General features: G+C 64.1%; 49 protein-coding genes, 1 tRNA gene and 1 pseudogene (1 of these 51 running past the window's edge). 25 read left to right on the forward strand and 26 right to left on the reverse strand.

The features are described 5' to 3' along the window. A protein-coding gene (gene msrA / locus AB2N08_RS05570; protein ID WP_367609640.1) for a peptide-methionine (S)-S-oxide reductase MsrA crosses the window boundary here: on the forward strand, nt 1-252 show its end. 291 nt of this gene lie to the left of the window's left edge; 252 of the gene's 543 nt are visible here — the last part of the coding sequence; its start codon lies beyond the left edge, outside the window; its stop codon occupies nt 250-252. A 15-nt stretch (nt 253-267) separates the two neighbouring features. Here msrA and pdxH read toward each other — a convergent pair whose 3' ends face one another. Continuing rightward, the gene (gene pdxH, locus AB2N08_RS05575; protein ID WP_367609641.1) at nt 268-1479 is read right to left on the reverse strand and encodes a pyridoxamine 5'-phosphate oxidase; all 1212 of its coding nucleotides are present in this window, start codon (nt 1477-1479) and stop codon (nt 268-270) included. Between the two features lie 86 nt (nt 1480-1565). On the opposite strand from pdxH, the gene tcdA reads away from it, so the two are divergent. Both tcdA and AB2N08_RS05585 read left to right on the forward strand, forming a co-directional pair. Then, nucleotides 1566-2459, forward strand: a complete 894-nt coding sequence (gene tcdA / locus AB2N08_RS05580; RefSeq protein ID WP_367609642.1) for a tRNA cyclic N6-threonylcarbamoyladenosine(37) synthase TcdA — start codon at nt 1566-1568, stop codon at nt 2457-2459. 47 nt (nt 2460-2506) lie between these two features. Then, nucleotides 2507-3028, forward strand: coding sequence for an FKBP-type peptidyl-prolyl cis-trans isomerase (locus AB2N08_RS05585; RefSeq protein WP_367609643.1), 522 nt, complete (start codon nt 2507-2509; stop codon nt 3026-3028). 81 nt (nt 3029-3109) lie between these two features. Here the strand turns inward: AB2N08_RS05585 and AB2N08_RS05590 are convergent, their stop codons facing one another. The 3 genes from AB2N08_RS05590 to AB2N08_RS05600 all read right to left on the reverse strand — a co-directional run bounded on the left by AB2N08_RS05590 (nt 3110) and on the right by AB2N08_RS05600 (nt 5471). Beyond that, nucleotides 3110-4102: a cation diffusion facilitator family transporter gene (locus AB2N08_RS05590; protein WP_367609644.1), complete on the reverse strand. Its 993-nt coding sequence runs from the start codon at nt 4100-4102 to the stop codon at nt 3110-3112. Beyond that, complete coding sequence (locus AB2N08_RS05595) at nt 4099-4449, reverse strand: ArsR/SmtB family transcription factor (RefSeq protein WP_367609645.1); 351 nt, start codon at nt 4447-4449, stop codon at nt 4099-4101. Before AB2N08_RS05595 ends, AB2N08_RS05590 begins: the two co-directional genes overlap by 4 nt. 104 nt (nt 4450-4553) lie before the next feature. Beyond that, the gene (locus tag AB2N08_RS05600; protein WP_367609646.1) at nt 4554-5471 is read right to left on the reverse strand and encodes an NADP-dependent oxidoreductase; all 918 of its coding nucleotides are present in this window, start codon (nt 5469-5471) and stop codon (nt 4554-4556) included. 91 nt (nt 5472-5562) lie between these two features. On the opposite strand from AB2N08_RS05600, the gene AB2N08_RS05605 reads away from it, so the two are divergent. Continuing rightward, nucleotides 5563-6312, forward strand: a complete 750-nt coding sequence (locus AB2N08_RS05605; protein ID WP_367609647.1) for an AraC family transcriptional regulator — start codon at nt 5563-5565, stop codon at nt 6310-6312. A 31-nt stretch (nt 6313-6343) separates the two neighbouring features. Here AB2N08_RS05605 and AB2N08_RS05610 read toward each other — a convergent pair whose 3' ends face one another. The 8 genes from AB2N08_RS05610 to AB2N08_RS05645 all read right to left on the reverse strand — a co-directional run bounded on the left by AB2N08_RS05610 (nt 6344) and on the right by AB2N08_RS05645 (nt 12814). Continuing rightward, complete coding sequence (locus tag AB2N08_RS05610; RefSeq protein WP_367609648.1) at nt 6344-7609, reverse strand: sensor histidine kinase; 1266 nt, start codon at nt 7607-7609, stop codon at nt 6344-6346. Beyond that, complete coding sequence (locus tag AB2N08_RS05615) at nt 7602-8303, reverse strand: response regulator transcription factor (RefSeq protein ID WP_367609649.1); 702 nt, start codon at nt 8301-8303, stop codon at nt 7602-7604. Before AB2N08_RS05615 ends, AB2N08_RS05610 begins: the two co-directional genes overlap by 8 nt. 47 nt (nt 8304-8350) lie before the next feature. Beyond that, nucleotides 8351-10105, reverse strand: a complete 1755-nt coding sequence (locus AB2N08_RS05620; protein WP_367609650.1) for a serine hydrolase domain-containing protein — start codon at nt 10103-10105, stop codon at nt 8351-8353. 66 nt (nt 10106-10171) lie between these two features. Continuing rightward, nucleotides 10172-10384 (reverse strand): DUF7661 family protein, encoded by a 213-nt coding sequence (locus AB2N08_RS05625; protein ID WP_367609651.1) that lies wholly within the window; start codon nt 10382-10384, stop codon nt 10172-10174. A gap of 154 nt (nt 10385-10538) precedes the next feature. Next, nucleotides 10539-10958 carry a DUF6572 domain-containing protein gene (locus AB2N08_RS05630; RefSeq protein WP_367609652.1) on the reverse strand — a complete coding sequence of 140 codons (420 nt, stop codon included), beginning with the start codon at nt 10956-10958 and terminating at the stop codon, nt 10539-10541. Nucleotides 10959-11037: 79 nt separating this feature from the next. Then, nucleotides 11038-11253 (reverse strand): hypothetical protein, encoded by a 216-nt coding sequence (locus AB2N08_RS05635; RefSeq protein ID WP_367609653.1) that lies wholly within the window; start codon nt 11251-11253, stop codon nt 11038-11040. Between the two features lie 188 nt (nt 11254-11441). Beyond that, the gene (locus AB2N08_RS05640) at nt 11442-11666 is read right to left on the reverse strand and encodes a hypothetical protein (RefSeq protein WP_367609654.1); all 225 of its coding nucleotides are present in this window, start codon (nt 11664-11666) and stop codon (nt 11442-11444) included. 320 nt (nt 11667-11986) lie between these two features. Continuing rightward, nucleotides 11987-12814, reverse strand: a complete 828-nt coding sequence (locus AB2N08_RS05645; RefSeq protein ID WP_367609655.1) for an SDR family NAD(P)-dependent oxidoreductase — start codon at nt 12812-12814, stop codon at nt 11987-11989. 34 nt (nt 12815-12848) lie between these two features. Between AB2N08_RS05645 and AB2N08_RS05650 the strand changes: the two genes are divergently transcribed. Beyond that, nucleotides 12849-13256 (forward strand): winged helix-turn-helix transcriptional regulator, encoded by a 408-nt coding sequence (locus tag AB2N08_RS05650; protein ID WP_367609656.1) that lies wholly within the window; start codon nt 12849-12851, stop codon nt 13254-13256. Between the two features lie 139 nt (nt 13257-13395). On the opposite strand, the gene AB2N08_RS05655 is transcribed toward AB2N08_RS05650, so the two are convergent. After that, the gene (locus AB2N08_RS05655) at nt 13396-13620 is read right to left on the reverse strand and encodes a hypothetical protein (protein WP_367609657.1); all 225 of its coding nucleotides are present in this window, start codon (nt 13618-13620) and stop codon (nt 13396-13398) included. Between the two features lie 441 nt (nt 13621-14061). On the opposite strand from AB2N08_RS05655, the gene AB2N08_RS05660 reads away from it, so the two are divergent. Then, nucleotides 14062-14943, forward strand: coding sequence for a phytanoyl-CoA dioxygenase family protein (locus AB2N08_RS05660; RefSeq protein WP_367609658.1), 882 nt, complete (start codon nt 14062-14064; stop codon nt 14941-14943). Here the strand turns inward: AB2N08_RS05660 and AB2N08_RS05665 are convergent. Then, the gene (locus tag AB2N08_RS05665) at nt 14940-17756 is read right to left on the reverse strand and encodes a M16 family metallopeptidase (protein WP_367609659.1); all 2817 of its coding nucleotides are present in this window, start codon (nt 17754-17756) and stop codon (nt 14940-14942) included. The two genes, AB2N08_RS05660 and AB2N08_RS05665, sit on opposite strands and share 4 nt — an antisense overlap. 202 nt (nt 17757-17958) lie before the next feature. Beyond that, a complete protein-coding gene (locus tag AB2N08_RS05670) occupies nt 17959-18441 on the reverse strand; it encodes a CinA family protein (RefSeq protein ID WP_367609660.1) in 483 nt (160 codons plus the stop codon). Nucleotides 18442-18843: 402 nt separating this feature from the next. On the opposite strand from AB2N08_RS05670, the gene AB2N08_RS05675 reads away from it, so the two are divergent. Both AB2N08_RS05675 and AB2N08_RS05680 read left to right on the forward strand, forming a co-directional pair. Continuing rightward, nucleotides 18844-20874: an ATP-binding protein gene (locus tag AB2N08_RS05675; RefSeq protein ID WP_367609661.1), complete on the forward strand. Its 2031-nt coding sequence runs from the start codon at nt 18844-18846 to the stop codon at nt 20872-20874. Further along, nucleotides 20871-23483 (forward strand): EAL domain-containing protein, encoded by a 2613-nt coding sequence (locus AB2N08_RS05680; RefSeq protein WP_367609662.1) that lies wholly within the window; start codon nt 20871-20873, stop codon nt 23481-23483. Before AB2N08_RS05675 ends, AB2N08_RS05680 begins: the two co-directional genes overlap by 4 nt. A 196-nt stretch (nt 23484-23679) precedes the next feature. Here AB2N08_RS05680 and thiL read toward each other — a convergent pair whose 3' ends face one another. After that, nucleotides 23680-24648, reverse strand: a complete 969-nt coding sequence (thiL, locus tag AB2N08_RS05685; protein ID WP_367609855.1) for a thiamine-phosphate kinase — start codon at nt 24646-24648, stop codon at nt 23680-23682. A 149-nt stretch (nt 24649-24797) separates the two neighbouring features. On the opposite strand from thiL, the gene AB2N08_RS05690 reads away from it, so the two are divergent. The 5 genes from AB2N08_RS05690 to AB2N08_RS05710 all read left to right on the forward strand — a co-directional run bounded on the left by AB2N08_RS05690 (nt 24798) and on the right by AB2N08_RS05710 (nt 31742). Beyond that, entirely contained in the window at nt 24798-27110 is a 2313-nt protein-coding gene (locus tag AB2N08_RS05690; RefSeq protein WP_367609663.1) for an NADP-dependent malic enzyme, read from the forward strand. A 303-nt stretch (nt 27111-27413) separates the two neighbouring features. After that, a complete protein-coding gene (gene gmd, locus AB2N08_RS05695) occupies nt 27414-28454 on the forward strand; it encodes a GDP-mannose 4,6-dehydratase (RefSeq protein ID WP_367609664.1) in 1041 nt (346 codons plus the stop codon). 1 nt (nt 28455) lies between these two features. Further along, nucleotides 28456-29415 (forward strand): NAD-dependent epimerase/dehydratase family protein, encoded by a 960-nt coding sequence (locus AB2N08_RS05700; RefSeq protein WP_367609665.1) that lies wholly within the window; start codon nt 28456-28458, stop codon nt 29413-29415. Next, nucleotides 29412-30551, forward strand: a complete 1140-nt coding sequence (locus AB2N08_RS05705) for a glycosyltransferase family 4 protein (RefSeq protein WP_367609666.1) — start codon at nt 29412-29414, stop codon at nt 30549-30551. Before AB2N08_RS05700 ends, AB2N08_RS05705 begins: the two co-directional genes overlap by 4 nt. 12 nt (nt 30552-30563) lie before the next feature. Beyond that, on the forward strand, nt 30564-31742 hold the full coding sequence (locus AB2N08_RS05710; RefSeq protein WP_367609667.1) for a glycosyltransferase family 4 protein: 1179 nt from the start codon (nt 30564-30566) through the stop codon (nt 31740-31742). Between the two features lie 409 nt (nt 31743-32151). On the opposite strand, the gene AB2N08_RS05715 is transcribed toward AB2N08_RS05710, so the two are convergent. After that, entirely contained in the window at nt 32152-33147 is a 996-nt protein-coding gene (locus AB2N08_RS05715; protein ID WP_367609668.1) for a response regulator, read from the reverse strand. Beyond that, on the reverse strand, nt 33144-36506 hold the full coding sequence (locus AB2N08_RS05720) for an MHYT domain-containing protein (protein ID WP_367609669.1): 3363 nt from the start codon (nt 36504-36506) through the stop codon (nt 33144-33146). The genes AB2N08_RS05715 and AB2N08_RS05720 overlap by 4 nt, the downstream gene beginning before the upstream one ends. Before the next feature lie 252 nt (nt 36507-36758). Between AB2N08_RS05720 and AB2N08_RS05725 the strand changes: the two genes are divergently transcribed. The 10 genes from AB2N08_RS05725 to AB2N08_RS05770 all read left to right on the forward strand — a co-directional run bounded on the left by AB2N08_RS05725 (nt 36759) and on the right by AB2N08_RS05770 (nt 44533). Further along, complete coding sequence (locus tag AB2N08_RS05725; protein WP_367609670.1) at nt 36759-37526, forward strand: substrate-binding periplasmic protein; 768 nt, start codon at nt 36759-36761, stop codon at nt 37524-37526. Nucleotides 37527-37641: 115 nt separating this feature from the next. Then, a complete protein-coding gene (locus AB2N08_RS05730; RefSeq protein ID WP_367609671.1) occupies nt 37642-37866 on the forward strand; it encodes an acyl carrier protein in 225 nt (74 codons plus the stop codon). Between the two features lie 3 nt (nt 37867-37869). Further along, nucleotides 37870-38907 (forward strand): ketoacyl-ACP synthase III, encoded by a 1038-nt coding sequence (locus tag AB2N08_RS05735; protein WP_367609672.1) that lies wholly within the window; start codon nt 37870-37872, stop codon nt 38905-38907. Next, nucleotides 38904-39650: an SDR family NAD(P)-dependent oxidoreductase gene (locus tag AB2N08_RS05740; protein ID WP_367609673.1), complete on the forward strand. Its 747-nt coding sequence runs from the start codon at nt 38904-38906 to the stop codon at nt 39648-39650. The genes AB2N08_RS05735 and AB2N08_RS05740 overlap by 4 nt, the downstream gene beginning before the upstream one ends. Before the next feature lie 11 nt (nt 39651-39661). After that, nucleotides 39662-40396 carry an SDR family NAD(P)-dependent oxidoreductase gene (locus tag AB2N08_RS05745; RefSeq protein WP_367609674.1) on the forward strand — a complete coding sequence of 245 codons (735 nt, stop codon included), beginning with the start codon at nt 39662-39664 and terminating at the stop codon, nt 40394-40396. Then, nucleotides 40387-41034: a PglD-related sugar-binding protein gene (locus AB2N08_RS05750; RefSeq protein WP_367609675.1), complete on the forward strand. Its 648-nt coding sequence runs from the start codon at nt 40387-40389 to the stop codon at nt 41032-41034. The genes AB2N08_RS05745 and AB2N08_RS05750 overlap by 10 nt, the downstream gene beginning before the upstream one ends. Beyond that, nucleotides 41034-42182 (forward strand): aromatic ring-hydroxylating oxygenase subunit alpha, encoded by a 1149-nt coding sequence (locus AB2N08_RS05755; RefSeq protein ID WP_367609676.1) that lies wholly within the window; start codon nt 41034-41036, stop codon nt 42180-42182. Before AB2N08_RS05750 ends, AB2N08_RS05755 begins: the two co-directional genes overlap by 1 nt. Beyond that, nucleotides 42172-42804, forward strand: coding sequence for a hypothetical protein (locus AB2N08_RS05760; RefSeq protein WP_367609677.1), 633 nt, complete (start codon nt 42172-42174; stop codon nt 42802-42804). The genes AB2N08_RS05755 and AB2N08_RS05760 overlap by 11 nt, the downstream gene beginning before the upstream one ends. Before the next feature lie 92 nt (nt 42805-42896). After that, entirely contained in the window at nt 42897-43556 is a 660-nt protein-coding gene (locus tag AB2N08_RS05765) for a class I SAM-dependent methyltransferase (protein ID WP_367609678.1), read from the forward strand. Between the two features lie 2 nt (nt 43557-43558). Then, nucleotides 43559-44533: a hypothetical protein gene (locus AB2N08_RS05770; protein WP_367609679.1), complete on the forward strand. Its 975-nt coding sequence runs from the start codon at nt 43559-43561 to the stop codon at nt 44531-44533. A gap of 46 nt (nt 44534-44579) precedes the next feature. Here the strand turns inward: AB2N08_RS05770 and AB2N08_RS05775 are convergent, their stop codons facing one another. After that, nucleotides 44580-45719, reverse strand: a complete 1140-nt coding sequence (locus AB2N08_RS05775) for a DegT/DnrJ/EryC1/StrS family aminotransferase (protein ID WP_367609856.1) — start codon at nt 45717-45719, stop codon at nt 44580-44582. 192 nt (nt 45720-45911) lie between these two features. Further along, nucleotides 45912-47942 (reverse strand): annotated as a pseudogene (locus AB2N08_RS05780) (O-linked N-acetylglucosamine transferase family protein); the annotation flags it as partial. Nucleotides 47943-48159: 217 nt separating this feature from the next. On the opposite strand from AB2N08_RS05780, the gene AB2N08_RS05785 reads away from it, so the two are divergent. Beyond that, nucleotides 48160-49713, forward strand: a complete 1554-nt coding sequence (locus tag AB2N08_RS05785) for an ATPase domain-containing protein (RefSeq protein ID WP_367609680.1) — start codon at nt 48160-48162, stop codon at nt 49711-49713. Beyond that, nucleotides 49710-50957, forward strand: coding sequence for a sensor histidine kinase (locus AB2N08_RS05790; RefSeq protein ID WP_367609681.1), 1248 nt, complete (start codon nt 49710-49712; stop codon nt 50955-50957). The genes AB2N08_RS05785 and AB2N08_RS05790 overlap by 4 nt, the downstream gene beginning before the upstream one ends. Before the next feature lie 495 nt (nt 50958-51452). On the opposite strand, the gene AB2N08_RS05795 is transcribed toward AB2N08_RS05790, so the two are convergent. The 6 genes from AB2N08_RS05795 to rho form a co-directional block, all read right to left on the reverse strand. After that, nucleotides 51453-52775 carry an FkbM family methyltransferase gene (locus AB2N08_RS05795; RefSeq protein WP_367609682.1) on the reverse strand — a complete coding sequence of 441 codons (1323 nt, stop codon included), beginning with the start codon at nt 52773-52775 and terminating at the stop codon, nt 51453-51455. Between the two features lie 308 nt (nt 52776-53083). Then, nucleotides 53084-53168, reverse strand: a tRNA-Leu gene (locus AB2N08_RS05800). A 125-nt stretch (nt 53169-53293) separates the two neighbouring features. After that, nucleotides 53294-53761 (reverse strand): hypothetical protein, encoded by a 468-nt coding sequence (locus tag AB2N08_RS05805; protein ID WP_367609683.1) that lies wholly within the window; start codon nt 53759-53761, stop codon nt 53294-53296. Nucleotides 53762-54028: 267 nt separating this feature from the next. After that, nucleotides 54029-55747: an ArnT family glycosyltransferase gene (locus AB2N08_RS05810; protein ID WP_367609684.1), complete on the reverse strand. Its 1719-nt coding sequence runs from the start codon at nt 55745-55747 to the stop codon at nt 54029-54031. Between the two features lie 138 nt (nt 55748-55885). Continuing rightward, entirely contained in the window at nt 55886-56155 is a 270-nt protein-coding gene (locus tag AB2N08_RS05815; RefSeq protein ID WP_183556195.1) for a type B 50S ribosomal protein L31, read from the reverse strand. 227 nt (nt 56156-56382) lie between these two features. After that, nucleotides 56383-57645 carry a transcription termination factor Rho gene (rho, locus tag AB2N08_RS05820; protein WP_367609685.1) on the reverse strand — a complete coding sequence of 421 codons (1263 nt, stop codon included), beginning with the start codon at nt 57643-57645 and terminating at the stop codon, nt 56383-56385. Nucleotides 57646-57671: the final 26 nt, after the last annotated feature.

The raw sequence follows: 57671 nt of genomic DNA on the forward strand, positions 1-57671 counted from the left end.
CAATACCGGTCGGTGGTCTTCACCACGTCGCCCGGGCAGGACGTTGTGGCGCGCAAGGTAATGGCCGAGATGGCGCTGGTCTGGGATGCGCCGCTGGTCACGCAAGTGTTGCCGCAGGAAACCTGGTTCAAGGCCGAGGCGTACCACCAGAATTACTTCGCGCAACACCCGTTACAGGGGTATTGCGCGTTCGTGGTCGCGCCGAAGGTAGTCAAGTTCCGTAACACCTTCAGCGACCGTCTCAAGGCATAACGTTCACGATGACGATCAGGGTTGCAGGCGCGAGCGCGTCCAGCTGCCGTCCGGCTGGCGCTGGTAGACGATGCGGTCATGAAAACGCGAGCGCCGGCCTTGCCAGAATTCGATGCGCTCGGGCACCAGGCGGAAACCGCCCCAATTGGCGGGGCGCGCCGGATCGTCGCCGGCCACCTGTGCCACGGCCTCGTAGTTCGCCTCGAGCGCGGCGCGGCTGGCGATCGGGCTGCTTTGCTGCGATGCAATTGCCGACACCCGGCTCTTGAGGGGGCGGCTGCGGAAGTAATGGTCGCTTTCCTCGCTCGAGGTCATTTCGACGCGGCCTTCGATGCGGATCTGGCGCTCCAGCTCACTCCAGAAGAACAGCAGGGCGCCCTGGTTGTTGGCGCGCAGTTCCTGCGCCTTCTGGCTGTCGTAATTGGTGTACCAGGTAAAGCCGCGCGGATCGAACTGCTTGATGAGCACGATGCGAGAGCTTGGCCGGTTATCCGGGCCGACGGTCGCCAGCGTCATCGCATTCGGCTCGTTGACTTGCGCTTTGAGCGCCTGCTCGAACCACACCGTGAATTGCGCGATCGGATCGTCCAGCACATCGTCTTCGTTCAGGCTGGCCTGGCCGTAATCCTGGCGCAGGTCGGCCACCGTCTGGCCAACGCCGGCTGCCGCTACCGGCTCGACGAACGCTTCAGGCGCCAACAGACCGCGGCGCCGCTGCATCGCCTGGCCCAGGCGGGCCATCTGCTCGGGGGAGAACAGGCGCATCGCCATCGGCGCCATCGTGCTTTCTTCACGGTCCATGTGCGCCGTGTAGCTGCCCACGAAACGCCCGACCGCCGTGCTGGATAGCAGCTTGCCGGTGCCGGCTTCGATGGCCGTGAGCTGCTCATGCAGATCCTGCCACAGCGCGTCCATGTCCTTGTGGTCCTGCAGGATAGTCGGCGCCAACGCCTGCAAGGTGGCGGCGTCGTCGCCTTGCGCGGTGGCGCGCAGCATCGGGATCAGGTCCTGCTCTTCGTCGTCGTGGTGCAGGTGCGCCGCTTTCTCGAAGTAGCGCACGACGGCGCCGGCGGCGTCGCGCGCCTGCTTGTCGGCGCCGTGTTCGGCCAGGTGTGGCAACAGTTTTTCAAGCGTGGACAGCTGTTTGCGGATGCGGCCGTGGCAGTGCTTGAGCACGGCGATCGGCTGGGAGAAATCGGGGGCGGTGTCGGGCAGGAGTGAGGTCATTGTTCTGTTGGAGACACGCAAATTATTTGGTTATCGAAGGACTATTTTAGTGCAGTTGCGAAAGACCCGTCCGCTACAATATCGGGATGAATCAACTACTTGCACAACCACTGGCGGCAACGCTGATTGAAGAAGTCGACTTCGCGCGCCGCTTCGGCGGCATCGCGCGCCTGTACGGTGAGCCTGCGCTGGAACGTTTCCGCGCGGCGCACGTTTGCGTGATCGGCGTCGGCGGCGTCGGCTCGTGGGTGGTCGAGGCGCTGGCACGCAGCGCCATCGGCCACCTGACCCTCATCGATCTCGATAACGTGGCCGAATCGAACATCAACCGCCAGATCCAGGCCTTGACGTCGACCATCGGCATGCCGAAGATCGAAGCGCTCCGCCAGCGCATCGCCGAGATCAATCCGTTCTGCAAAGTCACCCTGGTCGAGGATTTCATCGACCTGGAGAACATCGAGACGCTGGTGGCGAACGGGGGCTTTGATTACGTGGTCGACGCGATCGACAGCGTCAAGCCGAAGGCGGCCCTGATCGCCTGGTGCAGCGCCAACAAGATGCCGCTCGTGGTCGTGGGCGGCGCCGGTGGCCAGATCGATCCGACCAAGGTCGAGATCCGCGACCTGGCACGCACCGAGCAGGAACCGCTGCTGAAGAAGGTGCGCAAGCTGCTGCGCGCGCAATATGGTTTTTCGCGCGGTGAAAAGCAGAAGTACCATATCGACGCCGTGTTCTCGATGGAGCCGCTCCGGTATCCGGATGCCGGGGAGGGGGAGGGCGATGCGTGCGAGATCGACGACAACGGCATCACGGGCCTTAATTGCGCCGGATTCGGCTCGTGCATGGTGGTGACCGCCACCTTCGGGATGGTCACGGCGGGGCAGGTGCTGCGCCGGCTGGCCGAGGCGGCCAATGCCAAGTCGCAGGCGGCCGCCACTGCCGGGCAAACTGTGCAAGCCGAAGCGGCCTTGCTATCATAGGTGCAGATGCAACCGCCCGGTTGCGACCTTTTGATGGAAGAGCACACATGATTCGTCGATCCGCAGTCATCGCCCTGCTCCTGGCAGCGAGCAGCGCCCAGGCCCAGGAAGGCGCACAGGACGCCACCAAGCCAACGACCCAGCCGCCGCCGGAAGCGCAGCAGCCTGCCACGCCGCCGGCGCCGGTCGCGCCGCCTGTGGCCGCTGAAACCCAGGCGCCGCAGGTCGAGATCGTCGATCGCGTGGTGGGCACGGGCAAGGAAGCTTCGCTGGGCAGCAATGTCGTCGTCAATTACACCGGCTGGTTCCACAAGCCGCTGGCCAAGCAGCAGCGTGGCCGCAAGTTTGACTCGTCGCTCGACAACGGCCGCGATCCGCTGGAATTCCAGCTGGGCGCCGGCCGCGTGATCAAGGGTTGGGAGCAGGGCGTGGCCGGCATGAAGGTCGGCGGCCAGCGCACCCTGATCATCCCGAGCGCGCTGGCCTACGGCAAGCGCGGCGCGGGCGGCGGGATGATTCCGCCGGATGCGGATCTGATTTTTGATGTGGAGTTATTGAACGTCAAGTAACGTTGTCGGTTTAAGTCGGGTTCCTGGCCCGCGACCAACTTGGGTTCCCGCGGAGGCGGGAACCCAAGTCACCCGCCCACCTCAATGCGCATGCCCCTGCAGCGCACAGTGATGATGGGTCGTGCCTTCCTCGACCTGCAGCGTGCAGTGATGAATCGCGAACTGCGCGCACAACCCTTCCACCATCGCATCGATCGCTGCATCGCCCGGATAACCGCCCGGCATGACCACGTGCGCCGTCAGCGCCGTCTCGGTCGTGCTCAGCGCCCAGATGTGCAGGTCGTGCAGGTCGGCCACGCCTGGCTGCGTGACCAGGAACTCGCGCACCTTGGCCGCATCGACGCCGGGCGGCACTGCCGCCATCGACAACTGGACCGATTCGCGCAGCAGCGACCACGTGCCCAGCACGATGACCAGCACGATGACCAGGCTCACCGCCGGATCGATCCAGGTCCAGCCCGAGAACATGATGATCAGGCCCGACACCACCACGCCCAGAGACAGCGCCGCATCGGCCGCCATGTGCAGATAGGCGCCGCGGATGTTCAGGTCGCCCTTGCTGCCGGCCAGGAACAGCCAGGCCGAGAAACCGTTCACCAGCACGCCGATGGCGGCGACAATGGACACCGTGGCGCCAGCCACCGGCGCCGGTTCGGCGATGCGCTGCACCGCTTCCCAGGCGATGGCGCCGCACGCCACCATCAACAGCAGGCCGTTGCCCAGCGCCGCCAGGATCGACGAGCCGCGCAAACCATAGGTGTAGCGGCCGGTCGGTACACTTTTGGCCAGCACGGCCGCACCCCAGGCCAGCACCAGGCCCAGAACGTCGGACAGGTTGTGGCCGGCGTCGGCCATCAGCGCCGTCGAGTGGGCGATGAAGCCGTAGGTGAATTCGATGATGACGAACGCGAGGTTCAGGCCGATCGCCAGGGCAAAGGCGCGGCCGTTGCCGTCGGGGGAGGGCATGTGGTGATGGTGATGACCGAAACCGTGGCCATGATCGTGATGGTCATGGCTGTCGTGCTTGTGCTTGTGACCGTGATCGTGGTGGTCGTGCTTGTGGTCGTGGCTCATGCGTCCATTCCATTGGCGGGTTCGGCGATGTGCTCGAACATGGTGGAAAGCAGGCTGCTGATATGGGCGTCGGCAGCCGCGTAAAAGACCTGCTTGCCCTGGCGCTCGGCCTTGACGATGCGGGCCGCGCGCAGCAGGCGCAGGTGGTGACTCACGAGCGAGCTCGATAGCGACAGTGCATGGGCGATGTCGCCCACGGCCGTCGGCTGCGCCAGGCACGCCAGCACGATGCGCAGGCGCGTCGCGTCACCGAGCAGGTGGAACAGGTCGGCCAGTTGGCCAATGGCTTCCTCGGGTGGCGGGGCGATGGGCTCGGCGGCCGGATGCGCGTGGTTGTGTTCGGTCATTCAGCTCTAACATATGAATAGATGTTCACATGTTAGTCCAAACCAGTTTGGCGGGCAAGCGTGGTGTTTCCGAATCCAGACTTGCCGCCTGCGTTATCGCCTGTCTACGGACTTATTTCGAGCACGATCTTGCCCCGCGTCCGCCCGCCCTTGGACAGCGCAAATGCATCCGTGACCGCTTCGAGCGGCAATACCGTCGCCACGTGCGGCTGCAACTGCCTGGCCTCCACCAGGTCGCGGATCGCACTCAGCTGCGCCGCATCGGGTTTGCACAACACGCGCCCGACACCGACGTTACGCTGCCCGTCTTCTTCCGTCGGAAACCCGACCGACGTCACCAGGAAGCCGCGCTGCCTGAGCGTCGCAAATGCGCGCTGGAAGGTGTCGCCGCCCACGGTGTCGAACACGACGTCCATGTCGCGCGCGACTTGTTCGAACGGCTGTGCGGTGTAATCGATGAACACGTCAGCGCCGAGGCCCCGGACGAAGTCGGCATTCCGTCCGGACGCCATCGCCGTGACATGCGCGCCCGCCGCTTTCGCGATCTGCACCGCCAGCGACCCGACGCCGCCGGAGGCGCCGGTGATCAGCAACCGCTGTCCTCGTGCCAGCCCGGCGACGTCGAACAGCGCCTGCCACGCCGTCAGCGCTCCGAGCGGAATGGCAGCCGCAGTGACAAAATCCAGGCCGGCCGGCATGCGCACCATGTCGGCGGCGGGCGCCATCGCATAGTCGGCAAAGCCGCCGGCCCTGATGATGCCGAAGACGGCGTCCCCGACGCTGAACCCGGCGACACCGGCACCGACCTGCTCGACCGTGCCGCTGATTTCGCCGCCCAGATGGATCGGCAGCGTCATCCCCATGCGCTGCCCGGCGCCGTCACGAATTTTCCAGTCGATCGGATTGACGCCCGCCGCCCGCACTTTCACGAGGAGTTCTCCCGCCTGTGGCGCCGGCCTGGCCACGTCCACGACATTCACTACCCTGTTGTCGCCATACGACTCGATCACGATTGCACGCATTGTTCGCTCCTGTCGATTCGTCAAATGATGTTGCGATCATAGAGGAAGCGTTTTACGATGTGGCGCCAACCTGCATCGCCGACAAGCCACCATGTCCCACCCCGCATTTACCCTGCAGCGAGGCTGCAAAGCCCGCGGCGCCGGCGAACCGATGCACGCGCACGACGAGGCGCAACTCACGTTCGCGGCCACTGGCATGGTCCAGGTCCACACTGGGGCCGGCCGCTGGCTCGTGCCGCCGCAGCTCGGCGTCTGGATTCCGGCCGGGGTGCAGCATCACGTCGAGGTGCTCAGCGATGCCGAGCTATGGATGGTGCATTGGGACCCGGCCGCGGCGCAGGCCTGGGCGCCGCCGACGCGGCTCGACCGCGCCTTTGCGCTGCGTATCACGCCGTTGATGCGCACGCTGCTTGCCGCCGCGTTCGACAGTGCGACGAGCGCCGACAAGACCGAACTGGTGGTTCGCCTGATGCTTCACGAATTGACGGAGACTGCGCATGCACCGACCTTCCTGCCCATGCCCACCGGCGCGGCCGGCAAACGCATCGCGGCGGTCGTGGCCGGCGACGCGCGCAATCGCCTGAGCGTCGCCGAGATCGCGTCGCGCGCCGCGACCTCGGTGCGCACGCTGAGCCGGGTGTTCCTGGCCGAGACCGGGCTGACCTTCAAGGCGTGGCGCCAGCGCGCCCGGATCGTCCATGCGATGGACAGCCTCGCGCGCGGCAAGGCGATCGCGCAAGTGGCGTCCGAACTCGGCTTTGCCAGCACGGCATCGTTCTCGTGCGCGTTCCGCCAGGTGACGGCGACGACGCCCAGCGCCTTCCTGGAACCGTCCGCATGAATCGCGACAGCGGTCTTCTTCAAACAGGTGTTCAAGTTCGACGCGCGCGAGATGTACAGTTGTGCAAGGATTTATTCTGATCTGGCAGGCGTGGCACGATGTCGACGCGGTAGGTGCTCTCGCCAGCATCGAACGCCACATCCCATGCCATGGCCTCGGCGATCCGCAGCAGCAGATTCTGGCCGTGCAGGAAGCCCTGCATGGCGCCAGTCCGGGCTGGATCGGTGCTGTTCTCCAGCCGCAGGCGCCCCGCGCTGAACGTCAGGGTCAGCCGGGACGCCGGGCCACCGTGAAACAGCGCGTTGCCGATGCAGTTGTTCATCAATAGCGCTGCCAGGTGGCGGTTACCGGTCACGTCCAGCCGATCCGGCAGGTCGAGCGTCAAGCGTTCGCCGGTCCAGTCGTCGGCTACCAGCCGCAGCAGGCTCTCTTCGATGGCGCCGCGCAGGTCGAACGGCGCATCGGCGATATGCCCGGCGCGCGCCAGGGCAAACAGCACGTCGACGGTGTTGGCGATGTCGTCGACGCCGGCCCGCAGTTGCGCCACCTCGTGTTCGTCTGGCAGCCGGCTGCCTGCCTTGACGAAGGTGTTGTTCATGATCGTCAACGGCGTGCGCAGTTCATGGCTGACATCGCGCGTAAAAGCCTGTTCGCGCGCGAGCACCGCATGCAGCTCGGCGATCGTGGTGGCGAATTTCTGCGCGAGGTAGCCGATTTCGTCGCGGCGCTGCTGTATGCCGGGGGCGATGTCCATGCCCGGTCGCAGCGTTCGTACGTCGTCCGCCAATACCTGCAGCGGCAGCACCAGGCGCCGCGACAGCAGGTAGGCCAGCAGCAGGGCCAGCGCGATCAGGCCGATAGCCACGCCGATGAGCACACCGCCAACATCACGCACCAGCGCCGACACGACGAGCAGCGGCGCGACGTCGGCCACCAGGTACAGGCGTTGCGCGCCGGCGGGGGCCTGCAGGTCAAGCGTGCGAAAGTGGTAGTGCTGGCCGGTGTCGGTAAAGATCTCGGCGCGCCGGCTGCCAGCCAGCGCGGTGGCCTGCACGGCGGACGGCAGCGCGTCGATGCTGGTGTAAGTGCGTATCAGATCATGCTGCGCTGGCCCGGCATGGCCGCTACCGCCAGATTGCGCCGTGACTGCGGCGGCCTCGCGCTGCAAGAGGCGGTCGACCAGCATGTCTTCGGTCACATACGCGATCACCAGCGTGAGCCCGGTGTAGCAGATGCAGATGAGGATCGTGAAGCCGGCCAGCGCGGCGAACATGCCATGCCGGATCGACTTAAACATCGCTCACCGCGCCCGGCGTCAGCCGATAGCCCAGTTGGGGAATCGTCGCGATCAGGTTCATGCCGCCGACCGCTTCGAGTCCTTTGCGCAGCGCATAGATGTGGGATTTGAGGGCGTCGCTGTCCGGCGGGTCGGCGCCCCACAGCGCGTGGATCAGGGCCGAGCGCGAGACCGCATGCGGGTGCGTCGAACACAGTAATGCCAGGATCTTGAAGCCCGCGTGAGTCAGCGCCAGCGGCGTGTCGCCGTAGCGGGCTTGCCGCTCGCGCGGCAGCAACACAAGGCGGCCGACGCGCAGTTCGATGCCGGGATGGAGGCGGTCGCGCCGCGCCAGCGCTTCACAGCGCAGGGCCAGTTCGCGCAGGTCGAACGGCTTGGTAACGTAGTCGTCGGCGCCGCCGTGAAAGCCGCGGGCCTTGTCCTCGAAGGCGTCGCGTGCCGTCAGCATCAGGATCGGCACGTTGCGCCGCGCCTGCGCCTTGATCGCACGGCACACGTCCACGCCATCGATGTCGGGCAGGTTCAGGTCGAGCAGGATCACGTCGTACTCTTCCCGCGTCGCCAGGTCGATGGCCAGGCGGCCGGTGGCGGCGTGGTCGGTGTGCCAGTGCAGGGCGTCGAGGAACGCCACGATCTGGCGCGCGATTGTCGGGTGGTCTTCCACCACCAGGATGCTCAGGGCGCGACGGTTCATGGATCTGGTTCGGGTGGCGTGGCAATCGCTGATCAGTATAGTGCAGCCTAGGCCCACAGGCGCAGTGGCAGCAAGCCCCACCAGGCCAGCACGAGGCACAGCTGCAGCACGGCCAGCATCGCGCCCATCTCCATCCGGCGCACCGTCCTTCGGTGCAGTGCCAGGCCCAGGCCGGCGAGCATGGTGACCGGCAGCGCCGCCGTCACGACCGCCAGCAAGCCGCTGGCGATGGTCAGCTCGCCCAGCTGCAGGAACGACTGGCTAATAAAAAAAGGAAGCGGCAGCAGCAAGGCCAGGGCGCCAGCACATGGCACCAGCGGCCCCCGGCGCAGCAGCGATGCAATGACGATCCACGCAAGCCCCAGCAGCCCGGCCGCGACGCTGATCCACAGCGCCAGCAGAGTGGGGAACGGCATCTGCTCGTAGCTCTGTGTGCCGGTGCTGTAAATGCGCGTGCCTTCGGTGGAAACGATGAACGCGTGCGACGCGCGCTGCTTGTCCGGCGCCCGAAACAGCGCGCCGCCTACAGGCTGTAGCGTGACCGGCGCGGCCTGGGGCGACGTGAGCTTCAGCGCCTGCCCGTCGCGGCTGACGTGCACCGGGTTGAACACGGTGTCGAGAAAACGAAAGCTGTCGAACCGGTTCGGCGCCGGCACGTACCAGCCGTCCCACGACGCGGCCTGCTGCGCCGGGCCTGACGGCGACACGGGCAGCGCCGGCATCAGCGCGCGCACGAGCAAGGCATCGAAGCGGGCGTAATCGGCCGTCTCGCTGTCGGCATTGAGCGCGATGAAGAAGGCTTGCTGCGTGCCTGGCCACAGGCACAGCATGGCGCGAAATCCTGCCGTGCTGCCGCCGTGGCATTTTGCGACGACGCCGTGGCGGTCGACCGTGCGCAGGCCCAGCGCGTAGCCGACGCTCAGGCCGGCGCGGGCCGCCTCAGTGCCGGCCGGTGCCCCCATCTGCTGCAGCAGCGCGGTGTCGATGAACGGTTGGCCAGCCAGCCGGCCGTCGCTCATCAAAAAGCGCGCGAGGCGGCCCATGTCGGCGGCGGTCGTCGTGAACTGGCCGCCGGGCCGCACGAACGACGCCACCGCGGGCTGCGTGACGCCGTCTTCGAAGTGGCCCATGGCCAGGCGGCTGTCGTTTGCCTGGGAGACGAAGGCAAAGGTACTGTCATGCATGCCGAGCGGTGCGAGCAGCGCGGCATCCAGGTAGATCTCGTAGGGCTGGCCGGTAACGGCTTCGACGACCATCCCGAGCAGCGTGTAGCCGAGGTTCGAGTACGAGACGCGGGCGCCGGGCCGCTGGCGCACGCGCAGCGTCCTGCTCCCGGGCGGGAACGCGGCGGCAAGCGGTGTATGCGCATCGGCTTGCAGGCTGAAGACGTGCCACAAATGGACGTCGTCCAGTCCGGCCGTGTGGTCGAGCAGATGGCGGATGCGTACCGGGTCGGTGGTGTTCCACCGATTATCGAGCCGGATCTGGGGCAGCAGCGTGGCGACGGGGGTCTCCAGCAACAGGCGATGCTCGCTGACCAGGCGCAGGATGCCGACAGCGAGCACGGTCTTGGCGATGGAACCGACGTGCACGCGCTGATCGACCCGCATCGGCATGCCGGTGCGGGCATCGCGTACGCCGGCGGCGCCTTCACGCTCCAGCGTCGTCCAGACTGCGCCTTGCAGGCCTTCTTCGCGGAGCAGGCGGGCGATGTCAGGTTCGAGACTGGGGCTGATTGGCGCTGCGGCCTGCAGTGGCGCCGCGATCAATAGGCAGGCCAGTAAGGTGAGCATCTTCTTCATTTGCCGAGCCGGGACAGTGGTCAAGCCGTGAAGATAGATTGCGGGTGGTGAAATCGAGGTGAAGTCTCAGGGGGGCAGCACATCAACGTTTTCCCCGAGCTTGGCGAACTCATGAAAGATGTCATCGAGGTAAGTAGCCAGCTCTTGCGTTTCCAAGTTCGGCGGGATAACAACATCATTCAACCGCGTTCGCTTCCCCAGCTCCGAGCGATACACGACCCACGAGTCATTCTCACGTCGCACGTCTACTTGGAAGCGGCCGTAAATGTTGAATTTCATCGTGCAGTTACTCGTAATGGTCGGTGGGAAGACTTTATGGAAACGACCGTGTGCTCCTGGGCCAAAATTGACCGCATGCCGTCAGCTTCGTGGGTTGCTAAAGTGAAGAAGTCAACGAATGTCTCAACCGGCGGCTATCGACCCATTGCGGACCTTATAGCTCAGCGGCCTCGTATCCGTCAGGCCCGGCTTTATGCGCGAACCCAATGCCTTCCTGTCTAAGAAACGCCTCAACATGTCCAAAGAAGTGAAGGGCTTCTTCGGTTGGCTTGTATTTCGTAATCAGCTCAATCTGTATGTTTTTGCCTTCGGCTCCGGGAAGCGTATCGAAGACTTCACCGTTTTCGACAAACGACAAATAGGAGTTGATCTTCTCCTGCAAAACGAGCAGATGCTCGCCTTCCCACTGAAGATGGTCTGTAACGATTAGATGTACGATTCCCGTCTTCTGGTCGATGTACGCAATATCTACAACTGAAGTTTGCTCTACTGTCATCGGAATTAGGAAATGGAACCTGTTGGTGATTGGAGTGGATGTCCGCTTTTGGCCGAAACCAGCCGGTCGAGCCAGCATAGCAGGTTGCCAGGTTGAAAATCCAGAGATAGCCCTGACGGGCCGGTACCGACCCGAAGCGGACGGTCGTAGCCTTATCCTATGTAGGGTCCAAGTCGGATGGAAACTGACTTGCGCCCTGCCACTCCTCTTGATTGAGGCCGTTGGCTTTATCCCGGCGATGCCAAGCACGATTCAAATGAGAGAAGACGTGGCCAAGCTGTATTCGCAGATCAACTTCGTCAAAGTTATCTGTCGTGTTCATTTCGGAGATCAATGCCGTCAGGTGTTCCTGCGCGTCTTCAAGTTCATACATGAGCCCAGCCCACTCGACTGGCGCGCTCTTTTTGTTTATCACTGCCGCTCCGTAGGTTTATCCAGCCATTTTGTGGGCATGCCGACCGTCCGCTTTTGGCCGAACCCGGCCGTTCAGGCCAGCTTAGCAGGTTGCCAGATTGAAAATCTAATGGTGGGCGCGACAGGCAGGAACCGACCCAAAGCGGACTACCGAAGCTGCCACCATTTTTTCGTTGGTTTGCTCTCCGTAGGCTCATCGGTGTACCGGTCTGGCTCGCTAATAGCAATTCCAGAGGCGCGCATCGCTGCTCGAACATCTGGATGAATGTCCTCAATGTCATACGGATCCATGTCGTTCTCGGCCATCAGCGTCAACAGGCTGGCTGTGAATTCGATGCGATGTTCATTGTTCGGAATATTCGCTTGAATCAAGGGCCACATTTCCGCGAACAACTTGCTACCACCTCTCCAACTCATAGTTATCCCTAGTTCGTATCTGTTGAGGAACGTCCGCTCCTGGTCGAACCCGGCCGTTCGCCCGAGCATAGCAGGTTGCCAGGTTGAAAATCCAGCAATGGCCGCGACAGGCAGCTGTCGACCCAAAGCGGACGGTCGCCGATTTGTTTTCTTGGCTGAAGAAAAATAAGCGTAAAGGCACTACGGTCCTAAGCATCACCGCTCTTACGGCAGTTCGCTGGCCTAGTTTGCGTTGGCAGCCAGTATGACCGAATGTGGAGCTGACTTTCGAAGTGCTACAAACCCGGCGACAGACCGCCGTCCACACGCAGGTTGCTACCGGTAATATAGCCGGCCACCGGGCTGGCAAGGAAGGCAGCCACGTTGGCGATATCGTCCACTTGTCCGACGCGACCGACCGGCACCTGCGCGAACAGGGGCAGCACGGTGCGTTCAATCGTGTCCCACGGCGCATCTGCGTCGAGGCCATGTTGCACGGCGACTTCACGGAACTTGCGGTCCAGCGTATCGCTGTGGATGGTGCCAGGCGAAATTGCATTCACGGTAATGCCCTCGGCAGCCACAGCCTTGGCAAGTGATACCGTCATTGCATTGATCGCGGCCTTGCCCGCCGCGTAGTCGGGGCCGCCCGCTGGTGGCATTGTGGCCGCCAAACTGGAGATATTGATGACGCGCCCCCATCCTGCCTGGCGCATGCCCGGCAACACGCGGGTAGTGACGCGCAGCGCGGCGAGCACGTTGCGGTCATATGTCGCGGCCCAGGTCGCGGGCTTCGTCGTCGACCATTCTTCCTTCACGGAGCCGGAGCCACCGGCGTTGTTCACAAGGATATCGATCGCACCAGCATGCTGCGAAGCTTCGTTCAGCATGCGCTCCACGGCGCTGTCGTCAGTCAGGTCGCCTAGCACAACATGCGCGCGACCGCCCCTTGTAACGATGGCATGGGCGACCTCGTCGGCTTGGGCGCGGTTCCGGCCATGCACGATAACGATGGCGCCTTCAAGGGCGAACTTGTGGGCGATGCCGGCGCCGATCCCTTTGCTGCTACCGGTGACCAGCACCTTCTTTCCTCCGAGTTGCAACTCCATCGTCGTGCCTTCCATTTAGATTGATGAAAGCGCATGCTAAAGTGGCGCAATGAGCAATACAAGTACGCACCTTTTTGTGCCCACAGCGGTGCCTGCCGTGCAGCATCGTGCGACCTGCCTCGGTCCGGACGGCGCCGTTGCCCACGTCAGTCGGGTGATCCGAATGATCCAGGGTCGTTGGAAGCTGCCGATCCTGTTCCGTTTGTATTCAGATAACGCGATGCGCACGCTCCAAATGAAACGTGACCTGCCCGGCATTTCCCAGAAAGTGCTGACTCAGCAATTGCGCGAACTAGTTGCCGATCGCCTCATCGAACGCATCGACTTCAACGAAAAACCACTCCGGGTTGAATATCACCTATCTGCATTAGGCCGCGACCTGATTCCTGTGCTCATTGCTGCGCGCGCCTTTTCGGTCAATCACTCGATGTCCGATGCTCTGGACAATCAGGACTAGGCGCCAAGCAGAATGGCCGCTTTTGGCCGAATCCGGCCGTTCAGCTAAACATATCAGGTCACCAAGACGGAAAAGTCGCAGACTGTCACGAAGGGCAGGAACCGACCCAAAGCGACCCGAAGCGCACATCTCGATTTGGTTAACCAGCTAAGGTGCGCTGCCTGCCGACCACATACCAGACGCGAAGTCCAATGTCCGAAGAGGAAATGTTTGCTAATCCTCCTCCAGTTACCTTCGTCAAGGTTTCAATGTTCAAGGGGGTGATACAAGTACGCTGCAACCATTCGTTCGCTTCAACGAGCGCCCGGTCAATGCCCTCAGGACGGCCATACTCAGCAGATGAAAAATCTCTAAATGCGATCATATTTATGCGCTTGTATCTGGAGTGCGTCACAGCCGTATTGCATGTCCGCTCTTGGCCGATCTCGAAAGATCTCGGCCGTTCGGCCAGCATAGCAGGTCGCCGATTCGCAAAGTTCACCGACTATCACGACAGGCTGCGCCCGCCCGAATCAGTCGTTCAATCATTCATTTTCCACCGCTCGCGATCGGGCTGTTCCATGCATTTTCGTGTCGCGCATACCCGGAAATGGTCAGAAAATTGCCGCGCTGTGTGTTGCAGGTAAGAGACTTCCTCGGTCGAACCCGGGCCCTGGCCGGCGTGCCCGAAATATCCGCGCACCAATGACGAGTACATGATTTTTCCTCAAGGCATCAACCCCCAATTCATCTATGTTTGGCCGAGCAGTCATCACCAGCACAGACTGCGGTCCGGTGCATCAGCCACCTTGGGGAAGAAAATATCGTGCAGCGCTATATCTCGTTGTCTACCGCGTCCGCCACCGACCTGCTGCGTTTGGGCGTTTATTATTGCCAGCGGCTCATTACCAACCCATGGCTACGGCGCCATGCCCACCGTATGCTGGTGTTCGTCCTGCGCCAGCGCCATCCTCGTCTCGTGCGCGCAGACGCACAACAATCCGACGCCGTTGCGCAGTTTCGTCGCCTCGGGTACGTACAACTGACCCCGCTTCTCTCCAAGGCGCAATGCCTCGAGATGCGCGCGTACCTGGAACACTGCGCGCTGCTCGACAGCAAGGGCAGCGGCCAGCCTGTCTCGCTGACCGCCATCCCCCAAGCGTGCAACGTTGGCGATTACCCGCTCGATACCGTCGTCAATTGTCCGCATGTGATGGAGACGGCCAATCATGAAGCCATCATGCGCCTGGCGATCGACTATCTCGGGTTCACGCCGGTGATCACGGGACTGAGCCTGCGCTGGACGTTTCCCAGCGCGGCTGCCCCGGACATCGTGCAGCGTTTTCATCGCGATTGCGAACTGGGCAGCATCAAGATGATGGTGTACCTGACGGATGTCGACGCCGATGCCGGGCCACACACCTTTGCAGCGGGTACCCATCGTGACCGCATGCCGGTGCGGCTACACAGTCATTCCGATGAGGAAGTGCACGCCGAGCAGGTGAAGATGCTCGGGGCGGCTGGCACATCGTTCGTCATCGATACCCGCGGCATTCATAAAGGCGGTGTGCCGCTCGAACGGCCGAGGCTGATGCTCGGCGTCCAGTACAGCTTGTTGCCATGTCTGCTATTCGACTACGACCCTGTGCCGTACACCGGTTCGGCCGATCTGGAGCATTACGTCAACCGGCTGGTGATCGCGCCTTAACGCCCTTGCCTGGTCTGTCCATCGTCATCACGCACTTCGGCCTGACCAAGCCCCAGCTTCTGCAACTGCGGCAGCATCTTGCGCTTTTCGCCCACCGCCACCACGATCATCCGGTCCGGATCGAGCCAGCGCCGCGCCACCGCCTGCACATCGTCGACACTGACTTCGGCCAGGCGCCTGGCCAGCTTGTCGTAATAATCCGGCGGCAGGCCGTAGACGAACAACTCCGTCAGGCTCGCGCCGATATCGGCATTGGTCTCGAACTGCCCCGGCAGCGAGAGTAGCTGCGCATTGCGCGCCGCCGTCAGTTCTTCGCTGGAAATCGGCTGCTCGCGCATCAGCGCCACTTCGCGCAGGATTTCGCGCACCGCTTCGCCGGTGGCATTCTGCTGCACGCTCGCTTCCACCGAAAACGGCGCCGGCTGGCGGTCGTAGTCGAAGTGCGAATAGATCCCGTAGGTCAGGCCGCGCGTCTCGCGCAGATTGTTATTGAGCCGGCTCGAGAACATCCCGCCCAGCACCCCGTTCATGATTTGCAGCGCCGGGAAGTCGGGCGTGTCGCGCGCCGGGCCCATCGTCGCCACCTGCAGCGCGGTCTGGCCGGCGTCCGGCTGATCGACCACGATCAGGCGCGCCGCGGTCGGTTTGGCCGCGCCGACGATGGCTGGTGGCGCCTCGGCTGCCGTCCAGCCGCCGAACTGCGCCTGTGCCAGCGCTTCGAGTTCGACGCGCGTGATGTCGCCCGTGACCACCAGCGCCGCGTTCGACGGCACGTAGTGGCGGCGCCAGAAGCTGGCGATGTCGTCCTTCGTCGTGCGCTGGATCGCCGGTTCCAGGCCAAGCTGGCCGTAGCCCTTCGGATGGCCGGGGCCGAACAATGCGCCCGCTGCCGCCAGCGCAGCCACCGTCTCGGGGTCGTCGCGCTGCTGCGTGAGCGCGCCGAGGCGGTCTTGCCGCTGGCGTTCGATCTCGGCGACCGGGAACGCCGGGCGCTGGACGATGTCGGCGACGATTTCCAGCGCGCGCGGGAACGTGGACTTCAGTGCCAGCAACGACACGGTGGAGACGTCGTCGCTGCTGCCCGTGTCCATGAACGCGCCGAGCTGTGCAATTTCATCGGCGATGGCCGGCGCGCTGCGCGTGGCCGTGCCTTCTTCGAGCATCTGCGCGGTGAAGCCGGCCAGGCCGGGCAGGTCGGGCGGGTTGGCCGCGCCACCGCTGCGCACCACGAGCTGGCTCGATACCAGCGGCAGCGCCGGATTGCGGTAGTGAATCACGGTGAGGCCATTGGCCAGCGTGAAGGTCTCGCCGCGCGGCTGCTTGAAGCGCGGCGTCGGGCCGGCGTGTGGCGGCGTCGCGCGCCACGGCTCAGCCTCGTTCAGCGGCGCTAGAGCAACCGTCACGGCAGCCGGCTTGGCCGGCTTGCCGGCGCGCGGATCGTCCACTTTCGGCTTGCCCGGCACGCCCGTGACGATGGCGCGCGCCCCCTGCGGCAGCCAGGTCTGCACCGCGCGCTGCACGGCGGCGGCGTCGATGCGGCGCAGGCGCGCGAGATCCTTGGCCAGGTAGCCCGGGTCGCCCGTGTACAGGTTGTAGTGGTTGAGCTGCTCGGCCAGGCCGTCGCCGCCCAGCTTTTCCAGCGACGCCAGCAGCGACGTCTCCAGGCTGTTGCGGGCGCGTTCGACCTCGCGCTCCGTCGGGCCGTCCTTGCGCAGCAGCGCCAGTTCGGCGTCGATCGCCGCTTCGATCTCTTGCGGCGTGTGGCCGGCGCGCGCCGTCACGTCGATGACGAAGGTCGAGGCCAGGGCCAGCGAGCCTTGCGTGGCCGATACGTCCTGCGCCATCTGGCGCTCGTACACGAGCGATTTGTACAGGCGGCTCGACTTGCCGCCGCCGAGGATCGTCGCGGCCACCATCAGTTCGGCGTCGCCGGCTTGGTACGCCGGCGGCGTGAGCCAGCCCATGAACACGCGCGGCAGTTCGACGCGGTCGCGCACGATGACGCGGCGCTCGGCCGTGATCGGGGGCGTGATCACGTGCGGGCGCACCACGTCGGGCCCGCGCCGCAGGCCGCCGAAATAGCGGGTGACCAAATCACGAACCTTCTGCTTGTCGATGTCGCCGGCAATCACCAGGCTGGCATTGTTCGGGCCGTAGTATTGGGTAAAAAAGGCGCGCACGTCTTCCAGGCGCGCGCTCTGGATGTCGGCGTGCGAACCGATGATCGAGGCCGCGTACGGGTGCCCCTGCGGGAACAGCGTGCGCGCCAGCGCTTCCTCGACGATGCCGTAGGGTTCGCCCTCGACGGTCTGGCGGCGCTCGTTGCGCACCACGTCCTGCTGGTTGGTCAGTGCCTGCTGGTCGAGCACATCGAGCAGGTAGCCCATGCGATCGGCATGCACCCACAGCGCCAGCTCGAGCTGGTTCGACGGCACCGTGTCGTAGTAGCTGGTGCTGTCGAAACCCGTGCCGCCATTGCTGTCGGTGGCGCCAGCGCCCTCGAGCAGGCGGTCGGCCATGCCACGCGGGATGTGCGCGGTGGCGGCGAACATCATGTGCTCGAACAGATGGGCAAAGCCCGTCAGGCCGGGCGCCTCGTTGGCCGGGCCGACGTGGTACCACAGGTTCACGGCCACGATCGGCAGGCGCTTGTCTTCGACCAGGATCACCTGCAGGCCGTTGGGCAGCACCAGCTTGTCAAAGGCGATCGAGGGCACGGGCGCAGGTGCCGACATGGGGGGCTGCTCCTGGGCCTGGCCGGGGGCCGGCGCAGCGGCCAGCATCAGCGGGACCATCAGGGTAGGAATTTTCAAGCATTCTCCAAACAATTCAGTGGCAACGACCGGTACCCCGGTCGGGCGACGCCCCGGCCGGCACCCGTTCGCGGGCGGCCGCCAGGCGTGCCATTCATGGCCGGCGTCCATCCACCATCGTTGCAGGACGCCGTCGCATTTTGCTTTGCGCAACCCGCTATTATCGCGGATACGCAGGAATGGCGCAGGCGCCGCCAGCGCTTTATTCGATAAAGCGCAGCAGCCCGCGCAGCGCATGCGCCACGGCCTGCGCGCGCACGGCTTGCCGGTCGCCCTGGAACACGAGGCGCTCGGTATGCACCTGGTCGCCCTGCGCCCAGCCGAAGCACACGGTGCCGATCGGCTTGCCGGGCACGGCGCCGGTGGGGCCGGCGATGCCGGTAGTCGATACTGCCACATCGGCGCTGCTGTTGGCGACGGCGCCCGAGGCCATGGCAGCGGCCACTTCTTCGCTCACGGCGCCGAACTGGGCGATGACGGCGTCGGACACGTCGAGCATGTCGTTCTTGGCGGTGTTCGAATAGGTGACAAAGCCGCAATCGAACCAGTCGCCCGAGCCGGGGATGTCGGTGAGCGCCTGCGCGATGCCGCCGCCGGTACAGGATTCGGCGGTGGCCAGCATCAGTTTTTTGGGGCCGAGCGCCTGGCCCACCTGGTTGGCAAGATCGGTAAGTTCATTCGTCACGTGCGTCTCCTTGTGCGGTCGGCGGACGGTCTTGTCCGCGTGGATTCCATTCTAGCGCGCGGTGCGCCGGCATGGCACGCTGGCTGCAAGATGGTGTCCATCTGGCATTGCTGATTGCAAAGATGCTATCCTGTGAGCATGAGAATATTGCCTGAACAGCTGCTGTCGAGGCAAAATAATGTTCCGTGCGACATGCTGGCTGGGTGGGCTGCTATGCTGGAATACAAGCGGCTTCCCTCCGGTTGGATGTCTCTTTTTCGTTTCACATGAAATTTACAATGCCGTACGAACGCATCGCACGTGGCCGGTCAGGCTCGGCCCGATCGTGAAGTCGCCAACCCGTCCGGGGCAGCGCCCAGCGCACGCGCGTCCCCGTTTCGTGAAACGGTTCGTGGAGGAAGCATGAGCCGCCAGCGCTCGATCCGCAAGAAGCTGGTAGCGATGGTGATGACGACGACGTTCGTCGCACTGCTGGTCTCGATCGCCCTGGTGGTGGCCTACGATCTGCGCAGTTATCACCGTACGCTCGTGAACGACCTGATGACCGACGCCGAACTGGTCGGCCACATGACGTCCGCCGCACTCACGTTCGACGACCCTCGCCTTGCCAATGAAGACCTGCTGCTGCTGCGGGCCAGTCCCCTGGTGCGCGGCGCAGCCATCTACGATGCGCGGGGCCAGCTGTTCGCGTCCTATTCCGCCGCCGGTGAAACCCGGCCGGTGCCCCAGCGCCTCGAAGGGATCGACGAGACCGGCAACGGCATCCTGGTCGTGAGCCAGCCGATCGTCGAGAACGGCGAAACGGTCGGCACGGCTGTCATGCGCGCCGAAAACCGGATGATGGCGCGTTTTCTCGATTACCTGGCCATTGCCGCCGGCGTGACCGCGATCGCGATGGCGATCGCCTACCTGCTGATGCGCCGCGTCGGCGGCGTGCTGACGTCGCCGATCATGGCGATCACCGAAGTGGCGCGCGACGTGGTGGCCACGCGCGACTATTCGCGTCGCGCCCCGCGTATTGGCGACGACGAGGCGGCCGAGCTGGCCGACTCGTTCAACGCGATGCTCACCGAAATCGAAGGCCGCACGCGCGAGCTCGAGGATTCGCACAGCGCCACGCTGCGCTCGGCCACCGAACGCTCGCGCGCCCAGCAAGAGGTCATGCGCCTGAACGAGCAGCTCGAGCAGCGCGTCGATGAGCGCACCCTGCAGCTGGCCCTGGCCAACGCCGAACTGGCCAACGCCAACGAAGAAGCGCGCAGCGCCAACCAGGCCAAGTCGGCCTTCTTGTCGTCGATGAGCCACGAGCTGCGCACGCCGCTCAACGCCATCCTGGGTTTCGCCCAGATCCTGACCTCCAACACACTGCCGTCCACGCTCGAGCAGAAGAAGGAATTCGCGAACCACATCCTCAAGTCGGGCCGCCACCTGCTCACGCTCATCAACGAGATCCTCGACCTGGCCAAGGTGGAATCGGGCACCATCACGCTGTCGATGGAACCGGTGGCGCTGGCCGACATATTGCTCGAGTGCCGCACGATGATCGAGCCGATCGCCGCCACGCGCAAGGTGCGGGTGCTGTTCCCGGATGTGGACGGCGCGGTGGTGATGGCCGACCGCACGCGCCTCAAGCAAGTGATGCTCAATCTGCTGTCGAACGCGGTCAAGTACAACCGCGAAGAGGGCGCCGTGGTGCTCACCTGCGATCAGCCGACACCGACGCGCATGCGCCTGTCGGTGCAGGACACCGGCAACGGCCTCAATCCCGAGCAGGTCGCGAGCCTGTTCCAGCCATTCAACCGGCTGGGCCAGGAATCGGGCACCCAGGAAGGCACCGGCATCGGCCTGGTGGTGACCAAGCGCCTGGTGGAGCTGATGGGCGGCGAGATCGGCGTGACCAGCAGCCCGGGCGTGGGCAGCGTGTTCTGGATCGAGCTGGACAGCACCGCGCCGCGTACATCCGGCCTGGCCGACCGCGCCGCGCCCGATGCCGACGTGCCTGAGCAGCCTGAGTCGGAATCCGAGCCGCGCCTGCTGCTGTACGTCGAAGACAACCCGGCCAACCTGCGCCTGGTGGAAGAGATCGTGGCGTTCCGGCGCGACCTGCGCCTGCTGTCGGCGCACGACGGCCACCTGGGCCTGCAACTGGCGCGCGCGCACCGTCCCGACATCATCCTGATGGACCTGAACCTGCCCGGCATGAGCGGCTTCGAGGTGCTGCGCCAGCTCGGCGCCGACCCGGAGACGGCGGAGATCCCGGTGATTGCGCTGACCGCCAATGCCATGCCGCGCGATATCGAGCGTGGCGTGGCGGCGGGCTTCCACCGCTACCTGACCAAGCCGATCGACATCGAAAAATTCACTGAAGCGATCAATAGCACCCTGGCGGAGGGGCCGCCACTGGCCGCGCCAGGCGAAAGGAACCACCCATGATTTCCCTGTCCGACATTCGGCGAGCCCGCATCCTGGTCGTCGATGACGAACCGGTCAACGTGCAGCTGCTCGAGTACCTTCTCAAGACCACCGGCTACGAAAACGTCTTCTCGACGTTTGACCCGCGCCAGGTGGTGGCGCTGCACCTGAAGCACCGCTTCGACCTGATCATCCTCGACCTGCACATGCCCGGCATGGATGGCTTCGACGTGATGGAGGCCCTGAAGCCGCTGGAGAGCGATTCGTGGCTGCCGGTGCTGGTGGTGACGGCCGAACCGGACAAGAAACTGGCGGCGCTCGAAGCCGGTGCGCGCGACTTCATCGGCAAGCCGTTCGACACGGTCGAGGTGATGACGCGCATCCGCAACCTGCTCGAGGTGCGCCTGCTGCACCGCGAATCCCTCGACTACGGCAGCGAACTCGAACGCCAGGTGCGCGAGCGCACGGCCGAACTGGCGCGCTTTCGCGGCGCGATGGACGCCACGCCCGATGCGTTGTTCCTGATCGACACGGCCAATATGGCGATGGTCGACGTGTCCGAAGGCGCCTGCCGCATGCTGGGCTTTTCACGCGACGCACTGCTGCGCATCGATCCGGTGGCGCTGGGCCTGGCCTCACGCTCGCAGCTCGAACGCCATATGGGCGCAGCGGTGCAGGGCGAACGGCCCGAACCCGACATCGTCGAGACCGACCTGCTGCGCGCCGGCGGCGAAGGCTCGGTGCCGGTCGAGATCAGCTGGAAGCTGCAAGACCCGGAGGGGCATCGCAACGCCCAGCGCATGTTGATCGCCGTGGCGCGCGACATCAGCGAGCGCCTGCACGCGCAGGAGCGGCTGCGTCACGCGGCCAGCTACGATGCGCTCACCGGCCTGCCGAACCGCACGCTGTTCTTTGAAAACCTGCGCGGCACGATCGAGCTGGCGCAGGACAAGAACTGGCGTGTGGCGGTGCTGTGCATCACGCTCGACCGCTTCAAGGTGATCAACGATTCGCTGGGCACGGCGCTGGGCGACGAGCTGCTGCGCCAGTTCAGCACGCGCCTGGTGCGCTGCGTGAAGGTGCGCGATTCGGTCGGGCGCCTGGGCGGCGACGAGTTCGCGCTGATCCTGACCATGCCGCGCGAGCAGCAGGATGCGGTGAACATGGCCAACGAAGTGCGCGAGACGCTGCGCCTGCCGTTCGATCTGCACGGCCAGCAGGCCGCGCTCACGGCCAGCATCGGCATCGCGATGTACCCGGACGACACGATCGATCCGGGCGCGCTGGTCAAGTACGCCGACACGGCCATGGTGCGGGCGAAGGAAGCAGGCCGCGACGGCTACCGCTTCTTCACCGCCGGCATGAACGTGCAGGTGCTGGCGCGCCTGGACCTCGAACTGGCGCTGCGCGGGGCGCTGGAAGACAATCAATTTGTGCTGCACTACCAGCCCAAGATGGAACTGAACACCGGCCGCATTGCCGGCAGCGAAGCGCTGCTGCGCTGGAACCGGCCCGGCTACGGCCTGGTGTATCCGGCCGAATTCGTGCCGGTGATGGAAGAGACGGGGCTGGTCGTGCGCGTGGGCGACTGGATCATCGACGAAGCCTGCCGCCAGATCGCGGCCTGGAACGCGGCCGGCGTGCGCGACGTGCGGGTGGCGGTGAACGTCTCGAGCCGCCAGTTCGTCGAAGGCGATCTGGAAGAAGTGGTTCGCAGTGCGCTGGAACGCCACGGCACCGAAGCGGGCCTGCTTGAACTGGAGCTGACCGAGAGCGCCCTGATGCAGAACGCCGAGCGCACGACCGAGGTGCTCACGCGCCTGAAAGCACTCGGCATTCGCATCGCGATCGACGATTTCGGTACCGGTTATTCGAGCCTGGCTTACCTCAAGCGCTTCCCGATCGACAAGCTCAAGATCGACATCGCGTTCGTGCGCGACATCATCACCAATCCGGACGATGCCGCGATCGCGCTGGCCATCATCAGCATGGCGCACAGCCTGCACATGCAGGTGATCGCCGAAGGCGTCGAGACGCGCGCCCAGATGGCCTACTTGCGGCGCAACCGCTGCGACGAAATCCAGGGCTTCTATTTTTCGCGCGGCCTGCCGGCCGACCAGCTGGCCACGCTGGTGCTATCCAATCGCGCCAACCCGGACGAGCCGCCGGAAGTGGTCGACAATGTGCAGACCCTCCTCATCGTCGACGACGACGTGAACGTGCTGGCTGCGCTGCACCGGTTGTTCCGGCGCGACGGCTACCGCGTGCTGACGGCGTCATCGTCCAGCGAAGGCTTCGAGCTGCTGGCGCTGTACCACGTGCACGTGATCCTGTGCGACCAGCGCATGCCCGTGATGAGCGGGACCGAGTTCCTTAGCAAGGTCAAGGAGATGTACCCGGAAACGATCCGCATCATCCTGTCGGGCGACACGGGCGTGGAGGCGGTGCTCGATTCGATCAACCGCGGCGCGATCTACCGCTTCTATACCAAACCGTGGAACGACGTCGAATTGCGCGACAATATCCGGCTGGCGTTTCGCCATTACTGGATGACGCACGGGCCGTATGACGACCGCAAGGAGCCGCGCGAAGGTGATCAAGAGGTCGTGGCGAATCACAAACTGGCTTGATGCCCGCGCCTCGTCGTTCCAGCCAGCGCGCACGGCTGTCCGGGATCATACCGTTGACCTGGAAACCGTCGTTCCAGAGAAGGCTGGAACCTAAGTTTCTCAGCGCTGTGGATAAAACAGCTTCACCGGAATGCATGCAAACTTGGGTTCCTGCCTGCGCTGGAACGACGGTTTTGAAGCAGGGGGTGAACGCCGTCTACCCAGCGCTGAAATGATCCCAGCTTGATACCGCCAGCTCGAGCGGCGCACCGTGCGCATCGACCAGGCGCAGTCCCGGCGCGGCGTCGATCGTACCCACGCGCGTGACCGGCGTGGCGGCCTGCGCGGCCGCTGCCAGCACCGCCGCGCGCGCATCGCGCGGCGCCGTAAAGCACAATTCGTAATCGTCGCCGCCGGCCGCCGTGAAACGCCGCCGCAAGGCCGGCGCTTGCCGCGCCAGCACCGGCCCGGCCGGTAGCGCATCGACGTCGAGCGTCGCGCCCACCCGCGACGCATGCAGGATGTGGCCAAGGTCGCCCACCAACCCATCCGAGATATCGAGCGCCGCACGGGCGATCGGCAGGTTCGCCAGCGCCAGCCCGAGCGCCACGCGCGGCGTGGGCAGGTGCATGCGCGTGGCCGCCTGCGCATGCGATGCCGCGTCGAGTTCGAGTTCTTTCCAGTAGCCCGCCAGCGCCAGCCGGGCGTCGCCCAGCGTGCCCGAGATCCAGATGTCGTCGCCCACCTGCGCCGCATCGCGCCGCAGCGCGTGGCCAGGGGCCAGCTCGCCGAATACGGTGATGCAGATGTTCAGCGGCCCCTTGGTGGTGTCGCCCCCGATCAGTTCGCACTCATGCCCGTCGGCCAGCGCAAACAGGCCCTGCGAGAAGCCATCGAGCCAGGCCGGGTCGGCCGCTGGCAGCGCCAGGGCCAGGGTGAAAGCGACAGGGCGCGCGCCCATCGCCGCCAGGTCGGACAGGTTCACGGCCAGCGCCTTGTGGCCCAGCATGCGCGGATCGGCGCCGGCAAAAAAGTGGCGATTCTCGACCAGCATGTCCGACGAGATGGCGAGCTGGCGGCCCGGCGTGACGGCGAGCAGGGCGCAATCGTCGCCGATGCCGAGGGGCGCGCGGGCTGGACGGTCGCGCTTGAAATAGCGCTTGATGAGGTCGAATTCGGAGAGCATGATCGCGATTGTACCGTGGTGCAAACTGACCGCCGCGCCGGGCGATTTTGCTGCAACCGCACATAATCAGGTTGAAAATACGTAGCCGTTGACAACATGCTCTCTGATAGAATCGAAAACCCCGTTTCGCACCAGGAAGGCCTCCCAGCATGGATTCGTCATCTGACAAAAAAGAAGAATTGCGTCAGCAATTGCGTCAAGCAGCGCTCGAATATCACCAGTTCCCACGTCCCGGCAAGATCAGCGTTGCGCCCACCAAGGGCCTGCTGAACCAGCGCGACCTGGCGCTGGCATACTCGCCTGGCGTGGCGGCGCCATGCGAAGAGATCGTCAAGGATCCGGCCAATGCCTACAAGTACACGGCGCGCGGCAACCTGGTGGCCGTGATTACCAACGGCACCGCCGTGCTGGGCCTGGGCAATATCGGTCCGCTGGCCTCCAAGCCGGTGATGGAAGGCAAGGGCGTACTGTTCAAGAAATTCGCGGCCATCGACGTATTCGACATCGAGATCAACGAAACCGATCCCGACAAGCTGGTCGACATCATCGCCTCGCTCGAGCCGACCTTTGGCGGCGTGAACCTGGAAGACATCAAGGCGCCCGAGTGTTTCTACATCGAGCGCAAACTGCGTGAGCGCATGAAGATTCCGGTCTTCCACGATGACCAGCACGGCACCGCGATCATCGTCGGCGCCGCGATCCTGAATGGCCTGAAAGTGGTCGGCAAGGACCTGACGTCGTGCAAACTGGTGGTGTCCGGCGCTGGCGCTGCCGCGCTGGCCTGCCTCGACCTGATCGTCGACCTGGGCTTCCCGATCGAAAACATTTTCGTCACCGACCTGGCCGGTGTGGTCTACAAAGGCCGCGTCGAGCTGATGGACCCGGACAAGGAACGCTTCGCCCAGGACACGCCGCACCGTAGCCTGGCCGAAGTCATCCCTGGCGCCGACATCTTCCTGGGTCTCTCGGCCGGCGGCGTGCTCAAGAAAGAAATGGTCGCGTCGATGGGCTCGAGCCCGCTGATCCTGGCGCTGGCCAACCCGAACCCTGAAATTCTGCCTGAGGACGTGAAAGCCGTGCGCGGCGACGCCATCATTGCCACCGGCCGTTCGGATTATCCGAACCAGGTGAACAATGTGCTGTGCTTCCCGTACATGTTCCGCGGCGCGCTCGATTGCGGCGCGACGACGATCACGCGCGAAATGGAAATTGCCGTCGTCCACGCGATCGCCGACCTGGCCCACGCCGAGCAGTCGGACATCGTGGCCTCGGCCTACGGCATCTCGAACCTGTCGTTCGGTCCGGAATACCTGATCCCGATGCCGTTCGACCCGCGCCTGCTGACCCATATCGCGCCGGCCGTGGCCAAGGCGGCGATGGACGGCGGCGTCGCGGCCCGGCCGATCGAGGATCTGGCGGCCTACGCCGAAAGCCTGCAGCAGTTCGTGTACCGCAGCGGCACCTTCATGAAGCCGCTGTTCACTATCGCCAAGAGCGCGCCGGATGAACTCAAGCGCATCGTCTACGCCGAAGGCGAAGAAGAACGCGTGCTGCGCGCCGTGCAGGTGGTGGTCGACGAAAAACTGGCGCGTCCGATCCTGGTCGGCCGCCCGGCCGTGCTGGAGCAGCGCATCGAGAAGTTCGGCCTGCGCCTGAAACTCGGCGTGCACTTCGACGTGATCAATCCCGATTTCGACGAGCGTTACCGCGACTACTGGCAGAGCTATCACCAGATGGTCATGCGCAAGGGCGTCACGCAAGACCTGGCCAAGCTGGCCATGCGCCGTCGCCACACGCTGATCGGCGCGATGATGATCCACAAGGGCGAAGCCGACGGCATGATCTGCGGCACCTACGGCACCACCCAGATGCACCTGGAATTCATCGACCAGGTGCTGGGCAAGCGCCCGGGCGCCAAGGTGTATGCGGCCATGAACTTCGTCATCACGCCGGAGCGTCAGCTGGCGATGGTCGACACCCACGTCAACGAGAATCCAAACGCCGAGCAGTTGGCCGAGATTACCGTGATGGCGGCCGAAGAGATGGAACGCTTCGGCATCGTGCCGCGCGCAGCGCTGCTGTCGCACTCGAACTTCGGCAGCGCCAATTCGGAATCGGCGCAAAAGATGCGCGCCGCGCTGACGATCGTGCAGCAGAAGAAGCCCGACCTGGAAATCGACGGCGAAATGCATGGCGACACGGCGCTCGACGCCAAGCTGCGCGCCAAGATCATGCCGGAGTCGACCCTCAAGGGCGACGCCAACCTGCTCGTCATGCCGAACATCGACGCCGCGAATATTGCCTACAACCTGGTCAAGACGGCGGCCGGCAACGGCATCGCCATCGGTCCGGTGTTGCTGGGCTGCGCGCGTCCGGTGCATATCCTGACCCCGTCGGCCACCGTGCGCCGGATCGTCAACATGACCGCGCTGGCCGTGGTCGAAGCGGTGTCGCTGCGCTGATCGAGCGTTGAGCGACGGTCGTTGAAAGCGTGGGCGGCGATGCTGTCCACGCGCCGCCGTTTGCTCACTTTGTCTCTGGCTGTCACCCTTTGTCACGCCACAAAGACACACGTAACAAACCGTAAGCACGCAGTTTGCCGCGTCACTTTCGCGTCATAATTGTTCAGGTAAGTGTTGTCTGAATTGCACGGAACTCCGGAGCGCGAGTCAGTCTGGCGACCTCCTCTGTTACAATCTCCGTTTGGCCGGGCGCGCTTTTTCTTCACGCCGCGCCTGCAAGACCAACTTCAAATTATCCATAATATGCATAACAAACGAGCCCTCATCACCGGCATCACAGGCCAGGACGGCGCCTATCTGGCGCAGCTGCTTCTCGAAAAAGGCTACCACGTCACCGGCACCTATCGCCGGTCGAGTTCAGTCAACTTCTGGCGCATGGATGAGCTCGGCGTTACCGCGCACCCGAACCTGTCGCTGGTCGAATACGACCTGACCGACCTGGCCTCGAGCATCCGCCTGATCGAAACGGCGCAGCCGGGCGAGGTGTATAACCTGGCCGCGCAAAGTTTCGTGGGCGTGTCGTTCGACCAGCCTTTGACCACCGCATCGATCACCGGCCTGGGCGCCGTCCACCTGCTCGAAGCCATCCGCATGGTCAATCCGAAGATCCGCTTCTACCAGGCGTCGACCTCGGAAATGTTCGGCAAGGTGCAGGCGATCCCGCAAGTCGAAGACACCCCGTTCTACCCGCGCAGCCCGTACGGCGTGGCCAAGCTGTACGCTCACTGGATGACGATCAATTACCGCGAGTCGTATGACATCTTCGGTTCGTCGGGCATCCTGTTCAACCACGAGTCGCCACTGCGCGGCCGCGAGTTCGTCACGCGCAAGATCACCGACACCGTCGCCAAGATCAAGCTGGGCAAACACGACGTGCTCGAGCTGGGCAATATGGATGCCAAGCGCGACTGGGGCTTTGCCAAGGAATATGTCGAAGGCATGTGGCGCATGCTGCAGGCCGACAAGCCTGATACCTATGTGCTGGCGACCAACCGTACCGAGACCGTGCGCGACTTCGTCACCATGGCCTTCAAGGCGGTCGACGTGACGCTCGACTGGAGCGGCAGCGGCGACAACGAAGTGGCCCACTGCACCGCCAGCGGCAAGCAACTGGTGCGCGTCTCGCCAAAGTTCTACCGTCCGGCCGAAGTCGAGCTGCTCATTGGCGACCCTGCCAAGGCCAAGCGCGAGCTGGGCTGGGAACCGAAGACCACGCTCGAAGAACTGTGCCAGATGATGGTCGATGCCGACCTGCGTCGCAACGAACTGGGCTTCTCGTTCTGATATGACGCGCCTGGCCACGGACGACATCGCCGCACCCGACAGCATTGCCGCGCTCAGCCCGCTGCGTGAAGGCGAGGGGCGGCGCGCCCTGATCACGGGCCTGCGCGGCTTTACCGGCCACTACCTGGCCCAAGAACTCACGGCCGCCGGTTACCGCGTGTTCGGCACCGTGTTGCCGGGCGAAGAAGTCGGCCCGGACATGGTCGCGGTCGATCTGTGCGACCGCGATGCGGTGGCGGCCATGGTCGCCGAGGTGCGGCCCGATGTCGTCGCGCACCTGGCCGGTATTGCGTTTGTCGGCCACGCCAACGTCGACGCGATCTACCGCGTCAACGTGGTGGGCACGCGCAACCTGCTCGAGGCGCTGGCCTCTGGCGAGCATCGTCCGACCAGCGTGCTGCTGGCCTCGTCGGCGAATATCTATGGCAATGCCAGCGTGCCCGTCATCGATGAAGACGTCTTGCCTTCGCCGGCCAACGATTACGCGGTGAGCAAGCTGGCCATGGAATACATGGCGCGCCTGTGGATGGACAAGTTGCCGATCACCATCGTGCGGCCGTTCAACTATACCGGCGTGGGCCAGGCAGACAATTTCTTGCTGCCGAAAATCGTTTCGCATTTCCGCCGCAACGAGACGCGCATCGAGTTGGGCAATCTCGCCATCGCGCGCGATTTCTCCGATGTGCGCATGGTCGCGCGCGCCTACCGCCGCATCCTGGCGGCAGCGCCGGCCGGCGAAGCGTTCAATGTCTGCTCGGGCACGCCGCATTCGCTGTCGAACCTGATCGAGATGATGGGCGAGATCGCCGGCTACCGCATCGACGTGCAGGTCAATCCTGCCTTCGTGCGCGCCAACGACGTACTGCAACTGACTGGCAGCAATCGCAAGCTGACTGCCGTGGTGGGCGACCTGGCCCCGACGCCGCTGTACGAGACCTTGCGCTGGATGTACCTGGCGTGAACGCCGCAGCGATCAATGTCGGACTCGGGACGACCATGATCGAACCGGGCCTGACGGGCGGACGCCTCGATGGCATCGGGGTCTACACCAATGCGCTGCTGCGGCATCTGCCGGCCACCGGCTGCGCCGTCACGCCGTGGTCGTGGCCGCGTGCGCGCAGCGGGGCCGCCGGCATCAGTGTCGGCCAGGCTTTTCCCTATTCGTTTGAAACTGCCACGCTGCTCGATCTGGTCACGCCGACCGCGCACCGCGTCCACATGCCGCTCGACGTGTTCCACGTGACCGACTACCGCGTGGTGCGCATGGATTGCCCGGTGGTGGCCAGCCTGCACGACGCGCTGCCGATCAAGCACCCCGAGTGGTGCAATCCGCGTCTGCGCGCGCTGAAAAACCGGCTGCAGGCGAAGGCCGCGCGCAAGGCCGACCATGTGATCGCGCTGTCGCACTTTGCCATCCCCGAACTGGTCGAATGCTTCGGCATCGACGAGCGGCGGGTGACGGTGGTGCCATGCGGCGTCGAAGAAACCTGGCTGACGGTGCCCGCGCTCGAGGCCACGCGCGCCACGCTGGCCGCCTGCAAGCTGCAGCCGGGCTATTTTTTGTTCGTGGGCACGCTACAGCCGCGCAAGAATGTCGAGCGCTTGCTCGACGCCTGGCTACTGCTGCCGGCGACCATGCGCGCCGAGCGCGCGCTGGTGATCGTCGGTGCGCCCGGCAGCCGCAGCGAAGGGTTGGTTGCGCGGATGAATGCGGCGCGCGCGGCGGGCGAGAACCTGGTCTGGCTCGATCGCCTGACCGACCAGGAACAATTGCGCCACCTGTATGCCGGCGCCGGCGTGTTCGTCTTTCCATCGCTGTACGAAGGCTATGGCATTCCGGTGCTCGAAGCGTTTGCCTCGAACGTGCCGGTGGTGGCGTCAAATACGACCTCGCTGCCCGAAGTGGCGGGCGATGCCGCCTTGCTGGTGGACCCGTTGTCGGCAGGGGAACTGGCCGAGGCCATGCGCACGCTGGCACAAGACAGTGTTGCGCGCACGCGCTGTGTCGCCGCCGGGCGTGCGCGTGCCGAACAACTGACATGGCAAAACACCGCACGCCTGACGGCAAATGTGTACCGAGCCGTACTTTCGCAGTAAGCTGAGTTGATTATGCGCGTCCTTCATTTTTACAAGACCTACCACCCGGATTCGGTCGGCGGCGTTGAACAGGTGATCCGCCAGATGGCCGTCGGCACCGGGCGCCTTGGCGTGACCAATACCGTGCTGTCGCTGTCGCGTCACCAGAACCTCGCGCCGTTCGAGTTCGAAGGCCATATGGTGCACCGCGTCCCGCTCAACGCCGAGATCGCGTCCAACGCCATCTCGGTCCAGTCGATCGGCGCGCTGGCGCGCCTGGCGCGCGAGGCCGACGTGGTGCACTACCACTTCCCGTGGCCGTTCATGGACCTGGCGCACTTCATGGCGCGCGTGAACAGGCCGACCGTGGTCACGTACCACTCCGACATCGTGCGCCAGCGTCACTTGCTGCGCCTGTACCAGCCGCTCAAGCACCGCTTCCTGCGCAGCGTCGACGCCATCGTCGCGACCTCGCCCAATTACCTGGGCTCGTCGACCGTGCTGGCGCGCTATCCGGGCAAGACCAGCGTCATCCCGTTTGGACTCGATCGCACCACTTACCCACAGCCCGACCCCGATCGCCTGGCGCACTGGCGCGAGCGGGTCGGTCCCAAGTTCTTCCTGTTCGTGGGCGTGCTGCGCTACTACAAGGGCCTGCACATCCTGCTCGAGGCGGCCGCCGGCACCGACTATCCGATCGTCATCGTCGGCGCCGGGCCGATCGAGCAAGAGCTCAAACAACAAGCCGCGCGGCTGGGCCTGAAGAACGTGATGTTCGTCGGCGCGATCGACGAGCCCGACAAAGCCGCGCTGCTCACGCTGTGCTACGCCGTGTCGTTCCCATCGCACCTGCGCTCGGAAGCCTTCGGCATTTCGCTGCTCGAAGGCGCGATGTACGGCAAGCCGATGATCTCGAGCGAGATCGGCACCGGCACCACGTACATCAACGTCGATGGCGACACGGGCCTGGTAGTGCCGCCATCGGACGCGCTGGCATTGCGCGCCGCGATGCGCACGCTGTGGGACAACCCCGAACTGGCGCGCACGATGGGCCTGCGCGCCGAAGCGCGCTTCGAAGAGTTGTTCACATCCGAGCAGATGGCCGCCAACTACACGGCGCTGTACCACGACCTGGTAGCCCGCCGCGCAACAGGCTCGAGCGCCGCCGTATTGGAGCAAACGGGCGCGAGTTTGTCTCAGACGAAAGTCTGAGACGACGCATCGCACCGCGATCGGCAGCGCCGATCGCGTCTTTCGAATTAATCCCCAGCGTTTCAAGTCGCGTTCAATCTCCTCGCGATCTCATCGATCCAGTCAACGCAATTCCTTGCTCAAAAGCTCTTGAAACATAATTAGGGTCAGAGTCGAATTCTTTGACAACTTTGAGGAATTGCCCATTAAATCTACTCCGACCCTCATTATTTTTTGCCCGTTTGGCGGGAAAATTGAGTCGCTCAAGAAATTCGATAACTAGCGGAATCAGAATCGCCGCGCGACGTGAAAAGACCGTCAAAAACAATTAGGGTCGGAGTCGAATTCTTTGACAACTTTGGGGAATTGCCCATTAAATCTACACTGACCCTATTTATTTTTGGCGTTTGGAGGGCGTATTGATTGAGGATTAAGCAGTCTCGGCCCAGCGCAGGCGGACTTCGCGGATGGCGGGCATCTGGTCGGCGAACAGGTCTACCAGGTGCGGGTCGAAGTGGCGGCCTTTTTGTTCGTGCAGGAAGTTGACTGCTTCGTCTTCGGTCCACGCCTTCTTGTACGGCCGCACCGAGGTCAGCGCGTCGAACACGTCGGCGATTGCCACGATGCGGCCCACCAGCGGGATCGTGTCGCCAGCCAGTCCGTTCGGGTAGCCGCTGCCATCGTATTTTTCATGGTGCGTCAGCGCAATGCTGCGCGCCAGGGCCAGCATGCCGCTGTCGTGCTCGCCGATGATTTCGGCGCCGATCGTCACGTGGCTTTGCATGATCTTCCATTCGTCGGCGTCGAGCGGTCCCGGTTTTTGCAGGATGCGATCGGGGATGCCGATCTTGCCCACGTCATGCATCGGCGCCGCGTGCAGCAGGTCGTCCGCTTCCACTTCGTTCAGGCCGGCGGCGATGCCGAGGATGCGCGAAAAGTGGCTCATGCGGATCACGTGCAGGCCGGTCTCGTTGTCCTTGTACTCGGCCGCCAGGCCCAGGCGCTGGACGATCTCCAGGCGGCTCGCGCGCAGCGCTTCCATGCGCACCAGCGACAGGTGCGTGCGTACGCGCGCGCGCACCACCGGTGGGCTGACCGGTTTGGTGATGTAGTCGACCGCGCCGGCCTCGAACCCTTCCACCTCGTCGGCCGTCTCGGTCAGGGCGGTGACAAAAATCACCGGCACCGAGGCCGTGGCCGGATGAGCCTTGAGGGCCGCGCACACTTCGTAGCCCGACATCCCCGGCATCATCACGTCCAGCAGGATCAGGTCGGGCTGCTCCTGGCGCGCCAGTTCGAGCGCGCGGGCGCCGTCCTTGGCGAACAGCAGGCGATAGTGGTCTTGCAGGATCTGGCGCAGCAGTTGCAGGTTGCTCGCTTCATCGTCGACGGCCAGGATCAGCGGTCGGGTAGTCGGTTGGCTCATGCGGAAGGATCGTTGGTGGCGCCGTCACGCGCGCCGTCAAGTGACTCGCCCCCAAGAATGGCCATGACGGCCTCCAGGTGACCGAGGGCGAGATCGAAGTCGAAATCGGCGATGGCCGACTGCACCTGGGCCACGCGGGCGGCCACCGGGTGCGCGGCCAGCGCCACGGCCAGGCTGGTCATGGCGCCGTCGTTCAGGGCGCCGCGGCGCAGCGCTTCGAGCAGCACGCCGCCGGCGCGTCGCGCGCGCGCCAGGTCGACCTTGGCGCCTGGCGCGGCCGGCGCCGGCGTCGTGGCGACGTTGCCGATGGCGGCCAGTGCCTTCTCGAGGGCCTGCGCCGCCACGCCGAGGGCCTCGGCGGCGTGCCGCTCGTCGGTCGGCACCGCGTTGGTGGCTTGTTCCAGCGTGGCCAGGGCGTCGGACAGGAGTTCGAGGCCGACATTGGCGGCAGCGCCGCGCACCTTGTGCGCCAGCATGCGCAGCTGCACGTGTTCGCCGCCGGCGGCGTGCAGGCGCATCGTGTTGTCGAGCTGCGCGTACTGGCGGCTGAAGTGTTCGAGGGCTTCGGTGTAGGCGTCTTCGCGGTTGCTCCAGCGGTGCATGCCGGCGCGCCTGTTGAGCACTTCGCGCGGAGCCGTCGAGGCGGCGGCAGCACTCACCGGCACGCCGCCTTCCAGGCCGAGCACGCGCGCGATCTCGTGCGACAGGGCGAACCAGTCGACCGGCTTGCTGGCAAAGCCGTCCATGCCGGCGTCCACGCTGGCCTGGCGGTGCTCGGCCAGCACGCTGGCGGTCATCGCGATCACCGGCAGACGCGCTTTGCCATGAAGCGCTTCATGCTCGCGAATGGCGCGCGTCGCGTCCAGGCCATCCATCACCGGCATCTGGAAGTCCATCAGCGCCACGTCGTACTCGCCACTGTTGGCCAGTTCGACGATGGCGCCGCCGTCGCGCGCCGCCGTCATCGTGTGGCCGCGGCGCGTCATCAGCAGCTGCATCAGTTCGAGGTTCTGCGGCACGTCGTCGGCCACCAGCACGCGCAGCGGCGGCAGCACGGCGGCGCTGCGCACGCGCGGCGCCTGGTTGCCAAAGCGCGCCAGCACCAGCGGCACGCGCACGTGGAAGGTCGTGCCTTTGCCAGGTTCGCTCTCGGCCCAGATGCGCCCGCCCATCAACTCGACCAGCTGCTTGCTGATCGTGGTGCCCAGACCCGTGCCGCCGAAGCGGCGCGTCATCGATGCGTCCGCCTGGGTGAACGGATCGAAGATCGCTGCCAGGCGGTCCGGCGCGATGCCGATGCCGGTGTCGGTCACGGCGATGCACAGCTGGTCGACTTCGGCGCCCACGGTCAGCGTCACGCCGCCGGTGGCGGTGAACTTGATCGCGTTGTCGAGCAGGTTGGTGAGCACCTGGCGCATGCGCAGCTCGTCGCCGCGCAGGCCGGTCGGCAGCGCCGGGTCGTACTGGATATCCAGGTGCAGGCCCTTGGCGCGCGCATTGGCCGCCAGTGTCGACGACAGTTCATCGATCAGCGACAGCAGGTTGTAGTCGTTCTGTTCCAGCTCCACCGCGCCTTTTTCGAGCTTGGCCGTGTCGAGGATTTCGTTCAACAGCCGCAGCAGCGCGCGCCCGGCGCTGCGCACGGTGTCCAGGTGACGGCGCTGCTCGACATTGAGCTCGCCGTCGAGCAGCACGTCGGTGAAGCCGAGGATCGAGTTCATCGGGGTGCGGATCTCGTGGCTCATGTTGGCCACGAAGGTCGCGCGCGCCGCTGCGGCCTGCTCGGCCTTCTCCTTGGCGCAGCGCAGCGCTTCTTCCATCTCGCGCCGCTCGGTGATGTCGAGGATGACGCCGTCGAGGTATTCGACCTCGCCCGCTTCGTTGCGCACGCCGGTGCCGTTTTCCCACAACCAGCGCACGCTGCCATCGGCGTGCAGCAGGCGGTATTCGACCAGGTAGGGCCGGTTCTCGCGCATCGCAGCGCTGGTTTCCTTGCCCACCCGCAGGCGGTCTTCGGCATGGATCATGGCGCCGAACACGCGGCGCGGCGGCGCGCCCAAAAAGTCGCGCGTCGGGTAGCCGGTGACGCGTTCGACCGCATCGCTGATGAAGATCATCGGCCAGTCCTGGTTGATCGCGCTGCGGTACGAGATGCCGGGGATATTGCCGATCAGTGAGCGGAACTGCTGCTCGCTGGCCTGCAGCGCGCTTTCCATCGCGCGCCGCTCGCTGATGTCAGTGACGAAGCAGACGAACAGGTCCTGCTGGCCCAGGCGCGCATGGCCGATCGCGCCGCGCACCGGCACCGTGTGGCCATCCTTGTGCAGACCGGATGTCTCGGTGCTGGTATTGATGCCGTCGAGATTGCCGCGAGCGAGTACCGCCAGCAGGCCGTAGGGCGAGGCCCGATCGCGCTCGGTGAGCAGCACGCCGATGCTGCGCCCCACGATCTCGTCGCGGCGCCAGCCGAAGATGCGCTCGGCCGACGTGTTGAATTCGGTGATGACGCCGTCGCGCCCGACCGTGATCACGCCGTCGACCGTGGTGGTGAGCAGGGCGCGCATCCAGGCTTCGCTGCGCGACAGGTCCACGAACATCTGGCGATATCGCAGCAGGCCGTTCACGCCCAGCACGGCCACCGACAGCGCCACCGTGGTCACCGTGATCGCCAGCGCCAGGAACCCGCTGTTCGAACTGGCCGTGCCGCTCGGATCGACGTTGCCCGAAAAGCGCGCGGCGGCCATGCCGGTGTAGTGCATGCCGGCGATCGCGCAGCCCATCACGCAGGCCGATAGCAACAGGCGGCGCGACTCGGGTACCGACTCGAAGCGCGAGAGGCCGTGGCGCACGCTCAGGGCCAGCGTCGACAGGATCACCGCGACCAGGATCGACACCGCGAAGGTGGCCGGATCGTAGTGCAGCGACAGGCTCATGCGCATGCCGTCCATGCCGGCGTAGTGCATGGCGCCGATGCCGGAACCCACCAGCACGCCGCCCACCAGCAAATCGAACAGGCGCATCTCGGGGCGCGAGATCAGGCTCAGCGCCACCCACGACGCGCCGATGCTGGGCAAGGCCGACAGCAGCGTCGTCAGGTGGTCGTAATGCACCGGCGTGCACAGGTCGAAGGCCAGCATGCCGATGAAGTGCATCGACCAGACGCCGGCGCCCAGCGCCAGGCTGCCCGTGCCGAGCGCAACGGCGCGGTGGGCCGGATGCGCGCTGGCGCGACCCGTGATCTGCAACCCCATCCACGACGAAAAGATCGCCACCAGCAGCGACAGCGCCACCAGGCTCGGGTCGTACATCCCATAGGTCAGCAGGGAGGGATCTTCAGGGACAGTGAATGAAGGCAGCATATCGAAGTCGAGTTGTTGTGGAGTAAAAAAAACTTCCACATGGCATTACGCCCAAGTATCGCATTTTCTGAATTTACTGTGTTGTTGCACGAGAGAATGGTGGACGAATTGTTGCACTTTGTAGCGTCCAAGCGACCATTTCAGGGTGTTCATTGCGTAAAAATCATGCTCGCTGGTATGCTGGGTGCGCGACACGGTCCTTTCCGTCGCCCGTGCGCGCCGCGCTGGTGGCGGTCATATCAAGAGAATCGCATGCATTCCTGGCAACTCTGCTTCGCCCTTGTCATCCTGTCGGGCAGCCTGTCGGCAACGACGTTGGCGGCGTCGCCCCCCGTGCCGATCACCGCGCCACACCTGTCGCTCACGACAGAAACCGCAGCGCCGTCGAGCATGCTCGAGAACGGCCGCGTGGTTGGCATCGCCACCGACAAGCTCCGCATCGTCCTCGAGCGCGCCGGCGTCACTTATGACATCACGCTGCTGCCTTGGAAGCGCGCCTACACCGCGGCCCTGCAACAGCCCAATGCCTGCGTGTATTCCACCACCCGCACACCCGAACGCGAAACCTTGTTCAAATGGATCGGGCCGACCGACGTCGGGCAGTGGGTGCTGATGGGACGCGCCGATCGCAACTGGCGCATCGCCAGCCTGGACGACGCCCGCGGCCTGCGCATCGGCACCTACCACGGCGACGCGCGCGACGGCTATCTGAAGAGCCGCGGCTTCGTCACCGATGCAGCGCCGAGCGAGGCGCTCAATCCACCCAAGCTGCTGCAGGGCCGCATCGACCTGTGGGCCGCCAGCTGGCGCGCCGGCAGCGACGTGCTGGTCAAGAATGGCTGGGACAAGGAGATCGTGCCGGTGTTCGTGTTCAACCGGATCGCCGTCTACCTGGCCTGCAATCCGGCCGTGCCCGATGCGCTGGTCAAGCGCCTGAATGCCGAGTTCGAAACGATCGAGCGCGATGGCACGGCGCGCGCCATCGAGCGGCGCTATGAGCGACGCGCTAGTTCACGGTGACAGCCCCTTTCGTTTTGATTTATAGTGCATCCTGATTGACGCCAATCAAGCGACCTTGTCTTTCGCGACGTAGTTGGCGCAACTTTTTGCAAGTACACGATTTCATTAGGCAGCAATGGACACACTCGAGCAATTCGTCGAAAAATTCAAGAACGCCGTCGACTTCCAGGACGACGTTCAACTGACGGGCGACACCAATCTGAAAGCGCTGGCCGAGTGGGACTCGCTGGCAGCGCTGGGCGTGATCATCATGTTCGACATGGAATACGACAAGGCCATCACCGGCAAGGATCTGGTTGCGTGCCAGACCGTGGCCGACGTCTACAAACTGGTCGGCTGAACCATGGCCCAGGCGACCATCCGCAATGTGCGCTACGCGGGCATGGCGTCCTGCGTGCCACGGCGTGTCCTGTCCAACCTGCTCGATTGCCCGCCGCAGATCAAGAGCGCGCGCGAACGCGTGGTACGCAATATCGGCATCGAGACGCGCCGCATCTGCCCCGAGTGGCAAACGTTCTCCGACCTGGCGTTCGACGCCAGCGAGCGCTTGCTGGCCGAGCTCCAGTGGAACAAGGACGAGATCGATGCGCTGATCGTCGTCACCCAGTCGCCCGACTACCTGATCCCGGCCACCGCGATCATCCTGCAGGAGCGCCTGGGCCTGAAGCCCGGCACGATCGCCTTCGACATCAACCTGGGCTGCTCGGCCTATGCATTCGGCCTGCACGTGCTGGGTGCGATGATGGCCTCGGGCGGCATCAGGAAAGCCCTGCTGCTGGTAGGCGACAAGGCGGCGACCGTGCTCGAGCCGCTGTTTTCCGACGCCGGCACCGCCACCGCGCTTGAATATGATCCGGATGCGCCGCCGATGTATTTCGACCTCAATAGCGACGGCAGCGGCTACCGCGCCATCATGCTGCCGGCGGGCGGACACCGCGAGCCGATCGGCCTGCAGCACCTGGTCCCGTACAAGGACGAGGATGGGATCCTGCGCAGTCCGAGCGCGCTGGTGCTCGACGGTCCGGCGGTGCTGAGCTTCTCGACCCAGCGCGTGCCGCCGGCCGTGCGCGAATTGCTGGCCTACGCCGAGTGCCCGATCGAGGATGTCGACTACTTCATCTTCCACCAGGCCAACCGGATGATCAACGACACCATCCGCAAGAAGCTGGGCCTCCCTGCCGAAAAGGTGCCGTCGACGCTGCACGACTTCGGTAACACCAGCGGCGCCTCGATTCCGGTGACGATGACGGCGCGCATCCGCGACGCGCTGCAGAGCGGCAAGCACAAGGTCTTGATGTCCGGCTTTGGCATCGGCCTGTCGTGGGGCAGCTGCATCGTTGACATCGACCGCGCGGTGTTTCCGGCGCTGGTCGAGTCGTGAGCACTTCGCCGTTCAGCCTCGCGGGCCAGACGATTCTGGTCACCGGCGCGTCGTCGGGCATCGGCGAGGCAACGGCCCGCCTGTGCGCCAACATGGGCGCGCGTATTGTTGCCTGTGGACGCGATAGCGAACGCCTGGAACGCGTACTCGCCAGCCTGGCCGGCGCCGGTCACCGGATGCTGGCTGGCGACCTGACCGACCCGGCTGCACGCCAGGCACTGGTCGAGGCCGCGCCCAGCCTGGATGGCTGCGTCTTCAGCGCCGGCGCCGTGCAGCTTGCGCCGATGCGCATGGTCACCCAGCGCCACCTCGACCAGATGTTCGCCGTGAATTACAACGCCCCGGTGCTGCTCACGCAAGCCTTGCTGGCCAAGCGCAAGATCGCGGCCAACGCGTCGCTGGTGTACCTGACGGCGGTGGCCGAAGATATCTCGCCGTACGCGACCGGCATGTATTCGGGCGCCAAGGCGGCGCTGACGGCTGCCGTGCGCACCATCGCGGTCGAACACGCGAAGCAGGGCGTGCGCGCCAATTGCGTCTCGCCGGGCTACGTCGCCACGCCGATGCTGGAGGGCCTGCAAAACGTGATGACGACCGGTGACAAGGAGGCGCTCGCGCCATTGGGCACGATCGAACCCGACGATGTGGCAGGCGCCGTCGCATGGCTTCTGGCCCCTGCCAGCCGCTGGGTTTCGCGGACCACGCTGGTCATCGATTCGGGCCTGACCCTGCACGTGCGATGATGGGCGATACCATGTTCCAGCATCCCTTCCACCTGCGCGGCAAGACCGTACTTGTCACCGGCGCATCGAGCGGCATCGGGCGCTCGGTGGCGATCGAATGCGCGCGCGCTGGCGCCCGGATCATCCTGACCGGGCGCGACCAGGCGCGGCTGGACGGGACACTGGCCGAGCTCGACGGCGTCGGTCATGTCGGCGTGGTGGCCGACCTGACGGTGGCCGAACAGAGTGCGCGGCTGGTGGCCGCCGCAGGCGGACTCGATGGCGTGGTGCATGCGGCGGGGATCGACGGCCTGTCGCCCGTGCGCATGTTGCGCCAGTCGTTCATGCAGACTGTGCTGGACGCCAATTTCATGGCGCCGATGCTGCTCACGCAACAGCTGCTGGCGACGAAAGCACTGCGCAACGGCGCCTCGATCGTGTTTCTGTCGTCGATCGCGGCGCATACGGGAACGGCCGGCGTCGGGCCGTATTCGGCCAGCAAGGCGGCGCTGGAAGGCATGATGCGCTGCCTGGCGCTCGAGATCGCGCCGCGCGCCATGCGCGCCAATGCGCTGGCGCCGGGCATGGTCGACACGCCGCTGGTCAACGGCGACCGCGACTGGCTCGACCAGAAAGCGGCGATGTATCCATTGGGACTGGGCCGGCCGGAAGATGTGGCGTACGCCGCGATCTACCTGCTGGCGGACGTGAGCCGCAAGGTGACGGGCACGCAATTGCATCTGGACGGAGGCATTCCATGGACCTGAGGACGGCGCCCACGCAGGCCTTGATCATCAGCGCAGGCGGCTTTGGCCGCAGCGTCTACAACATCATGCGAAGCGACATCGCCAACGGAGTCGACTGGACGGTCGCGGGCTTTCTCGACAGTCGTAGCGAGCTGGCGGCCCGCGCGCCGCTGCCGGTTCTGGGCGACCCGCTGACCTGGCGCGCCAAACCGCATGAACAATTCTTGTGCGCGCTGGGCGAACCGGCGCAGCGCCGCCGTTTCGCCGCGCCGCTGCTGGCGCAGGGCGCTACCTTCATGAGCCTGTGTACCGGACTGCACAAGGCCATCGGCGTCGAGATGGGCGCCGGCTGCCTGTTCGAGCCCGATGTGCGCATGGGCGTGGACACGCTGCTGGGCGACTTCGTGTTCGTCCAGTCGACCAGCCTGATTGGCTACGAGGTGCGCATCGGCGACTACACCACGATCGGCAGTTTCGTGTTCGTGGGCGGCGGCGCCCAGATCGGCAGCGACGTGATCATCCATCCGCACGCGACCATCCTGCCGCGGCTGAAGATCGGCGCCGGCGCCGTCATCGGCGCCGGCGCCGTCGTCATGGCCGACGTCCCGCCGGGGGTGACCATGATCGGCAACCCGGCCAAGATCTTCAGGTTCAAATAATGCGCTCACGCATGCCGCCGCAGGCGTACATCGACGAGACATGGTTCGCGCGCGAACGCGCGCTGCTGTTCAAGCCGTTGTGGCAGTTCATCGGCCTGAAGGTCATGCTCGAGAAGCACAATGCGTTCATCGCGCGCACGCTGTTCGGCATCCCGGTCGTGGTCCAGAATTTTCATGGCGAGCTGCGTGCCTTTGAAAACATCTGCCCGCACCGGCAAAATCCCATCCAGGTCCAGCCGCATGGCGTGCGTCCGCTGTTTTGCGGCTACCACGGCTGGAGCTTCGACCGCGACGGCGCCACGCGCATCCCGCACGAAGAGGCACTGTACCGCTTCCCGCAAGAAGAACGGGCCTGCATTCATTTGCGTAGTTTTGCCCTGGAAGTTGTTGGCAACCTGGTGTTCGTGTGCCTGGCCGAGACGCCCCTGCCTATCAAGCAGCAATTCGGCGCGGCCATGCTGGCCTCTCTCACGGCGTCGTCCCTGGCCTACGACAGCGAAGTGATCATGACGACGTACGAGGGCCACTTCAACTGGAAGCTGGCCTACGAAAACCTGCGCGACGGCCACCACCCGCGCTACCTGCATGCGCGCTCGCTGTACCAGGACGTCAAGTTCGAGGCGAGTATCAGCGAAGAAGGCGTCACAGGGCTGCGCCGCTTGCAGCGGGACGGCATCGCCGACCGCAGCCGCGCGCTGGGCCTGATGCGCAGCTTCAGCGGGGGCGGGCGAGATGCACCCATGGAGAGCCCGCCCAACGCGCCTCATCATGCCAACCTCGAGCGCTACCGCGATCAGGACTGGTACTACAACTGGCTCGCGTTTCCGAACCTGCACATCGCGTCGGCCAACGGCGGCTATGCCTTCATCGTCGAGCACCATGTCCCGGTCTCGGCCGGCCGCACCGATCTGGTGGTGTATTACCTGACGGCGAAGAAAAAACAGCCGTATGCGTCGTCGGCCGCAGTCCTGCACGCACACATGATGGGCGCCGATGTCGTCATGCGCGAAGATATCGAGGTGATGGAGCAGATCCAGCGCACCTTGCACCCGGACGCGCGCTCGCCCCACCTGGGCGACTACGAATTCATCAACGCAAGCCTCGAACTCTGGTATCTCGACCTGATGGAGGGGAAATTTGCCTTGTAAGCACGTGATCGGGCATGGCCCCGCCCTGGCGCGCGCGGTGGCGGCATGGCGCTGTGTCGCGCCGGGGCTGGAACTGCGTCCGCTGGAGATCGACCCGGCCGCTGGCCAGGCGGCGATTGCCGCGGCGCTGGACGGTCTCGACCTCGCCGATACGGCCACCACCAGCGCCTTCGTCGCCGCCGATTCCCGCTTCCTGAATGGCATGCGGCTCGACCTGATGGCCAGCCTGCGCCTGCGCGGCGTTGCCATGCCGGCGCTGGTCGAACCGGGCGCGCTGGTGGCCGATGGCGTGCGGATCGACGACAACTGCTGGATCGGCGCCGGTGCGATCGTCCAGCACGCCAGCCGGATCGGCTTCAATACCGTCATCGGCGCCGGGGCCATCGTTGGCAGCGGCGTCACGCTCGGGCACTCGGTCTGGATCGACGATGGCGTGGTGATCGGGCACGGTGCTCGTATCGGCGCCCAGGTCACGCTCGGACTGGGCGTGGTCGTCGGTCATGGCCGCCAGATCGGCAAGCTGTGCATCGTCGACAAGGCCGGGCGGATCGACGCCGACGTCGCCGCCAAAACGTTTATGCATGCGACCCACGCGCAGCCGATTGTCATCATCGGCGCCTAGTAAGCCATGCCTGCGCGCGCCTCGTGCATGCGCACCATGTCGCGTGATCGACGCATCAGTTCATCCAATTTACTTGAAGGCAACGCCAGGAAATGAAAGATTATTCATTGAAAAGCGGCGAACGATATACGTCGCTCGATCTCAATCTCATCGGCGGCGATCATCTGTGGCGTTATCAGTATGTGGCAACCCGCATGGCCAGCCAGGATCGCTGCCTGTTCGGCGCCGACATTTTCTGCGGTGCCGGCTATGGCGCCATGCTGATGGCGCAACAATTGAACGGAACGATTCTCGCCATCGACGGTTCGGCGGAGGCGATCGACACGGCCAATCAAAAGCTGCAAGCGCCCAATGTGATCTTCGCGGCAAAGCTGTTCCCGTTCGAACTGCCGGAGGCGACGTTCGATTTCATCGCCAGCCTCGAGTCGATGGAGCATGTGAAGGATTTTGAAACGTTCTTCTGGACCCTGGCGAAAGCATTGAAGCCGGGCGGCCGCCTGTTTATTTCGGCGCCGAACGAGAACGTGATGCCGTACCAGGGCTATATCTGGCACTACAAGCACTTCCGGCCGGATGAGGTGAGTGCGCTTGCCGAACAATACGGCCTGAGCGAAATTGCCGCAGTGTCCACCACGTGCCAGGTCTACGACAATGGAATGTCGCGCTTCTATTACCCGTACCAGCTGGACAATAACCGTGCGCTCGACCTCGACGCTGGCGATACGCTGTTTTTCGAATTCGAGAAGAAATGACAATGAAAACTTTTACATCCGGATGGGCGTTCCAGAAACCGGACCAGAACTACTTCAAAAAATTTCTCCATCTAAATCGTATTGCGATCGATGGCATTGTGTATCCAAAAAAGCTTCTGGCGGATATCGAGGCAATTCCCGTGCTCGGCTTCGACGATGCACGGGTTGCCATTACGTCGGACGACCAGGTGCTCGATCTGTCGACCAATTCCGAAGTGCACACGGAGCTGGATGCATTCTTCGCGGCCCAGGGTATCGAGCGCGTGAGCATTCCCGACTTCCTCGATCGCCTGATCGAGCAAGACCGGCATGATGCCTTGTCGATGCCGGTGGCCGGGATCAAGGCCAGCGACATCAGGAACCTGAAGCGCGCAGCCGCGCCCGGCCCCTTCGATCCCCATTTCCTCGACGCCGAATCGTACGAAACAGCCAGCAAGCTCGATGGGATCTTCCGCCATTCGATGTGGCAGCGCTTCATTGCGTTCGACCGCGACGATACCCCTGGCAATGTGCTCTTCCATGTATTGCTGGATCTGCAGACGCGGGATTTGCTCGAGCATTTGCGCGTGCTCGACACGCCGCGCGTGTTCCTGGATGCCATATTGAAGCTCAGGCTCCACGTCCCGAACGCCAAGCTCAGGATCGGCGTCAGCGATGAGGCGTTCGCGGACTTGCGTGGGCGCGCCGAGTTTTATCGCCGCAGTCTCGGCGACTGTCTCGTGCCGTTCGGCGATGCAGGGGCATCACAGGACGAGCGCACTATTCTGTTGGCGGGATCGATCGATCCCATCGTGGCGGCCGCTTCGCACGGTCGCCACTTGTCTGCAATCTGCTTCATGCCCCGCTCGATCGTCGACTACGTGGCGTTGACAACGGCGTTCGGCGAGCGCCAGTACCGACTCCTGCTGCGCCAGCCGGATACCGGGGCGCACAATCTGCTCGCGGCGGTCCTGACGCCGGCGCTGTTCGGCGCCTGATGCGCCACCCCGGCGGCGCCAGGTCGACCGCGCCAGGTCGACCGCGTCAGGTTGACGCGCGCTTGGCGCCTCTGGCAATCAGGTCGGCGATGCGAACGACGTCGTCGGCCGCCAGCGCCGGGTAGATCGGCAGGCACAACACCTGGCGGGCCACCATGGCGGCGTTGGGCAGGTTGTCGGGGCCGGCCGAGGGCAATGTGCTGTACATCGGGAAGTCGCTGATCAGCGGATAAAAATAGCGGCGCGGATGAATGTCGGCATCGCGCAGCACTTGATACAGGCCGTCGCGGCCCAGCGGGTAGCGGTCGTCGACCAGGATGGCGAAATAACCGTAGTTGGGTTCGTGACCGCCTTCCGGCATGGGGGTGATCCCGGCCACGCCACCGAGCAGGTGGCGGTACTGCGCGGCGATGGCGCGGCGCCGCTCCAGCGCCGCATCGATGCCGGCCAGCTGCAACAGGCCGAAGGCGGCGCTGACTTCGTTCATCTTGGCGTTGATGCCGGCAGCGGCCACCGTCACCTCGTCGACAATGCCGAAATTTTTCAGGCGGTCGATGTGCAGCTTGGTGGCGGCGTCGCGCGAGACGATGGCGCCGCCCTCGAGGGTGGAAAACACCTTGGTCGCGTGAAAACTCAGCACCGCCAGGTCGCCGTGGCGCAGGATGCTCTGGCCATTCTGGCGCACACCGAACGCGTGAGCGGCGTCGTAGATGACCTTCAGGCCGTGCTTGCGGGCGATGCGCTCGATCGCCTCGACGTCGCACGGAATGCCGTAGCAGTGCACCGGCATGATGGCGGTGGTGCGCGGCGTGATGGCCGCCTCGATCCGCGCCGGATCGAGGTTGAACGTGACCGGGTCGATGTCGGCGAATACCGGCTGCAGGCCGTTCCACAGCAACGCGTGGCTGGTGGCGACGAACGAGTACGGCGTGGTGATCACTTCGCCTTCGATGCCCAGCGCCTGCAGTGCCGTCATCAGTGCCAGCGTGCCGTTGGCGAACAGCGAGATGTGCTCTACGCCCAGGTAGTCGCACAGTGCCTGTTCGAGCTGCTGGTGAAACTGGCCGCCGTTGGTGAGGAACTTGCTGGCCCAGATCCGTTCGAGATAGGGGATGAAGTCTTCCAGCGGCGGCATGTCCGGCTGGGTGACGCGGATCGGTGCGGCCGTCGGCGCAGGCTGCGGCATCGCTTGCGGCGCTGATGCCGGCAACGATTCCAGCGAGTCCGGCGCAGGCGGCAGCGGCACGGCGAAACGCGCCGCCGGCAGGCCCGCGCACCAGCGCTGCCACATCAGCCGCAGCGCCTGTTCGACGCTGTCGGTGACCTGCAGCAGGATGTCGGCGGTGGTGGGCGCGAAGGGCCAGCGCATGTCTGCGCGCAGCGCGGCCAGTGCCGTCAGGTCGCGACACGCGGCTGCGCCCTTGGCGACGAAGTCGTCGGCATCGTGCGCGATGAATTGCGTCAGCGCGTTGTGTTCGAGGATGCAAGCCGTCTGACGCCCGGCGGCGGTCTCGCCCGCCAGCGTCAGGGTCGGCACGCCCATCCACATCGCGTGCAACGTCGTGGTGCCGCCCGAATATGGGAACGTGTCGAGACAGATATCGACCTGATTGTGCAAGGCCAGGTAATCGGCCATCCCGGCGCGCCCGTGATACTGGAGGCGCTCCTGGGCAATGCCTTCCTGCGTCAGCCAGTCTGTCAATCCTTCGCGGCCATGCTCGGGCAAACCACCGACCAGCAGCCGCGCATCGGGCACGGCGCGCAGCAGCATTGCCCAGACGGCGACGACGTCCCGGCTGATCTTGCTGAGACGGTTGAAACTGCCGAAGGTGACGTAGCCATTGGCCAGCGCCGGCAGCGCGACCAGGTCGGGCGCGTCGGCGGCAGGCTGGAATGGCGCCGACACCGGCAAGTGCACCAGTTGTTCCGTGAACAGGTGGTCGTACCGGCCGGGCGGCAGGATGTGGTGGTCGGTCAGGTAATAATCCATCGCCTCCAGGCCGGTGCTGCCGGGATAGCCGATCCAGCTCGCTTGCAGCGGTGCGGGCTTGCGTGCAAACACGGGCAACCGGTTGTGGGCGGTGTGGCCTGCCAGGTCGATCAGGATGTCGATGCCGTCGGCGCGGATCAGCGCATCGAGCGCAGTGTCGCCCAGGCCGGCCACGTCATGCCACACCGCCATGTAGCCGCGCAGGCGCTCGGTTACCGTGTCATGGATCGGATACGTGTAGTAGGCGTGCAGCACCAGCTGCGCCCGGCCTGCCAGGCGTGCGAGCACGGGCTCGATGAATGCCGCCAGCGCATGGCTGCGCAAATCGCCCGAGACAAAGCCGATGCGCAGGGGCCGCGCCGGGTCGGGCGCATTGTCCCAACTGGCGCGCGGCGCGCCGACACGTTGCGCGAGCAGGTGGCCAAAGCGCCGGTGTTCGGCAAACAGCGCATCCGGGTCGATGCCGCCCACCTGGCTCATGCAGAACAGCATATTGCTGTGCGCGTCGGTGTTGGCAGGATCGCGCGCCAGCACGGCGCGATAGGCGTCGACCGCCTCGCGTGCGCGGCCCTGGTGCTGCAGGATCAAGGCGAGGGAGTTGCCGGCCTGCGCATGGTGCGGGTCGATCGCCAGCGCCGCGCTGGCGCTGGCGTGCGCCTCGTCCAGCCGGCCCATTTCCATCAGCGTGATCGCCAGATGGTTGTGGGCATGCGCGCTGTTGGCCTGCAGCGCGATGGCGCGCTCGAGCACCGTCAGGGCATCGCTCAGTTGTCCGGCGCTCTGGAGCAACGTCCCCAGGTTGCTGAGCGTCTCGGCATCGTCGGGGTCGTACTGCGCAGCGATCTGCATTGCATCGATCGCCCGGGCCAGATCGCCCTGCATATGGTGTACGCCACCGAGCAGCTTCCAGCCAAACGGATGTTGAGGGAACTGTTCGGTGAGCAGATGGGCCGCGTAACCGGCTTCGCCCGTTCGCCCCGACGCGAACAGCGCGGTGGCGGCGGCGATCGTCTCGGGATCCGGCGCGCCGGACGTGGCCAGTTGCTGCTCGAACGCATCGACCTCGGGGCCGGCCAGGCCGTGGCTGCGCCCGAGCGCGATCAATTCGTGCGCGGTGGCGAACTGGCGCGCCGCGATCAGCGCCTCGATGTAGGCGAACCAGTAGCGCTCCTGTCCCGTGTCGCCCTGCAGGGCCTCGGTCAGGTGCGGGATCGCGGCGGCCAGGTCGCCCGCCTGACGCGCCAGCATGCCCAGGCCGAAGTGGGCCCCGGCATGGCCTGGAGCAAGGTCGAGCACCGCGCGGTACAGCGCCTCGGCCTGATCCAGCTGGCCATTGGTGGTTTCGTGCGCTGCGGCCTGCAGTGCTTCATCGACGATTTGCCGGACTGCGTCGCTGAGGGGAGTGCGCTGTTGTTCCATGGATGCGGGCGGCGACCTTTGCGTATCGAAGCGCTTTAAAAATACGGGTGTAACGACCAGCGCGCGAGGCTGGGTCAACGGCGGGATTGTTCTACAGCATCATTCAACACAATAGATCATGGACTTGCCAGGGTCAAGAATCGGGCGAATGCCCCGGCAGCCAGACTGGAGCATGCACACATGATAAGCTGACCCATTATGCAGAAAAGGTGAGTACATGAGCGCGTTGGTGAAGACAGGGATCGTGGGGCTGGACGAAATTCTGCACGGTGGTATTCCACGCAATAACAACCTGCTCGTCGAGGGCCCGCCGGGCGCGGGCAAGACCACTTTGGGACTTGGCTTCATCTATCGCGGCGCTGTCGACTTCGACGAGCCGGGCGCCATCGTCTCGTTCGAGCTCGACCCGGCCAAGCTGCTGCGCGACGCCGCCGGCTTCGACTGGGACCTGCAGGGCATGATCGACCAGGGCCGCATCAAGATCATCCAGACCAGCCCGGCCGTGCTGATGAGCGAGTTTCGCAACAGCGACGGGGCGTTCTCGGCCGCCTTGAGCGCGATGGGCGCCAAGCGCCTGCTGATCGACGGCCTGACGCCGCTGCGCCTGTACGCCGAAGGCAACGACATCCCGTTCCGCGAAGACGTGCACCTGCTGATCGAAGGCCTCACGCGCCTTGGCGTGACCACCATGGTCACGGCCGAAAAGGATGCCTCGCTCGGCGGTGTGCTGGCGCACGAGCGCTTCGTGTTCGACACCATCATCTCGCTCACGCTCGAAGAATCGCGCCGCCGCGTGCATCGCCGCCTGACGGTGGCCAAGTCGCGCGGCCAGGATTTCATCGGCGGCAGCCACACCATGCGCATCGAGGCGCATGAAGGCGTGCACGTGTACCGCCGCGCCCAGTCGCGCCCGTTCATCTCGCCCGACCAGCCGACGTCGGAAGAGCGCCTGTCGACCGGCTCGGCCGCCATCGACCAGATGATGGACGGCGGCATTTATAAAGGTTCGGTGACCCTGGTGAGCGGTATTTCCGGCACCGGCAAGACCGTGCTCAGCGTGCAGTTCTTGAGCGACGCCATCAAGAAGGGCCACAAGGCCCTCTTGGTGAGCCTGGACGAGCACGCGCGCCAGCTGATGCGCAACGCCAGGCCGCTGGGCTTCGACCTGCAGGCGATGGTCGATGCGGGCGACCTGTTCATCCATTACGAGTCACCGCTCGAACTCGAGCTTGACGTGCACTTCGAGCGTATCGTCAAGCTGGTGGAAAAAGAGGGCATCGACTGCGTCGTGTTCGATTCGATTGCCGTCTACGAGATGACCAGCCGCAGCGAAGTCGCCGACTACCTGTACGCGCTGGCGAGCTTCTTCAAGAACCGCCTGGCCACGACGCTGTTCAACTACGAAAGCCCGGAACTATTGGGCGTGTCGCAGATCAGCGAAGAGCTCAAGGGCTCGCACCTGGTCGACAATATCATCCTGCTCAATTACGTGGAAATCTCCACCGTGCTGCGCCGCGCGCTGGCCGTGCCGAAGGTACGCGGCAGCCGCAACCTGCAAGTCACGCGCGAATACGTCATCGGCGTGGGCGGCCTGCTCTTGATGGATGACAGCGACGACAATACCCAGGCCGTGCCGCAGTTGCCGTTCTCGTCGTACTACGGATTGCTGTCGCGCTCGCCATCACGCCAGAGTCCGGTGATCGAGGAAGCCGTGGCCAATGGCGAACCCTTGCCCGACTCGACGCACGATCCGGTCGACCACAACCGGTGATCAACGTCGACCTGCCCGACAAGCCGCCCATCGACTGGGATGACTGGCGCGCCCCGCTGCGCCAGTTCACCGAGGCGACCGGGCTGGTGACGTCGGTCTACGACGCGGCCGGCGTGCGCCGCATCGGGCCGCTGACCGCGTCGCGCATGTCGACCTTTCTTGCCGAGCAGTCGACGCTGTGGACCGAGGACGGACCCGGCACGGCGCTCGAGCGCAGCCTGGCGCAAGCTGTTTGCCGGGACGGCGCGGTTGCCGCCAGCGAATTTTGCGAGGGCTTCTGCGTGCGCGCGCTGCCGCTGCTCTTGCATGGCAATGTGTATGGCGTGCTGGTGTTCGGCTGGCGCTTCGCCGACTTCAGCTCGCCCCTGGCCTGCGAGCGCATCGGGCGCCTGATCGGCGTCTCGGGCCACCTGCTGTGGGGCGAAGTGCGGCTTGACGCCCCGGTGTCGGCGCAGCGCATGGCGACCTATGAAACCCTGCTGCGCACGCTATCGAGCACGCTCGACCGGCAACGCGAAACCATCGACGATCTGACGCGCGTGAACCGCACGCGCGAGCTGTTCCTGGCGACCGTCTCGCACGAGATGCGCACGCCGCTGTCGGCGCTATCGATGCGCATCGAACTGATGTTGCGCACGATCCCCGACCTGCCGGCCAAGGCCGTCAGCGGGCTCGAGTCGATGCGCGTGCACGTGCGGCAAGAGGCCGGCATGGTCGACGACCTGATCGACGCGGCGCGCACGCTGACGGGGCAGATGTCGATCGTGCGCCAGCCCATCGTTCTGGGGCAGGTGCTGCGCGAAGCCATTGCGACGGTGGAGCCGCATGCACATGCCAAGCAGATCCTGATGCAGGTGACGCCGGCCGATTACGGCGAGGACATCCGGTTCGAGGCCGATGGCCAGCGCCTGCAGCAGGTATGCTGGAACTTGCTGTTCAATGCCGTGAAGTTCACGCCGCTGGGCGGGGTGATCCGGATTGGCATCCGCCGCGCCGGAGGCTGGATCGAGATCGATATCGCCGACTCCGGGCAGGGGATCGAGGCGGACGATCTGCCGCATGTGTTTGGCGCGTTCAAGTTGCAGCAGCACGACAATGCCACGGGGCTGGGATTGGGGTTATATATCGCGCGCCGGATCGTCGAACTGCACGACGGCACGCTCAGTGTCAGCAGCGCGGGCCGGGGACAGGGGGCGACGTTTGCGATTCGGTTGCCGGTGGGGGCATCAGCCGGCAGAAGCTGATGGCGCCATCGCGCGTTAGTCAAGCGCCGGGCAGCCCTGCACGATTACTGCTTCTGCGCCTTGGCCAGCGCAATGCCGACGCGCTCGCCTAACGTTTTTGGCCGAAAATAGCAGGTGTCAGGTCTGACATTTAGACACGAGCTCAGCCGCAGTTCTTGGGTGGCAGGCTCGCCATGCATGCGCTAAATAGCTTGCGAGCGAGATCACAGCTGGGCTCGCGTCCAATGTCAGACCTGACCCTGATTGTGTGAGCCGCTTATTGTGTGGCTAACGGGAGCGTCGTAGCAGGATCGGTGCTGCTCTCGTGCGTCAGGCTGAGGAAGTATTGCAGGTAGCCGGGTGCGAATTGGCGTAAGTGACCAACAATGTCAGGCGGCTAAGTATGCATCGCTTTTATGGGCGGATTGGCTAGTAGGCGAGAGCCTGCATTTTGCCAGGCAGTTGAAAGCTCCCGTTCAGCCCATAACCACGACTCGGGAGCGTATGCTCGAATGATCAGTAACAGTAGAGATAGGTCGTCTCGGCCATGAAACGCTGATGATGTTGGATACCCAGTTTGTAACCCATACCCATGTCGTTGATCAGATTCGGAAGTGTCAGGAAATCTTCCGGCTTGTGATAAAGCGCCACTGCCATCTTTGGTTTGTTCTTCTGAATAGTTTGTCTTGCGCCAAGCAAACCTTTGAGTTCGCTGCCTTCCACCTCGAATTTGATATAGGTCGCGTCAAGATTGGTGGCTTCATCGATCGTCGTCACTGGCACCGTTTCAAATTTTGCGAGGGCACGTTCCGAAATATCGGCGCCATCGCGCAGGCCACCGTCGATGAAATGCGCTCCGACGGGCAGGGTTGGCGTGTCAATCAAGTCGTATAGATAGTCAGGGCTGAAATGCAATTCAGTGCTGCAATCCCAAACGCCTTTTTCAATCACTGTAACGGCGTGTTTCAGGTTTTTTTCGTACTGTGGTTGAATCCGCTGGATGCGTTGATGAATCTCCTTGCAACTCGAGCGCGATGGTTCAAAAACATAAAGGTGCTCGAACTGTCCGTTCATTGAACGCAGATACGCTTCCATGGAATCGCCCGTGAAACCTCCGGCGTCAACCACCACCTCATCATGTCCCAGCTTCAAGTAATTCTTGTTAAGCAAATACGCGTTGTAGCCATACAATTCGTCGGCGCCGACGGCTACCGATTCGATATACATCGGGTTCAGCGTCATTCGATACAACAGCATATTGAGAAAAGTGCGTTGGGAGTAATCGTCGGCCAGTAGCCTCGATGTTGCCAGCAACTTGTCGATGTTGTCGCGGGTGAAATGAAAGTAGCTCAGGCCATAGGTAAAGAAGCGACCAGGCAGACCAAGGGTCTTCACACCTGCCGCCTCCAACAAGAACAGAAACTGCAGAGTCGTTATGTACTTCATATCGTTCTGCAGGCATTGTCTTATAAAATGGCTGGTTGAGGGCTGCGTACCGACCAGTACGAGCGACAAAATCGCGGGTTCACGTTTGACCATATCGATCCAGTCACCGGTGTTAATGACCGGGATGTCGAGCAGCGTCGATTGTGTTTTCGCCAGCCTGTCGTCGACGATTGCAAGAACCGATGAGATCGATGCCAGGGCTTTTATTTCGACTAAATTGGTCGAGCCACAGACAATGAATTTTTTTTCTTTGAACAGGTCTGTGGGATGTTGGTCGAGCCAGCGCGGGTATAAAAATTCAGGTCGCTGATCCAGACTGTTGATTAAATCCGCGATGCGATTCTCAGCTTCAGCTTTACCTAAAAATAAATTTGATGCGAGCGTATGATCCATTGAATCTCTCTATTGGCTGAACCGGGGTGGCAGGCGAATGAACGGTGTCCGTATCCTACGCTGTCGTATCGGCCGAAGCAATAAAGACCAGCGCCAGCCACATGGTGTTTCAGGCCGGAGGATAGAAGGTGGGCAATGACTTACTCAGAACAACTGTGCGTGAATTGCGCATATTGCAGTTGCCAGAAACGAAGGCAACCAGCCGGATCCGACGACATCGGCGCGGAGAGGCTACATAGCAAAAAACCCGCACTTTCTGGAAAGTTGGCGGGTTTTTCAGCTTGATACGACTGCGTGATGCGAGTAGGTGGTGCCTCCGGCCGGAATCGAACCGGCACGCCTTACGGCGCTTGATTTTGAGTCAAGTGCGTCTACCAATTCCGCCACAGAGGCCCAATCGCAGGCGGGCATCTTAGCACATCGATTGCTCAGCTGACCAGTATGTCGCGAAATTCGGTGTGCGGGCTATGGTCAAGCGCTAGTCGTCGCGTTTGCAACCCGCCAGATTCGGCCCCCGACTAACACGTCATCCGATGCTGCAACAACCGCAAGCTCCCCATTGGGCCGACGATCTCCAGCACATGCTCGCTCACCGCGACATCGATCGCGCCCTCTTGCCCGCGCAGCCACGGGCGCGGACGGAAATAACGAATGCTGGTGCTGTCGGCCACCGAGCGCCGGTAGCCAAGGGTTGCGAGCGCTTCGTCGAGCCGCTCGAGCATGTGGGGCGCATCGAATCGGGTGCGCATTTCGAAGCGGCCCGGCCCCAGCATGCAGATCGGGAGCAGGCCGCCGACGACGGCAGGCACCACCAGGTAAGGCATCGGTGTATCGGGATCGATCAGGTGCAGCGCCAGCACCAGTAATGGCAAGCCGGCCAGCAGCGTGAGCGCCCATGGCAGCGACTGGCGCCAGGTCTCGATGCGCTGCAGGAAGCCAGGGCGATTCCGGACGCGCTCGATTTCAGAAAACGTCACGCTGTTCATGGTGCTCTCCCCTGGCGGCCTGCATGGGTCCGTATTCGTGCTGATCAATAAAACTGGTGCAATATCCAGCCAAATATTAATAAGATCGTCATTGACTTGCACATTGTGACGAGCGCCTAGCGGCTGGCGTTTGACCACGCGCAAACACGCATCCGTTGCAAACAGCTTCTCATAAAGGCAACACATGCCGCGCACAGGTGGAATTTGGCCGATCCATTGGCCCGAAAACAAACAAGCCGCACAAAGGTGCGGCTTGTCGGAACACCTTTATGGCTTCTGGCGGAATAGCCGGAAGCGTTCGTCGCGGTCCGACGCGCGCCGGCCTTCCCATAACGGCACGGCGTCGCGCACGTTCCATTTGCGCAGCAAGGTGGCGTCGCGGCGGTTGCGCAGGCTGTCTTGCAGCAGCACGTAATCGCACTTGCCGCCCGCCAGCGTGACGAATGGCAGGCGGCCGTAAAAGGCCAGCGAGGCGCGCTGGGCCGGGCCGACGTTGGTGGCGATGCAGTTGGTGTCCGCCGGCAGGCGCGCGGCGATCTGCTGGGCCACGCCGGCGTAGCTCTTGCCGTAGTTCAGGTCGGGCAGGAACAGCGTCATGAGCAGCACCCACAGCAGGATCAGGCCGCCTGAGGACAGCACCACGGCGCGCCACAGCACTGCCGGCTGGCGCGACAGGCGCCAGTGCACCAGCATGACCCAGCCGACGCTGGCGCCGGCAGCGACAATGAAGGTGACGACGCCGATTTCCGGCGTGAAGCCAGGCACCAGCTTGAGCGCGTTCTTGGCCAGTTGCGCCGGCCAGCCGGTGAGCTTGGCGATCCAGAACAGCCAGATGATCGCGCCCAGCATGGTCAGCACCATCACCGAGAACCAGTCGATGGCGTTGATCGCGCCGCGCTTCATCGTCGGCAGGCCGAAGGCGGCCATCAGCGCCAGCGGCGGCAGCATTTTCAGGAAGTCGCTGTTCTCGGGCGACGGGTCGGCCAGCAGTTGCAGCATCAGCGCCAGGAAGAAGAACACCGGCAGCACGATGTGCAGCATCTGCTGGCGGCGCCAGGCCCAGATCGCCCACAGGGCAAACGGCCAGGCCGGCCAGAAGAACCAGATGCCGATGCGGAAAAAGGCTTTCAGTGCCGGCCAGCCCGGCATGCCGATCTGCTGCGCGTTCCAGTCAAGCCAGTCGGCGACGGGCGACAAGCCGTAGGGCTGCAGCGCCGTGGCTGGCACGATCCAGATCAGCGTGAGGCCGAAGCCGACACCGGCGGCGATGGCCAGGTCGCGCAGCGCGCGGGGCGTGGGCAGATCGAGGTAGCGGGTGCAGGCGAACAGCGCCACGATCAGCACCAGCGGCGGCAGGAAGCCTTGCGTGAGCGTCAGCGCGCCGAGGGCAAGCCCCACGAGCACCGCATTGCGCGTGCTGGCCAGTTCGACGTAGCGCACGGCGCGGTACAGGAAGTAAGACAGCAGGGCGCCCTGGAGGGTCGCTGCGAGCGTCAGGTGGCTTTGCAGCAGCAGGCCCAGGCTGCCAAGGTAGATCAGGACAGCGGTGTCGCCCAGCGTGCGGCCGTAGTCGTCCGGCTCGGGCTGGCCACCGAAGGCCAGGCGCAGCGGCTGCGCTTCGGCGCGCCGGCCAAGGTGGAAGGCGGTGTACCAGAGCGACATCGTGCCCAGCACGAAGATGCCGACGGTCGAGACGCGCGCGGCGAGCACGTCGCCAAGGAGCCAGCCGAACAGCTTGATGCACAGGGCGCCGAGCCAGAACGCGAGCGGGCCTTCATCGACGCTGGCCAGGCCCGCGATGTTGGGATACAGCCAGTCGGCCAGGGTGCCATGCGCCATCGTCCACATGATGCCGAAGCTGGCGGCGTCTTCCTTCCACAGGTCGCGGCCGATCAGGCCTGGCAGGATGTAGAGCAAGCCCAGCGCAAGCAGGGCCCAGCGGGGCAGCGCCAGGGTGGCGGCGGCGGGAAGACGGACTGGTTTCATCGATAAGTCTGATGGGAAGAAATGAGCGCGTAGTATAGCCGTGAATAAAATAAAGCCCGTCAAGCGCCCCATCGACAGACCGGCGCTGCCGGCTTGTTGACGGAACCCTTGACGGGCTTCGAGGAATTACTTTGGCAATTAGCCGTTGGCGACCGACGTCTTCGAACCAACTGCGCCGAATTTCTGGCGGAACTTCTCGACGCGACCAGCGGTGTCGACGATCTTGTGCTTGCCGGTGAAGAATGGGTGCGATTCAGCCGACACCTCGATCTTGACCAGTGGGTATTCTTTACCTTCGTGCTCGATCTTGTCGCGGGTGTTGATGGTCGAACGGGTGATGAACTTGAAATCGCACGACACGTCGTGGAAGACGACGTCACGGTATTCTGGATGAGTTTCGGTTTTCATGATCTTGCTTTCTATTGAGTTGGTAGCCAAACAGCACTTCGTCGGTCGCCTCGCTTCTTGACCCGATTGCCGCTCACTTGCCAGGGTTGGGCAGAACCGGCGATTATAAATTGGTTTGGGGCTGGAAGCAATGCTGTCGGCGAAGCGGGTGATGGCAATGCAGAATCGAGCGATAGGCAACAAAAAAGGCAGCCCGAAGGCTGCCTTGCGCATGGCGCTGCAGTGGCTTAGCCGCCGCGGCGCATCATGTCGAAGAATTCCACGTTGTTCTTCGTCGCGCGCATCTTGTCGAGGATGAACTCCATCGCTTCGATCTCGTCCATCGAGTACAGCAGCTTGCGCAGGATCCAGATTTTCTGCAGCTGGTCCGGCTTGATCAACAGCTCTTCGCGGCGGGTGCCCGATTTGTTCAGGTTGATCGACGGGTAGACGCGCTTTTCGGCCAGGCGACGCTCGAGGTGCACTTCCATATTGCCGGTACCTTTGAATTCCTCAAAGATCACGTCATCCATGCGCGAACCGGTTTCGATCAGCGCGGTCGCGACGATCGTCAGCGAACCGCCTTCTTCAACATTACGTGCGGCGCCGAAGAAACGCTTCGGACGCTGCAGCGCGTTGGCGTCGACACCACCGGTCAGGACCTTGCCCGAGGCAGGGATCACGGTGTTGTAGGCGCGCGCCAGGCGGGTGATCGAGTCGAGCAGGATCACGACGTCTTTCTTCATTTCGACCAGGCGCTTGGCTTTTTCAAGCACCATCTCGGCAACCTGCACGTGGCGGGTTGCTGGTTCGTCGAAGGTCGAGGCGACGACTTCGCCGCGCACCGAACGCTGCATCTCGGTCACTTCTTCCGGACGTTCGTCGATCAACAGGACGATCAGCGTAACGTCGGGGTGGTTCGCAGTAATTGCATGGGCGATGTGCTGCAGCATGACCGACTTGCCGGACTTCGGCGAAGCCACCAGCAGGCCGCGCTGGCCCTTGCCGATCGGCGAAATCAGGTCGACGATGCGGCCGGTGATGTTCTCGGCGCCGTTCATGTCGCGCTCGAGGCGCAGCGGCTCGTTCGGGTGCAGCGGCGTCAGGTTCTCGAACAGGATGCGGTGCTTCGAGGCTTCCGGCGATTCGCCATTGACCTTGTCGACCTTGACCAGCGCGAAATAACGTTCGCCGTCTTTAGGCGTACGCACTTCGCCTTCGATCGAGTCACCCGTATGCAAGTTGAAACGACGGATCTGCGACGGCGAGATATAGATGTCGTCGGTCGAGGCCATATAGCTCGCGTCAGGCGAGCGCAGGAAACCGAAACCGTCCGGCAGCACTTCGAGAGCGCCGTCGCCGAAGATCTGTTCACCGCCTTTTGCGCGCTTCTTCAGGATTGCAAACATCAATTCCTGTTTGCGCAGGCGGGCTGCGTTGTCGATATCGAGGCCGATTGCCATTTCCAGCAGCGCGGAAACGTGCATCGCCTTCAGTTCAGATAAATGCATGTGTGTGGGTGACCCGTGACGGGTAA

This window comes from Massilia aurea (assembly GCF_040790145.1).
Taxonomy (GTDB): domain Bacteria; phylum Pseudomonadota; class Gammaproteobacteria; order Burkholderiales; family Burkholderiaceae_D; genus Telluria; species Telluria aurea_C.

Coding starts and splice junctions, on each gene's coding strand:
- pdxH (WP_367609641.1), bottom strand. CDS start 1,479: ATGACCTCACTCCTGCCCGACACCGCCCCCGATTTCTCCCAGCCGATC.
- tcdA (WP_367609642.1), top strand. CDS start 1,566: ATGAATCAACTACTTGCACAACCACTGGCGGCAACGCTGATTGAAGAA.
- AB2N08_RS05585 (WP_367609643.1), top strand. CDS start 2,507: ATGATTCGTCGATCCGCAGTCATCGCCCTGCTCCTGGCAGCGAGCAGC.
- AB2N08_RS05590 (WP_367609644.1), bottom strand. CDS start 4,102: ATGAGCCACGACCACAAGCACGACCACCACGATCACGGTCACAAGCAC.
- AB2N08_RS05595 (WP_367609645.1), bottom strand. CDS start 4,449: ATGACCGAACACAACCACGCGCATCCGGCCGCCGAGCCCATCGCCCCG.
- AB2N08_RS05600 (WP_367609646.1), bottom strand. CDS start 5,471: ATGCGTGCAATCGTGATCGAGTCGTATGGCGACAACAGGGTAGTGAAT.
- AB2N08_RS05605 (WP_367609647.1), top strand. CDS start 5,563: ATGTCCCACCCCGCATTTACCCTGCAGCGAGGCTGCAAAGCCCGCGGC.
- AB2N08_RS05610 (WP_367609648.1), bottom strand. CDS start 7,609: ATGTTTAAGTCGATCCGGCATGGCATGTTCGCCGCGCTGGCCGGCTTC.
- AB2N08_RS05615 (WP_367609649.1), bottom strand. CDS start 8,303: ATGAACCGTCGCGCCCTGAGCATCCTGGTGGTGGAAGACCACCCGACA.
- AB2N08_RS05620 (WP_367609650.1), bottom strand. CDS start 10,105: ATGAAGAAGATGCTCACCTTACTGGCCTGCCTATTGATCGCGGCGCCA.
- AB2N08_RS05625 (WP_367609651.1), bottom strand. CDS start 10,384: ATGAAATTCAACATTTACGGCCGCTTCCAAGTAGACGTGCGACGTGAG.
- AB2N08_RS05630 (WP_367609652.1), bottom strand. CDS start 10,958: ATGCTGGCTCGACCGGCTGGTTTCGGCCAAAAGCGGACATCCACTCCA.
- AB2N08_RS05635 (WP_367609653.1), bottom strand. CDS start 11,253: ATGTATGAACTTGAAGACGCGCAGGAACACCTGACGGCATTGATCTCC.
- AB2N08_RS05645 (WP_367609655.1), bottom strand. CDS start 12,814: ATGGAAGGCACGACGATGGAGTTGCAACTCGGAGGAAAGAAGGTGCTG.
- AB2N08_RS05650 (WP_367609656.1), top strand. CDS start 12,849: ATGAGCAATACAAGTACGCACCTTTTTGTGCCCACAGCGGTGCCTGCC.
- AB2N08_RS05655 (WP_367609657.1), bottom strand. CDS start 13,620: ATGATCGCATTTAGAGATTTTTCATCTGCTGAGTATGGCCGTCCTGAG.
- AB2N08_RS05675 (WP_367609661.1), top strand. CDS start 18,844: ATGAGCCGCCAGCGCTCGATCCGCAAGAAGCTGGTAGCGATGGTGATG.
- AB2N08_RS05680 (WP_367609662.1), top strand. CDS start 20,871: ATGATTTCCCTGTCCGACATTCGGCGAGCCCGCATCCTGGTCGTCGAT.
- thiL (WP_367609855.1), bottom strand. CDS start 24,648: ATGCTCTCCGAATTCGACCTCATCAAGCGCTATTTCAAGCGCGACCGT.
- AB2N08_RS05690 (WP_367609663.1), top strand. CDS start 24,798: ATGGATTCGTCATCTGACAAAAAAGAAGAATTGCGTCAGCAATTGCGT.
- gmd (WP_367609664.1), top strand. CDS start 27,414: ATGCATAACAAACGAGCCCTCATCACCGGCATCACAGGCCAGGACGGC.
- AB2N08_RS05700 (WP_367609665.1), top strand. CDS start 28,456: ATGACGCGCCTGGCCACGGACGACATCGCCGCACCCGACAGCATTGCC.
- AB2N08_RS05710 (WP_367609667.1), top strand. CDS start 30,564: ATGCGCGTCCTTCATTTTTACAAGACCTACCACCCGGATTCGGTCGGC.
- AB2N08_RS05715 (WP_367609668.1), bottom strand. CDS start 33,147: ATGAGCCAACCGACTACCCGACCGCTGATCCTGGCCGTCGACGATGAA.
- AB2N08_RS05720 (WP_367609669.1), bottom strand. CDS start 36,506: ATGCTGCCTTCATTCACTGTCCCTGAAGATCCCTCCCTGCTGACCTAT.
- AB2N08_RS05725 (WP_367609670.1), top strand. CDS start 36,759: ATGCATTCCTGGCAACTCTGCTTCGCCCTTGTCATCCTGTCGGGCAGC.
- AB2N08_RS05730 (WP_367609671.1), top strand. CDS start 37,642: ATGGACACACTCGAGCAATTCGTCGAAAAATTCAAGAACGCCGTCGAC.
- AB2N08_RS05735 (WP_367609672.1), top strand. CDS start 37,870: ATGGCCCAGGCGACCATCCGCAATGTGCGCTACGCGGGCATGGCGTCC.
- AB2N08_RS05745 (WP_367609674.1), top strand. CDS start 39,662: ATGTTCCAGCATCCCTTCCACCTGCGCGGCAAGACCGTACTTGTCACC.
- AB2N08_RS05750 (WP_367609675.1), top strand. CDS start 40,387: ATGGACCTGAGGACGGCGCCCACGCAGGCCTTGATCATCAGCGCAGGC.
- AB2N08_RS05755 (WP_367609676.1), top strand. CDS start 41,034: ATGCGCTCACGCATGCCGCCGCAGGCGTACATCGACGAGACATGGTTC.
- AB2N08_RS05765 (WP_367609678.1), top strand. CDS start 42,897: ATGAAAGATTATTCATTGAAAAGCGGCGAACGATATACGTCGCTCGAT.
- AB2N08_RS05770 (WP_367609679.1), top strand. CDS start 43,559: ATGAAAACTTTTACATCCGGATGGGCGTTCCAGAAACCGGACCAGAAC.
- AB2N08_RS05775 (WP_367609856.1), bottom strand. CDS start 45,719: ATGCCGCAGCCTGCGCCGACGGCCGCACCGATCCGCGTCACCCAGCCG.
- AB2N08_RS05785 (WP_367609680.1), top strand. CDS start 48,160: ATGAGCGCGTTGGTGAAGACAGGGATCGTGGGGCTGGACGAAATTCTG.
- AB2N08_RS05795 (WP_367609682.1), bottom strand. CDS start 52,775: ATGGATCATACGCTCGCATCAAATTTATTTTTAGGTAAAGCTGAAGCT.
- AB2N08_RS05805 (WP_367609683.1), bottom strand. CDS start 53,761: ATGAACAGCGTGACGTTTTCTGAAATCGAGCGCGTCCGGAATCGCCCT.
- AB2N08_RS05810 (WP_367609684.1), bottom strand. CDS start 55,747: ATGAAACCAGTCCGTCTTCCCGCCGCCGCCACCCTGGCGCTGCCCCGC.
- AB2N08_RS05815 (WP_183556195.1), bottom strand. CDS start 56,155: ATGAAAACCGAAACTCATCCAGAATACCGTGACGTCGTCTTCCACGAC.
- rho (WP_367609685.1), bottom strand. CDS start 57,645: ATGCATTTATCTGAACTGAAGGCGATGCACGTTTCCGCGCTGCTGGAA.